This window comes from Bifidobacterium callitrichidarum, from assembly GCF_003129905.1.
GTDB lineage: Bacteria > Actinomycetota > Actinomycetes > Actinomycetales > Bifidobacteriaceae > Bifidobacterium > Bifidobacterium callitrichidarum.
Genome location: NZ_QFFM01000028.1, coordinates 1 through 43,899, shown reverse-complemented (window position 1 = coordinate 43,899; position 43,899 = coordinate 1). Strand labels below are relative to the sequence as shown.

Sequence of the window (43,899 nt, the reverse complement as noted above, 5' to 3'; positions counted from 1 at the left end):
CTCCACAGGCCCTCATGGAACAGCAAATCGCCATTGACGAGCATGGCGATGCAGTCCGTGGCCGGGCAGTCCGGGGAGTTGCCATGGTGCTCGGTGACCGGCTTGGGTGTGGACTCAGGTTTCTCGATGGTGGCGGTGGCGCTCTGGTTGGGCGTACCGGTCCGCCCGCTGCCTGCGTGGTGCGTGGCGAACCAAATGCCGACGCCCAATGCCACGGCGAGCGCCACGACGAATACGATGACAAGCGTCATCATTGCGTTGGGCGAACCGTACGCGCCCGTTCCCGCAGGCCTTGCACGATGCTGGCCGCGACCTCTGATATGACTCATGCCACTTCCCCTTCGACTGGCTCTTCTTCTGCTATCAGACTACCGCCTGGTGATGTCGGGGAACCCGTGAATGTTTCGTCGCTGCGCACGACGGGGGCATGGCGGACACGCCCGCCGCAGGCAGATCCGTTTGCATATGCGACATTTTGCCGATATTTGCCGCGGTGTCTTCGACGTGCCGCCGGCCCGATGCCGCTAGAGTTATGGATTGGAGGCGGACGGACAATGGCGTACCTCCGGCTCCGCTACTCGTAGCGGATGCACGATGAGGTTCTGTTCCGAACATTGGGGATGTGCTGTGATACCCCCGTATTGCTACGTGGCGCGAAGGCGTGCGAGCCGGATGGACCGGGCTTTCGTATGGTTAGTTTCGTTTGTAGCTTGGCTTGTGGCCCGCTTGCCGTTATGCTCCGATCGGACTTGTCATCAGTGCGCCCGCCCGATGGCCTAGCTGCTCTGTTAATTCTTGGCTCTGTTAGACCAAGGTTGACATGCTCCTTATTCTTGGCTCCCCTTGTCAGGACATTGCCGTGAAGCAAACAGCAGAGCTGTTTGTAGGCAATGTGCGAGACGACAGTCGAGCCAGTAGGCTGCGAACGGAGTTCGTCTTTAATTGCAGGACGAGCTGGCGACGAAGTCGACTGAGGGGTAGTCCGGCGGAATTCATGTCAATCTTGGTTTAACAGAGCCCAACTCTTCCCTCTTCCTTTCTCACCGCTCCAGCAACAGTTTGACCAGCACTTCGATGACGATGACGAGGATGAACGCCGCGACGCCGAGCGTATATCGAATGGCGAGCTTACGCTCACGGCGCTTGCGTACCTGGTCCATGCCCGTTGGGTCGAAGACGGTCTGTGGGTTTTCGGCGGCCATACGGCGCAGGTCGCGGTCGATGCCGGACCGCTGTTCCGCGAAGGCACCACGACGCATCAGCGAGGTCTCCGCGGCGTTGCGCATGCCTGACGCGGCGCCGGCGACGAGCGTCCACATCACGGCCATAAGGCCGAGCATCGACGCTGTTTGCGTGGCATCGTCGGATAGCAGCAACACGATAGCCGCGGCGACGAGCGTGAACCAGAAGGAGAACCGTCGCGCGTAGATGAACCACCGCAGATTGGCCGACGTCGGACTATGGAGGAAACTGAACGCGGCGACGGCCGCGGAGAGCGGCGGAACGGCGATCAGCACCATCGCCATGGATATGATTCGGCTGAACAGAGCCGGTGCAAGCACCGCCCCGGCGATGCCGCCCGCAGCGAAAATCAGTGCCACCACGACCAGCAGTATGCCGATGATGAGCACCTTGCGTCGGTGAAGATCGGGGTTGACGGGCGGTGCGGTCCACCACCATTCCATCGAGCCGAAGACCGGGCCTTCGAGGGTGTATCGCACCCAGATTTCATCGCCGGCGCTCGTGGCGTGCAGTTGGCTGCTGCCACGCGACCAACCCACAAGGTATGTGACGGCGACGATGAACACGGCAAGCGCGGCAATGGCCAGATAGCCATACGCTTTTGCGAGCGCGGTGCCTTTCGGTGCGAACCATGCGAATACGGCGACCGCAAACACGATGACGAGCAGGACCGTCCAAATCAGCGCTTTGACGCGGATGCGGCGGAGCATGGTCCAGTCGCGTTCCTGGACCACATCGTTCATGGTGGACGCCGCATCGGCATCGACGGGGTACTGACCTTCCATGCGTCCATGCTATTCCCGCGCAACATCGGTGAGTTGTCAATACAGCCAACGGCCACGCACCGTGCATGCTCCGTTCATCGCAAACCGGCGATTCAAACCCTCACTATGTATGCGCTTCAACCATGCCCTCGCATACATAGTGAGGATTTGGACATGCGAAACGTCACTATGTATGCGGACCCTTCGTCCAGCCGCATACATAGTGAGGGTTTGAGAGATGGCTGGCCGTCTCAGACGGTTCCAACGGTTCTAAGACGAGAAAAGGGTTTCCGGTTTTTCCGGAAACCCTTGGATGCGGAGTCAGAGGGATTCGAACCCTCGAGCCGCGAAAAGCGACTAACACCTTAGCAGGGTGCCCCTATCGGCCACTCAGGCATGACTCCGTGTTGAGCATTGAAGCGCAACAGCAAAATACTGTACCACACTTTGCGGATATCGTGAACCACGGATGTCGTTCGCGCCTGTCGCGCGGCATCGAACAATGCCGTTATCTCTAATATTCTGCGGGACTGTTCCTAAATCGGCTTCGCTGACAACTCGTCCTGCAATTAAGGACGAACTCCGTTCGCAGCCTACTGGCTCGACTTTCGTCTCGCACATTGCCTACAAACAGCTCCGCTGTTTGCTTCACGGCAATGTCCTGACAAAGAGGGCCGAGAATAAGGGGCATGCCAATCTTGGTTTAACAGAGCCCAAAAACACGTCAACCCCGGTTCAACGGAACCAAATCACTTGCCCTTGGCCGGCGCGGCATCACCGGAGAAGGTGACGATTACGGCACAGATCACCAGCGCCACGCCGATGATCTCCCCCACGCTCGGGATTTCGCCGAACGCAAGTCCCACGGCCACAGCCATCGCGGGGTTGATGGACTGCATCACCGAAAACGCGCCGGACGTGGTGCGGCGCAGCGTGATCTGCTCAATCACGTATGGAATGAACGAGGCCATCAGGGAGATAACGAACAACAATGCCAGCAGCTTTAGCGAGCCACCAGGCTCAAGCGCCCACGTGGCGTCCGGCTTGGGCCAGATCACATGCCTGACGGCCGGCACACCCAGGAACACCGATTGCACCAGCCAACCGATGGTCACGGCGATGCACAGGTTGTCCAGCGAATTGCCACCGGCCGCCACACGTCGCCCGGTCACGATGTACACGCCCCACATCGACCCGCCGATGAGAATCGCAATCAGACCCACCAGGAAGGTGCCATGCCCGGATGGATTCGCCAAGGAGATGCCGGCAAGCAGCACCACGCCGATCGCCGCGATGCCGATGCCGAGCCGTTCACGCCAGCTACGCCCGGTGATCACCGCCACGGACAGCGGCCCCAAGAACTCGATGGCCACGGCGATGCCCATGTCCATGTTACTGATGGCCACATAAAACATCGTGTTCATCAGCACCAATGCGCAACCAAGCAGCACGACCAGTCCCCAGGAACGCGCGCTGCGATGGAACAGACGCCCCCGCTTGGCCACGCTCCACGGGCGACGCCAAACCAACAGCAGCACCGCCATGAACCCCACGCGGTACCAGACCGAATACAGCGGGTCGAGCTGGGTGAACGCGAGTTTGGCGATGGCCGTGGCAAGGTAGATCACCAGTGCCTCTCCAATCACGATGAACACCACCGGAACCCGGTTGAGAAGACTGATTATCGCTCGCTTCAACTGCTGCATAGGACTCACGCTACTCGGTGCGCAGGGACAGAAACGGGCGGCGATGAGATTGATCAGATTGCGGATGTGACTGTGAGACAAGGGCACGATGTGGGCAGATGCAGCACACATGGAACCGCCAAGTCCGCCATACGGCCGTATGCCTATACGTCCGACTTCTACAATGGAGTGCATGAGTACCGCACCGAGACTGGCCGCCGCCAAACGCGATTGGGGGCACGACGAAACCGGTTGCACGGTGCTGCACATCGACATGGACGCCTTCTACGCCTCGCTGGAAGTGGCACGGCATCCCGAACTCAAGGGCAAACCGGTGATCATCGGCACCGGCCCGCGCGCGGTGGTGTCCGCCGCAAGCTACGAGGCCAGGAAATACGGCATCAATTCGGCCATGCCGGCGGCCCGCGCGCATCAGCTGTGCCCGGACGGCGTCTTTCTGCCGGTGGATATGCGCTACTACCGTGCGATATCCCATCGCATCATGCATGAGGTGTTCCTGACCATCACCGACCGGTTCGAGCAGGTCTCGGTGGACGAGGGATACATGGACGTCTCCGCCGCGCTGCTGGAATGGGAGCGTCCGAGCGCCATCGGCGCGTGGATCCGCGAGCAGGTGTCCGCGCGGTTCCATGTGACCTGCTCGGTGGGTATCGCCTGCAACAAACTCATCGCCAAAATGGCCTCCACCAACGCCAAGCCGAACGGCATGCTGCTCATCCCCGCCGCCCGGTCCGCGGAATTCGTGCAGATGATGCCGTTGCGCGGCATCCCGGGCATCGGCCCGTCATTGGAACGCCGGCTCAATGCGTGGGGCGTGAATTCGGTGGCCGACCTGGCACGGATGGACGAGACCGCACTGACCCGCGCCACCGGCTCCCCCGCCGCCGCACGCGGACTGTGGATGGCCTCGCACGGGCTGGACTCGCGCGAAATCACCACGGTGCGCGAGGAGAAGTCCATCGGCTCCGAACGCACCCTGCCACAGGACACGCGGGACATGCGCGTGGTGTGCGGGCTGCTGAGGTCGGCCTGCGACGAGGTGGCCGGTACGTTGCGGCGCAAGGGACTGATGGCGCGGACGCTCACCGTCAAGCTGCGGTTCGCGGACCTGAGTTACCAGACCCGGTCGTTCACGATGGGACGTCCGACCGATACGGCCGGCGTGCTGTATCCCGAGTGCGTGCGGCAGTTGAAGACGATGCTGGGAATACCGGCCGCTGCGGGACCGGATACGCCGCTGCCGAAGCTGATCCGACTGGCCGGCATGAGTACGTCGTCGCTCAGCGAGACGGCGTCCACCGCGGTGCAGCCATCATTGGAGGACATGCTTGAGGAGGCCGATGACGTGCGCGGGCGCACGTCCGAAGCGAAGCGGCACGATGCGGAGGCCGCGCTGGATGCGGTGCGCCGCAAGTTCGGCAACAGGGCCGTGCAGTTCGGGGCGTAGTGGAACGGCGACATTCCTGTGCTCCAGCTGCATAAGAGCGAGACTACCCCTCAGTCCGCTTCGCGGCCAGCTCGTCCGGAATAAATGACGAACTTCGTTCGCAATCTGCTGGCTCGACTATCGTCTCGCACGCCGCCTACGGACAGTCCACAGGACTGTCCGATCCACGGCGGCGTTCTTCAAGGGGAGCCAAGAATGAGGGCATGTCAACAGAGCCAAGACTTACGCGGCGAGGCGGGCGCAGGCGGAGTCAATGGCCTCGTCGGTGGCCGTGGAGGAGAACCGCAGATAGGCGGGGGCGCCGTAGAACTCGCCGGGGCTCGGAACGACGCCGATCTTGGCGAGTTCGGCCATATCCGTCCAGCAGTCGCCGGACTTGGCCTTGACCCACACGTACAGCGCGCCTGCCGGCATCGACGCCTCGTAACCATACGCATTCAGCGCCTTGACCAGCGCGGCCAGGCGACGGCGGTACCGCGACCACTGCACATGCACGGAGGCCGCATCGTTCAGGCCCGCGGCCATGGCGGCCTGCACCGGTCCGGGGATGATCTGGCCGATCTGCTTGCGGAACTCGCTCATCTCCGTCACCAGACGGTAGTCGCCGGCGATCAGGGCGGTGCGGTAACCGGCCATGTTGGACTGCTTGGACAGCGAGTAGAGCACCAGGATGCCGCTGGCCGAGCCTTCGCAGATGTGCGGGTTCAGAGCGCAGGGTGCGGCGGACAGGCTGAAGGCGCCATCGCCGGCGGCCGGCTCGTTCGATTCGGCCTCGGGCGCGGAATCGCGCACGGCACGCCAGTCCATCAACGCATAGCATTCGTCGGACAGCACCACCGCACCGATGCGGCGGGCGGCGGCAACGATGTCCGCGAGCCATTCGGCCGAGATGATCTCGCCGGTGGGGTTGCACGGGGAGTTGACCCAGACGGCCTTGACGCCGGGAATGTGCACCCAGGATTCGACGTCCGTGATGTCGTCCACCTTGGCCACGGTGGCACCGGCGAGCTGTGTGCCGATCTCGTACGTGGGATAGGAGACCTTGGGCTGGACCACCACATCGCCCGGGCCCAGATGCAGCAGCGAGGCCATGAGCGCCACGGCCTCCTTGGAGCCCACGGTGGGTACGGCGGCCGCGTTGATGGACTTCAGGTCCACGCCGCGCATGGTGCGGAACCAGGTGTCGATGGCGGCCTTGAGGTCCGCGGTGCCGACGGTGACAGGGTAGCCGTGGGCGTTGGCCGCATCGGACGTGGCGGACAACGCCTCGCGCACGGAGTCGGGCACGGGATCCACGGGCGAGCCTACGGACAGGTCGACCATGCCGCCCGGCGCCGCCTTGGCCGTGGCCTTGAAGCCGGCGATGCGGGACCAGTCGTACGGGGAGGAATATGCGTGGAAGCCCATGTGGAACCCTTTCTGTGGCAAGTACCTACCTAAGATACGACGAACCCCCGGCCGGGATGGGTCGGGGGTTCGTTATGCGTCGGAATGCGGCAGCCGGGCGCGCATCAGATGCACATCAAGCTTGCATCAGTCACGCAGGCCCAGGCTGGCTCACTGGTTCTGCGGCGGCAGCGCGGCCACCTGCTCCGGGTCCTTGCCGATCGGGCCATGGGCGGAAGCACCACCGAAATCGCCCACTTCGGCGAAGAAGTTGGCGGCGGCGTCCTTGTACCAAGCCCACTCCTCCGGCAGGTCATCCTCGTAGAAGATGGCCTCGGTGGGGCACACGGGCTCGCATGCGCCGCAGTCAACGCATTCGTTCGGGTTGATGTACAGCGAACGGGAGCCCTCGTAAATGCAGTCGACCGGGCACTCGTCCACGCAGGCCTTGTCCTTGACGTCCACGCAAGGCTGAGCGACAACGTATGGCATGGAATCCTCCTTGAAATAAAGCTGGTTTCAAGGATAGTCTCGCGGTCGGACTCGTTGACACGATGTCAGGGCGGAGAATCCTTTCACACACGCTGTTCACATGCCGCCGGAGACTACCCCTCAGTCGCCTCCGGCGACAGCTCCCCTGACAAGGGGAGCCAAGAAAAGGAACGAAAAGGGCTTCCCTCCGTGATGGGAGGGAAGCCCTAGAGAGCAAGCAAAGCAGACGTCAATCAGCCGTTGATGGCCTGATTGGTCTCCTCGGACAGCTCCTCGCTCAGGTCTCCGGTGCCGAGGCGTGCGTGGCGGTAGCCGTAGCCGAAGTAGATGGCGAAACCGACGACCAGCCACACCAGGAAACGGATCCAGGTGAGCACGGTGAGGTTGAGCATGAGCCACAGGTTCGCCAGGCCGATGAAGATCGGAACCCACGGGTTGCCGGGGATCTTGAAGGCGCGCGGCAGGTCGGGGCGCTTCTTGCGCATGATCGGGATGGAGATGGCCACGAGCGTGAAGGCGGACAGCGTGCCGATGTTCACCATGTCGGAGAGCACGCCGATGTCGAACAGGGCGGCCACGAGGGCCACCACCACGCCGACGGCGATCTGCAGGCCGGCCGGGGTGCCGTGCTTGCCGGTCTTGGACAGGCTGCGCGGCAGCAGGCCGTCACGGCTCATGGCGAAGACGATGCGGGTCAGGCCGAGCAGCAGCACCATCACCACGGTGGCCAGGCCCAACACGATGCCGAAGCTGATGATCTTGGCGGCCCAGTTGGCACCCACCAGCTCGAACGCGGTGGCCAGTGACGGGCTGTCCTGCTGGGCAAGTTCCTTGTAGGAGACCATGCCGGTGGTCACGATGGCCACGAGCATGTACATCACGATGATGAGGGCCATACCCACGCCGATGCCCAGCGGCACGTTCTTGTGCGGGTCCTTGGTCTCCTCGGAGGCGGTGGCCACCACGTCGAAGCCGATGAACGCGAAGAACACGAGCGCCGCGCCGGACAGGATGCCGGGCACGCCGTAGATGGACGGGACCATGCCGGTGGCCCACTGCCACAGCGGCTGGCCCATCACGCCGGAGACGGCGGAGGAGCTGGCCACGGAGGAGGCAGGTTCGGTCGGCGGGATGAACGGGGTGAAGTTGGAGGCCTTGACGTAGAAGAAGCCCACGATCACCACGAAGAACACGATGGCGATTTTGAGCACGGTCATCGCGCCGTCCACGCGGGCGCCGATCTTGGTGCCGAACACGAGCAGTGTGGTGAAGAAGGCGACGATGATGATCGGGGCCACGTCGATGTGGAAGGAGCCGAACGTGAGGTTGGTGTTGAAGTTCCAGCCCATCAGTCGCATGAAGTCGTTGAGGTAGACGCCCCAGTACTTGGAGATCACGGAACCGGCCATGAGCATCTCCAGGATGAGGTCCCAGCCGATGATCCACGCCATGATTTCGCCCACGGTGGTGTACGTGAAGGTGTAGGCGGAGCCGGCCACCGGAATCATGGAGGCGAACTCGGCGTAGCACATCACGGCCGCGCCGCACACGACGCCGGCGATCAGGAAGCTGATGATCACGGCCGGGCCCGCGTGGAAGGCGGCGGCCTGCGCACCCACGGAGAAGATGCCGGCGCCGACCGCGACGGCCACGCCCATAATGGACAGATCCCACCAAGTCAGGTTGCGCTTGAGCTTGCGGCCCTCTTCACCTGTTTCGGCAATGGTCTGTTCGACGGATTTCGTTCGGAACAGTTGCATGGCTTCCCTTTTCTTTCCTGAGCACGCCGGGTGCGCGCAAAACATCGAGAATCGAGTATAGGAGAGGCCATGTGACTTGTCTATTACTTCCTGGGCGGGCGAGATGGGCGGCACCGGTCGGATTGTGGACGATTCGACCAATGTCCGGCGTCCGCCAAGGTCCAGCGGGGTTCAGACGAAGGTTCAGCGGGTGAGCACGCCGACGCACACCGGTTCGGGAACCAGGTCCACGCCGAACGCGGCCTTGACGGCCTGCTGCACGGACTTCGCCAGCATCTCGACGTCGACGGCCGTCGCTCCCCCGCGATTGGTGAGGGCCAGCGTGTGCTGGGTGGACAGGCTGGCGGGCGCGTCCTGTGCGGCACGGTAGCCCTTGTGGCAGCCGGCGTGGTCGATGAGCCAGGCTGCGGAGGTCTTGACGCCCGGCGTGCCGTCCGGCAGCGTGGCGGCGAAGCGCGGGGCGTCCTCCGGCAGGGTATCCGCCTGGTCCGCGGGCAGGATCGGATTCATGAAGAACGAGCCGCAGCTGTGACGGTTGTGGTCGGGCGCGGGCAGGCCGTCCCCGCCGAGCGGGATGCCGGCCTCCTCGTTGACGACGGCCAGACGCTTGAGATCGGCCAGGATGTTGGCCTCGCGTTTGGTGCCGTCCATGGCGGGCAGCGCGTAACGGGTGGGATCCTCCAGCATGCCCTTGGCGGCGCGCACCTTGAGCACGGCCTCGCGGATGGCCTTGGTGGCCATGCGGTCGCCTACCTCGACGCCGAGCGCCTTGGCGAGCTGGCCGTAGCCCACGGTGCCTTCGGCGGAGTGGGTCAGCGCGAAGGTGACGGAGAGGACCACATACCGCGGGGTCGGGAAGAACCGGTCCGCCGGCTTGCCGGGAGCCTCGTACATGCTGGCCTTCAGCGCGGAGTAGCGGTAGCCGAACTTGAGGTCGACCGGGGTCAGGTCGCGCGTGGTCTTGGTCTCGCGGTCCCAGACCTCCACGGATTCGACCGACGTGGCCACTTCCTGGCCGTAGGCGCCGATGTTCTGCACCACGGACGCGCCCACCGTGCCGGGGATGCCGGAAAGGCCCTCGACGCCTTCAAGGCCGATCTGGACGGTGAAGGCCACGAAGTCGTCCCAGTTCGTGCCGGCCTCGGCGTTGACGTGCACGGTGCGATCCTCGCCTTCCACGGGGGCGGCCTCGTCCGGGACCGTGATGAGGCGGCGGGCGTCGCGCACCACCACGCCGTTGAAGGGCTCGTCGGAGACCAGCATGTTCGAGCCGCCGCCGATGACCACGAGCGGCAGGCCCTTGGAGTCGGCGTCCTCGACGGCCTCGATGAGGCCCACGCGCGTGGTGGGTTCGATGAAGTGGGCGATGGGGCCGCCGACGCCCATGGTGGTGATGTCTGCAAAGCTGGTCATGGTGCTTATCCTATGTGGATCTGATTGTCGGAGTTGACGCCGGGGTCTTGGTGGATGTTGTGCGACACACTCAAGGCCGTTCGGCCAAGCCTACGGTCTTACAACATCCACCAAGACCCCAGCTACTAGTTGCGCATGATACATGACGCAGCTTTGAGACGGGAGCGGAAAACAAAAAACCCGACCAGGCGGTCGGGTTTGAAGCTTGATGCTTGCGATCAACGAGTCTCGCGGTGCACGGTCTGCTTGCCGCAGCGCGGGCAGAACTTCTTGAGCTCGAGACGATCGGGCGTGTTACGACGGTTCTTCGTCGTAATGTAGTTGCGCTCCTTGCACTCGGTGCAGGCCAGCGTGATGCCCGGACGGATGTCGGCGCTCTTAGCCATTCTCATTCACCTCTGTGTTCTTAGGTCTAATGGACGCGCCCACTTGTAACAGCGGGCGCAATTTGTAGCGAGGAAGAGGCTCGAACTCTTGACCTTACGATTATGAGTCGTACGCTCTAGCCAGCTGAGCTACCCCGCCAGAGAGCCCCGAGTGAGAATTGGACTCACGACCTCTTCCTTACCAAGGAAGTGCTCTACCACTGAGCTATCGGGGCGTGGCGGATAGTGGATTCGAACCACTGAAGCACGAAGCGGCTGATTTACAGTCAGCTCCCTTTGACCGCTTGGGAAATCCGCCAGTCTGTTTCCCGTCTTGGCCAGGCTGTTTGGCTTGACCTCGTCAGGCAACTTGGCCATTAAAGCAAGAATCTGCGACCAATGCAAATCGACCTTGCGCAAAGGCCCTCAAACTGTTGCAACGAAGCCGTTCTATCGGCGTGTCGTTTTCGCGGTTCGAGGGCTTTCAACAGGGTGCTTCAGTAACGTACGACGTCGGCGAACACCGACCCCGCCGTCCGCTTCGGCGTGTCGGCCGGGCGCGGGTCAGACGCTGAACGTCGAGCACCGGGCGTCAGCAAAGGTCAGAAGCCGGCGGCCTTGAGCTGGGCGCACACGTCAATCACCAGGTCGTTGGCCTCCGCCTCGCCGATGGAGATGCGGATGCCCTCGCCGGAGAACACGCGCGTGGACAGGCCGGCGGCCAGGAAGCGCGAGGCGGCCGCGTCGGTGCGCTCGCCCAGCGGCAGCCAGAAGAAGTTGGCGTACGGTTCGGGGAACTCCCAGCCCTGGTCCTTCAGCGCGGCCACCACGCGGTTGCGTTCGGAGACGATGGACTTGACGCGGTCGGTCAGCTCGTCGTAGGCGTCCAGGCTGGCGAGCGCGGCGGTCTGGGCCACATCGGTCACGCCGAACGGCAGGGCCACCTTGCGCATGCCTTCGATCACGTCCTCCGGGGCCACGGCGTATCCGATGCGCAGGCCGGCCAGACCGTAGGCCTTGGAGAAGGTGTGGGCCACCACCACATTCGGGTACTCGCGGAACAGGTCCATGGCCACGGACGTGTCGGAATCGGTGTTGAACTGGAAGTAGGCCTCGTCGAACAGGACCAGCACGTCGGAGGGCACGGCCTCCATGAGGCGGCGGGCGTCCGCGTCGGACACGGAGGTGGAGGTGGGGTTGTTCGGGTTGTTGACGATCACCAGCCGGGTCTTCTCGTTGATCGCGTTGATCAGGCCGTCGATGTCATGCGAGCCGTCCGGCAGGTTGGACACCTGCACGCTGGTGGCGCCGGCACCGGTCACGATGATCGGGTACGCCTCGAAGCTGCGCCACGGGTAGACCACTTCGTCGCCGGGACCCGCCACGAGCTGGACGAGCATGGTGATGACCTCGGTGGAGCCGCAGCCGAGCACGATGTTCTCCGGCTTGACGCCGATCTCGCCGGCCAGACGTTCCACCACGGCCCAGCCGCGCATGTCCGGGTAGCGGTTGAGGTGCGGCAGCGCGTGATTCTCGATGGCCTCGACCACGCTGGGCAGCGGGTCGAAGGCGTTCTCGTTGCTGGAGATCTTGAAGGAGCGCTGGCCTTCGACCTTGGGGGCGGGCTTGCCTTGCTTGTAGGCGGGGATGGAATCGATGATACTGCGATGTTTGAAACTCATGGCCTCATCCTATACCGTTTTCCGTTTTTCTTATAGACGGCTCTCAAAGCCCGGAATGACGCGGTTTTGAGGGGTTTCAGCCGCTTGCGAGCCGCGGCGGGCACTGGCATGCTGAAGCCATGACCTCAGATCTCGTGCACCACGGACAATCCTTCGACGACCAGCCGCTCGGCTTCGGTACGCTCTCCATCCACCTCGGCAACGGGGTCGACGCCGAAACCGGCGCGATCCGCCGCCCCATCACGCTCGCCAACGCCTACGCGCTGCCCTACGACCCATCCGACATCAACTGGTCCAGCTCGGACGTGAACCTCTACACCCGCAACGGCCACCCGAACCAGCGCTACCTAGAGGAGAAGCTGGCCCGTCTTGAAGGCGCCGAGGACGCGGTGGTGCTCGCTTCGGGAGTGGCGGCCCTTGCCGCCACGTTCACCACGTTCCTCAACCGCGGCGACCACGCGATCTTCTCGGACACCACCTACATCGCGGCCTACCGCCTGCTCAACCAGATCCTGCCGGAGAAGTACGGCATCGAGACCTCCATCGTGGACACCTCCGATCCGGAGAACGTGCGCGCGGCCCTGCGTCCCAACACCAAGCTCGTGCATATCGAGACGCCGGCGAACCCCACGCTCAAGGTTTCGGACATCCGCGCCATCGCGGGCATCGCGCATGAGGCGAATCCGGACATCCTCGTCTCCGTGGACAACACCTTCAACTCGCCGTACAACGTGCGCCCGCTCGACCTGGGCGCGGACATCGTCATCGAATCGCTCACCAAGTACATCAACGGCCATGGCGACGCGCTCGGCGGCGTGATCGCCACCACCAAGGCGCGCACGAACGAGATCCGTTTCACCGCGCAGGTGAACTTCGGCGGCATCATTTCGCCGTTCAACGCCTGGCTTATCAACCGCGGCTCGGTGACGCTTCCCCTGCGCATCCGCCAGCACAACGCCTCCGCGCAGGCCATCGCCGAGCATCTGGAGCGGATTCCGTCCGTGCGGTTCGTCTCGTACCCCGGTTTGGAGTCGCATCCGCACCACGACGTGGCCGTCTCGCAGCTGGCCCGCCCGGATTCCGGCTTCGGCGGCGTGTTGGCGTTCGGTCTGGACACCGACCATGACGGGCACAACCGGTTCGTCTCCAAGCTCAACGTGATCACGTCCGCCGTGTCTCTGGGCCATGATGAGAGTCTCATCGTGTTCCTCGGCGAGGATGACGAACGCCAGTACCTGTACCCGCCGGAGTTCCATCGCGGCTTCTTCCGCCTGGCCGTGGGCCTCGAGGATACGGATGACCTGATTCGCGACATCGACCACGCGCTGGTTGAGGCCGGGTTCGAGGTGTGATTTTCTTTGGCTCTGGTAAACCAAAATTGACATAAATCCATGTCTGACTACCCCTCAGACGGCTTCGCCGCCAGCTCCCCTGACAAGGGGAGCCAAGAATAAGGGCCATGTCAATCTTGGTTTAACAGAGCCTTTTCTTTTCTGGCTCCCCTCAGAGAGGGGAGTTTGCGGTGTCTCCACTACTTCCCTCAGTCGTCTACGACGACAGCTCCCCTCAGCGAGGGGAGCCAGAAAACGTCTATCGGCCGAAGGCCGATGGCACTACTTCAGGAAAGCCTTGAGCTTCCGTGGCAGGCCGGTCACCGGGTCGACGGTGCCATGGAAGGCGGCGGCTGTGGCGTTGCGGGCCGCAAGCAGTATGAAATCGGCCTGTTCGGGGCATTGCTCGGCGAGGATGCGAGCGATATCCATATCTGTCTGGTTCGGACTGGGCCTACGACCAGACTTCGACTTGGACCTCGCCCTGGCCCGCGCGGTCAGTTGCACCTCACGCCATGTCATGCGCCAGGCCTCGGCGGCCAGATCGTCGTATTCCGACGTCTTCCCCCGATCCGCCGCCTGCCCGGACGGCTCCGCGGCGGACCCGCGCGCTTCGGCCCGCGCGATGGCCGCGAACACCCGGCGTCGACGCATCCAACGCCACAGCCTCGGTACACCCCAGCACAGGCCGGCCAGCACCATCACGGCAAGCAACCCCAGCAGCACGCGAGCCCACATCGGCCATGCGGTGAAGTCCGGGATACGCCACGTCATCCACCCGTCACCACTGCTGGAGGCGCCGGCATCGGCTTTCGCATCCTGCGATTCGGCATCGTCGGACGAATCAGACTTGTCGGACTGATCGGCGGTGTCACCGGACGCATCGATCGATTCGTCGCCGGACTGGTCTTGCGTGGTCGTGTCGGACGCATTGTCACCGGAATCGCCGGTGGTGGCGGACGAATCGCCGGTATCGGACGAATCGGCGTCGGACGCGGCGGAACCGTTCTCGGTGGTGGCGGGCGTCACGTCGAACGGCACCCAGCCCACGCCGTCGAGGTAGGCCTCGGTCCAGGCATGCAGCTGCTTGGACTGCACGGTGAAGTAGCCGTTTTCCTCCCGTTCGCCCACGCCGGCGTTGTAGCCGAGCACGATGCGCGTGGGCACGCCGAGCGCGCGGCCGAGCACGGCGAGCGCGGAGGCGTAATGCTGGCAATAACCCGCATGCCCGTTTTCCGGGTCGAGGAAATCGTCGAGCACGTCGAGGTTGTCGCGCCCGTCGCCGTCGGGGGCGTCGAGCGAATAGGTGAACTTGCTGTTCGGGTTGGTGAAGTAGTCCACCAGCCAGCGCATGGCGCGCACCTGGTCGTCGTAGCTGGAGCCCTTGATGGGCACGCCCGCAGCCCGCGCCTGGTCGATGACGGCCTGGACGTTGTCGGGCAGCTTCTTGGGCAGCGAGGTGTACCGGCTTTTATGGGCGCGTTTGTCGCTGGCCTCCACGTACCGCCGCATGCGCTCGGCGTACGGGACGGCTTCGGAGATGCTGCCGTTGACCGTGGTGTAGGCGGACAGGTTCATGCCGGAGTCCTGCAGGATGGCGAAGGCGCGTCCGGCCCACATGCCCTCGCCATAGAACGAGGAGATGGCTTCGTCGTCATCGGAATTCAGATTGTCCTGTGTTTCGGACGCCGAATCGTCCAGCGGGGCCACGATCGCCACGTTGCCGCCCAAGCCGAATCCGAGCACGTACCCGTCCCTGCCAAGACCGAGCTGGTTCACGACGGTCTCGTTGAACACCACGTTGGAGGGTATGGCCGCGGATGTACCATCGGCGAATGTCAGGTTCTCACCCCGGAAGCTGCCGGATCCGAGCCGCCATCCGTTCGCTCCCGTCACGCTGCCATCGGCGTTGAGCGTGGCCTTGATGAGGAGGAAATCGCCCATCGAGTCGCTTCTGATCTCCGCGAGACCGGTTCCCGCCAGGTCGCGGCGGGCCTGATACCAGGCTGCCCGGTTTTCGTCGCTGACTTCCGAACCGCCCAGCAGGTCGTCCTGCGCACTGGTGATCAGGGACAGCTGGCTGAAACCGGACGATGAGGTGATGGGGGTGATCGCATTGCCGTCCACGCCGTATTCGAGATCCGATGACGTGCCGTTGCTGCGGTTGTACACCGTGCCGTCCTGGTAGAGGAGCCAGTCGCTGCCCGGACCGTTCTCCATGTACGTGACGTTGCCAGGCACGGGCAGGAAGCGCGATTTGAGGGTGTCGATGCGGATGTTGGCGCTGACCATGAACTGTTCGAGCGTGTTCGCGTTGGTGGTGGCTACGTCGTAGCCGGTGTAGCCGAGGGCGGACATATAGGCGCCCAGCGGGTTCATGATCATGCGGTCGTAACTGGAGAGTTCGTCCTCGCTGTTGCGGCCGAGTTGGATGCCGGAGCCGTAGAGGCCCGCGTCGAGGGCGAATTCGCGGTCGTAGCCCCAGGTGTCGCCGTCGAAGTTGTCGAGCGTGGTCAGGCGCAGGTAGAGGCGTTTGTAGGCCCGGTAGGTCAGGACCGTGGTGTCCGACCCGGCGGCGATGTTGCGTTTGAGGTCGATCATCGGGTTGACGGTGTTCGAGGTGAACATGCCGCCGCCTTCCCCGATGGACAGGGGCACGCGGTACGCCAATGCGGCGGCCGGGCCGGTCAGAGGCAGGGTGATGGCAACGGCGAGCGCGGCCGCGAGGAGCGGGGTGGCGGTGAGGGCGATCGCCGGGGTGCCGCCGTTGGCACGACCTCTCGCAAGGCCACGAGTGACCGATCCAGCGCCGGCGCCGAGGCGGTTTGGCCTCGATTGTTTCGTCTGCTGTTCCGCAACGGCCGCACCGTTCAACCGCAGTACGGGATGCAAGCGCCGCGGACGGGCGGCGGCGAGCGCGAACGGCAGGGCGGCCACGGTCAGTCCGATGGCCCACAGGGGCGCGAGATGGCCCACCAGCGCGTAGTCGGCGGCGAGCGCGGCCACCGGCAGCGCGACCATCACGGGGATCAGCGGCCGGAAGGCGAGGATGAGCCGGATGGCGGCGGCGAGCGCGGCCACCACCAGGATGAGGAACAGGTCGCTGTACGCGGAGACCTTGAGCGGCGGCAGTTGGAGGTTGAGCTGGTCGAATCCGGCCTCGACCATGGTGGTGAAGACCCGCCATCGGGATGCAAGTCCGGTGACGAGGCCGGATGCGGCGCTCTGCTGCGCGGCCTGTGAGGCCTCCTCTTCGGCGATGCGTTCAAGCGCGTCGGCGGCGAGGACACGGAAGCGCACGACGGCCAGTATCGCCGTGGCGACGAGCGTGAGCACCGTGTACGCCGCGAATCGCAGCACCGGATGCGTGGTGGCGCGCGAAGTAGGAGCGGAGACCGGTTCGACTGTCGGTTTTGCCGCGGACGCTCCGCGGGACCGATCGGGCCGGGCTTTTCCGCCGCGCGGCTTTCGTTGCGCGCCGTTCAGGCAATCGCCCACGGCGTTGGCCGCGGAAATCTCCAGTGCGGCCACGCCCAGCAACGCGCCGGCGAACCACATCCACGCGCCGTCGGGGGCGATGAGGCCGGAAAGACCTTTCAGTGCCACACCGAAGAACGCCAGCAGCGCCAATGCGCCCGTGATGTCGGGCAGCAGACGTTGCGTCAGGCGCGGCGACCGTACGCCGCCGCCCGCTGGCACCAAATCCGTTTCCCGTCCGGCACCGTCGGCGCCAGTCTGGATTCGACGCCCCACGCCGGAGGACTCCTGGATGACGATGCGCTGGTACGTCGGCTCCGCGGCCGGCTCCTGGACGGCCGGGTCAAGCACTGTCAGCCGGTCGGCCACCGGAGTGCGGCGCAACGCCGCGGCGAGCTCCTGACCGTCCGCGGCATCGCAGACCATCACACGCACGGGTCCCTGACCGCTCATGGCCGTCCGTGCGATGGCGGCCGCGCGCATGGACGCCGACGGCATGCCGGAATCCGGCTCTTTCTCGCGTCCTGTCTGATGCTTTCCGCTTTCAGGTGCGGTCGATGCTGTCGCGTCTGCCGAAGCGACCGGGATAGCCGATGCGGCATCCGGCTGCACGGCGGCAAGGAACCGTTCGACGCCATCAAGCCCTTCGAAGGTCTGTACGCCGTCGGTGACGATCAGCCGCTCCGCCCGGCCGGCGTTCTGCGAGGCGCGGGCCCACGGCAGCAGCGCGGCGACTTCGGCGTCGAGCCGTTCGCCCGTGACGCCGCCCGTGTTGAGCACCAACAGTGCGGTGGCCCGCACGTCCCGGCTGGATTCGCGGGTCATGAGCTCGCCCCGGTGGGCGGTGTGACGCCAGGAGATGAGTTTGAGCGGGTCGCCCGGCGCATAGGCGCGCACGCCACCGGAATGTTCGGATTGGCTGGAACCCACATGCCGCTTGTCCACCGCGGACGTGCCGGAAGCGCCCTGCTCGTCCGTGGTCGGCAGCACCAGCGCCTGCCCGTCGTCGGGCACGACCTTGCGGGCCGCGATCAGTCCCAGCGGTGACTTCCACCGCACCACGGTGCTCACGGTGACATACCAGCCGCGTCGCTCGGGCAACTCCCCCGTCACGCGCGCCACGGTGTTGCCGTGACTGTCGCGTTGTTCGATCTGCCGGGTGAGTTTGGGGCCCCCGATGGCGATCACTCCGAACCACTGCAGTATCACCGCTGCCAGCGCGCATACGAACACCACCGCGAGCGCGATGGTCACGTCCATCAGGGTGCGTTCGTCCAGCAGCAGTCCGCCGAAGCAGCATCCGCACGCCGCGGCGAGCAGCACCAGGCCTCCCCACGTGGGTCGGATCAGACCGTGCCGGATCATGCGCCGCACACCATGCGAACGTATGCGTCGACGGCCTTCCGAACTGGTCCCACCGCCGGCCGGCGCATTCTTCGGGGCCGCCGCCCCACGCTGCTTCCTGTGGAGCGCCATGGTCACGCCCGTGGTACAGGAGTGGCGGACACGATGTCGGCGATGATGCCACGCGCACGGTCGAGCGAGGACGCGCCGAAGCCGGCGTCATCCAAAACCAGGCGATGGGCAAGTACGGGCACCGCCAACGATTGCACGTCGTCCGGCAGCACGAAGTCGCGGCCGTTGATGAACGCGCGGGCGCGGGCCATGGCGGCTAGATGCAAGCTGGCGCGCGGCGAGGCGCCGTAACGGATGCCTTCGCGCGCGCGGGTGGCGCGGATGATGGAGACCAGGTAATCGGCCACGGGTCCGGCGAGCGTGACCCCGCGCACGGCGGCGCGGATGGCGACGGTTTCGGGACCAGTGCACACCCGGCGCACGCGGTCGAGCGGTCGCGACCAGTCCGCGGAGGTGAGCATGGCGGCTTCGGCCTGCGCGGACGGGTAACCGAAGCTGGCGCAGGACATGAAGCGGTCGAGCTGGGCTTCGGGCAGCGGGTAGGTGCCCTCGAGTTCGATGGGGTTCTGGGTGGCGATGACGAAGTACGGGTCCGGCAGCGCGTGGGTGACGCCGTCCACGCTGATCTGGCTTTCGTTCATGGCCTCCAGCATGGCGGACTGGGTTTTGGGGTTCGCGCGGTTGATCTCGTCCGCGATGACAATGTTGGCGAACAGCGGGCCCGGATGGAATTCGAAGTCGCGCGTGTCCTGCGAGTAGATGCTCACGCCGGTCAGGTCGCTGGGCAGGAGGTCCGGGGTGAACTGGATGCGGTGCGATTCGCCGTCGATGGCACGACCCATGGCGCGGGCGAGCGTGGTCTTGCCGACGCCCGGCACGTCCTCGAGCAGCAAGTGGCCGCCGGCCGCGAACGTGGTGACGACGAGGTCGATGACCTCACGCGAACAGGACAGCGATTGTTCGAGGGTGCCGGCGAGATCGGCGAGCGTGGACGGGTGGGCGGTGGCGGGTGCGGTGGGCACGTCGAGCATGACAGCCTCTTTCATAGCGACTTCAATCCGCTATCCAGTGTACGTGCGGCGCGCCGGCCCGCTCAAATACGCCGAGCGCTGAGCACGGCGTGCATGACAGGGGCGCATATGCGACCGTCCTCCTCGCGTTGCCTCTCAGCCTGTTTCACGGCTGACTTCCCGCCTATTCCAGCCATGAAGGCATACGAAAAGACCCCGGCCGTCGTGACCGGGGTCCTGCAAAGCGTGATGCGCGTTGCTCAGCCGAGGATGGCCAGCACGTCGCGGGCGCCGATGATGAGGTAATCCTCACCCTCGTAGTGCACCTCGGTGCCGCCGTACTTGGAGTACAGCACCTTGTCGCCGACCTTGACATCCATCGGGATGCGCTCGCCCTTGTCGTCGCGGCGGCCCGGGCCAACGGCCAGGACTTCGCCCTGCTGCGGCTTCTCCTTGGCGTTGTCCGGGATGTACAGACCGGACGCGGTCTGGGTCTGGGCCTCGGCCTGCTTGACGATGATCTTGTCTTCCAACGGTGTGAGCTTAATCGACACTGTGGGTCACCTCGTATCTGCTTGTAGTTCAGTTCGATAATGCCGCGCCAGAACGCCTCAAGAGGCTGACGATCACTTGCGTTGTCCCTTTGCGCTAGGACACATGGTAGCGCGATTGTTAGCACTCTGCCAACTTGAGTGCTAACGCTGTGAGAGAAAAGTCGGAGATATGCAAAGGCATACGCAACTGCGGACGAACTTCGTTCGCGTCCTGTTGGCTCGGCTGTCGTCTCGCACATTGCCTACAAACAGCTCTGCTGTTTGCTTCACGGCAATGTGCTCAGCGAGGGGAGCCAAAAAGGTCAGTTGCCGCGACGGGCGAGGATGGAGTCGAGACCAACGCTCAGCGATTCGCTGGTGGCGTCCGGAGCCTCCACTTCGGCACGCTGCTCGGACTCGTGGAACGCGGCCTGCTTGGCGGCCTCCTCGGCCTCCTTGGCTCGCACATCCTCGGCGTCCTTGGCGGCCTGGGCCTCGCTGGCGGCCTTCGCGTCATCGGCGGCCTTGACCACCTTGGCCTCGTCCATAAGCTGCTCGGCGGTCTCCGGACCCACCGGTTCGGCCTTGGACACCTGCTTAGTGGACTTGATCTCGCGGCTTTCCGGCTCCTGGGGCGCATTGCCCTCGTTGCGGGCCTCGCCGAGCGAGAAGGAGATGAGATCCTGGGAGGCGGTGGCCATGTCGAACACGTCCAGCGCACGGGCGGGGCGCACGGAAGCCAGTTCTGAGGTGGCGTCGTCCGCGACCTCGTCGCGCTCGTCACGCATGGTGAGCGACGGCTCCACGTCCTGCTTGGCCTCGGCCGAGGACTCACCAGCGGCGGTCGCATCGCCGGACCGCACGGACGCATCGGCCTGGACGGCACCGGACTCGCTGGCAACGTTTGCATCAGCGGCCGCCGAAGCCTCGGCCTCAGCCTGCGCGGCGGCACGGGCCGCGGCACGCAGCGCCTTGGCCCTGGCCTGCTCGATTTCGGCGTCATGCAGGGCACGGCGAATCTGACGCTGCTCCATCACCTCGGTGGCGGCCTCCTCCCGGGCGGCATCACCGGACGCGAGCTGCGCGGACCGGGCACCGGCCGCAACGGCCGCAGCCTTGGCGGCCTCCACAGCCTGGGCCTTCGCCGCCTTGGCGGCCTTGAGCTTACGGGCGCGGGCACGCTCCGCCCGCTGCGCCTTGACCTCCCAACGGCGGGCCTGACGCGCGGCACGGGCCCCCAAACCCAGCACCACGGCGAGCAACGCCAGCGGAATCAGCGTGAACAGGGTGCTGAAATGCAACGCGAGCGCCAGCACAAAGACCAACACGGACACGGCGGCCAAAGCCCCGGCGAGCAGCTGGCGACGGCGAATGGCCGCGCGCCGCAGCTCGCGAACACGGGCGATATGCTCAGGTGTCAGCCTCGCTGACGGTGATGATGCCGGCACTGGTGCCCCTTTCGCCTGATGCGGCTTGACGTCGCCGAACCGCGTCCCGCTCTCAGCCTCGACGATGTGGAGGGAGGGCGAGTAACGATCCTGCCGATGTTCGGTCGCGCGTTTCATGCCGTTGGCCGTGCGTACGGGCAGCCAAACGACGATGATGATCGCCACTATCACCAGCACGACAACAGTGCTTAGTGACTCGTAACCCATAGAGTCAAGAATAGGAGACCCGCCGACGAACTTGGTGTTGCCGTCTCGGGCGTGTCGGGGGGATATGGCGTAATCACGGGCCGCGGCCGTGCTAATGCAGTCCGTTCGCGGCGAGTCGGGCCGCGAACCCCGAGCCGATGTCCTCGGCCAGCAGCGAGAAGGTGACGTGGTCGCGCCACTTGCCGTTGACGTACATGTACCGTTCGCGCAACCCCTCATGATGGGCGCCGACCTTGCGCACCACGGCCAGCGAGCGCGCGTTCTCCGGCAGAATCGCGATTTCCAGACGGTGCAGGGCCGGGCCGAACGGGTCGCCGAGCGCCCAGTCGGCCAGCATGGCGAGGGCCATGGGCGCGAACCCGCGGCCGGCGTACGCCTGATCGACCCAGTAGCCCACCACACCGGTGCGCATGGCGCCGTACGCGATGGCCCCGATCGAGATCTGGCCCACGATCCGCATCTGGTATTCGATGACGAACTGGGCGCCCGTGCCGTGCTGCTCGTTGCGGCGTTGGCGCTGGATCCACTGGTTGAAGGTGATGGCGGCGCCGTGCATCGGATCCCCGGACTCCCAGGGGGCCAGCCAGTCGTTGTTGCGCCAGCGCACCTCGTCCCACAGTTCCTCGTCGTCCATGGTCAGCGGACGCAGCACGATGGGGAAACCAGGGTGGCTCAGGCGCGGCATGCGGATCTGATGATCCGGTTTGAACGCCTCTTTGATCGACTGGAAAACTGACACGGCCCCTAATTCTAGCGATTCGCGCGGGGTTCGCCGGTCCGGCCCACGATATGGTCGCCGCCCTCCACCCCGCCGGCGGTGCTAGGTTGTGCGGTATGAACGGTTCTTCCAATGTTTCCAAGGATGAGTTGAGGCATCGGGCGCTGGCCCGGCGCAAGCTGACGACGGCCGAGGAGCGGTCGGCCGCGGGCGAGGATCTGGCCCGACGGTTCCCCGTCGAGCTGCTGCGGACGGTCGCAGGGGCGGACGGCGAGGCGCGGAACGACGCAGCGCGGGGTGTGACGGTGGCCGCGTACGTGTCGATGGGTTCAGAGATGGAGACGCGGCCGCTGCTGGCCATGCTGCTCGCGGAGGGATGCCGGGTGCTGGTGCCGCGATTGGGTTCCGGACGCGAGATTGGCTGGAGCGTGCTGGACAGCCTGGATGCGCTGGAGACCGTGAACCAGCCGGGGCACCTGCGTCCGGACGAGCCGGAGGGACAGGTGCTGCCGCCCGAGGCGCTCGCCGAATGCGATCTGGCGATCGCCCCGGCGATGGGCGTGGATCCGCGTGGCTACCGTCTGGGCCGTGGCGCCGGCTGGTACGACCGGGCGCTCGCCGCCCGCCGCGCCGGATGCCCGTTGGTCGCCGTGTGTTGGCCGTGGGAGGTGCTGGACGACGATCTGCCTGCCGAATCCCATGACGTGCCGGCCGATGCGGTGCTTACTTCGGCGGGATTCCGGGCTCTTCGTGAGGTCTGATATTCCACGGGCGAAGTGTCAGGGCAATGACTAGGATATGAACGGTTGCCTGGCATGGCTGCGCGTCATGCACGAAGAGCAGAAACAGTTTGTACTTTGTTGGAGGAATCCGTTGCCTACCTATCATTACCGCTGCAAGAACTGCGGCTACGATTTCACCGAACAGCAGTCGTTCAACGACGACCCGATCACCGTGTGCCCCAAGTGCGCCCAGGAGCAGGTGCGCAAAGTCTACTCCGCCGTGCCGATCGAGTTCAAGGGTCACGGTTTCTACCGCACGGACAAGTCCTCGAAGTAGTCGTTCGGTAGCGGCCACTTGGGGAGAGACGTTTTCGGAGCTTTCCTCGGGCCGCTTCACAGTCCCTCCGAGAGGGTGCCGATACGGGACCGATGTGGATAACTCGCCAAGCTGTATCCACATGGCCCGGTTCGGGTTGCGGCTTGTGAAATTCCAAGGTCACCATGGTGTTCATGGTGACCTTTTCCATATTTCAAGCACCCGCACGCGGCTCGTTGAAGCGCCGTCGTGCGTTGTCCTATGCCCGGCGGCTGGCCGCGGCCCTGTGCGCCGGTCTGGCCGTGCTGTTCGGCTTGCAGGCCGTGCTCGCCACCATCGAGACCTCGCCGGTGGTGGTGGCCGTCAATCCGATTCGGCGGGGAGCGACGATTGGCGCCGAGGACGTGCAGGTGGTGGCGATGCCGGCCGGCGCGTTGGGGCCGTCCATGGTCGAGGAGACGGCGGACGTGGTGAGCGGCATCGCGCAGATCGACATCGCGGCCGGGGACGCGATCACCGTGCATATGGCCCGGAACGCCCCGTTGGCCCCGACCGGAACCACGGTGATCGCGGTGCGTTTGGCCAGCAGTCCCGATGAACTGCTACCGGGTGATGAGGTGAGTCTGGTGTCCGCCGTGGGGTGTGATGGGGCCGATTGCATGCTGGCGGAGAATGCGCTGGTGATGGGTGTGAAGGGGCGCGGTGCGGGCGGCGATGACGGTGACGACAGCGGTGGTTCGGGTTCGCTTGCATCCGTATATGGGGATGATGCGAAGACGGTGTCCTGCGCGATGAAGCCGGAGGACGCCGCCAAGGTGATGGAGCTGCAGGAAGCCGGTGCGGTCATTGCGGTGATGCGGTAGGCGAGCGGAATCGGCCTGCGACCGATGCTGTTTTGGCCCGCGGGCTTTGCCCGCTCCGCTGCTCTCCCCCAGTCAGCTTCGCTGACAGCCCCCTCGCCAGAGGGGGCCCAGGTTTATATCAACTTTCTCGGCTCCCCTTGTCAGGACATTGCCGTGAAGCAAACAGCGGAGCTGTTTGTAGGCGATGTGCGAGACGACAGTCGAGCCAGCAGGTCTCGAACGAAGTTCGTCCTTAATTGCAGGATGAGCTGGCGGCGAAGCCGACTGAGGGGTAGTCCCGAGGGATTACTGACGTTCGTTGAATACGGCCCAATGAGCTGAGCCGTTATAGGAAAGTCCAGTGGACTTTCCTAGGCGAAGTGAGCGACTGCCCCATAAGCAGTCGCGAAGGCCGCCTCATTGGGCGGTGTTCAACGCCGTTCGTTGAACACCGCCCAATGAGGCGGCAGCTCGCCGAGGATGCGACGATCGTCGTCGGCCTGGCGTTGCTGGGCGGTCTGCATGTCCGAGGGCTCGAGCTTGACGCCGTCGGCGTCGAAGCTCTCCGTGCCCTTCATCACCACGCGCTTGTGCTTGCGCGGCGTGCGGCGCGTGGCCGAGTACTCAGCCATGGCTACTTGACCTCGCCGTAGATCTCGCTGATGCGCGCCACAATGCGGTCCACTTCCTTGTCCGGGTTGACGAACGCGGCCACGCTCCACACGGTCATCACGTTCCAGCCCAGGGAGATCAGATCCTGCGCGGACAGGCGGTGACGGCGGCGCGTGGACTGCACGGACATGAAGTTCGCATCGTCGGTCTGCACGGCGAGGGCGAACGGCTTGTCCTTGACGCCCACGACCAGCGGGATCCTGATGCCCTTGTCGAAGCCGTATTCGAGCGCGGTCTCAAGGCCACGGGCGCGCAGTCGGTCGGCGATGTCCGCGAAGAGCATGTTCTCGGTGGCCGCGTTCTTGACCGGCAGCACCGGACGGCCGTCGAGTTGGCCCGCCCAGGTGAGCATGGTCTTGAGGAACTTCGGGCCGGGCTGGTGCAGGCGCTCGTCCTCCATCTCCTCGGGGCCGAACGCGGAGACGATGTCCAGATCATGATCGGCCAGCGCCAGCGCGTCGAGCAGCATGCCGCGGCCGCCTTCGGATTCGAGCACGCCGAACTGCTGCAGCAGGCGGCCATGCACGGTCTTGGCGTAGCACAGCGAAATGATCACGTCGGTGGCCTGACTGCCGGCCACATCACGCAGGTTCACCAGACGCACGTGACGCAGGAACCGGTTCATCGCCTCGGACTTGGAGGCCAGCGACTTGAGCTCCGCGCCGAGACGGGTGCGGAAGGCGTCGGTCAGGACCACCACGGCCAGACGGTAGCTGGCGGGCACCACGGTGAAGCGGCCGGCTCGTTCGGTGATGATGCGCACCACCTCGTCGATCTCCTGCTGGCTGGATTCCACCAGTCCGGTGGACATGACAGGCACGCCGTTGGCCTCCACACGGTGGAAATGCACTTCACCCGCGGCCGGTTCGGTGGTCACATCGTAGCGGACGGAACCATAGCCCTCGGATTCCAGGAAGGCGGCCAGACGAGGCGGCCTGCGGGAGGGTTCGGACTCCACCTCGACGCGCGGCAGCATGTCGATGAGCTGGCGCACGGATTCGGATGTGGTGGTGGCGCAGTGCGCGATGATCACCACCTGGCGCACGCGGGCCAGCACGGACAGCAGTTCGATGGACGGCATGTGCGAGCAGGCATCCAGAATCGCCACGTCCGCAAGGCCTTCGGGCTCGGTGAGCGCGGCCAGCGTGCCCGGCGAGGCCACCAGAATCGGCTTGGCGGCGGCCAGGATCTCCGGGTGGTTGCGGCGGATGCGGCTCAGCTGCACGTTGGCGCGCCCGGCGAGCGCGGTGTGCAGCTGGTTGGCCTCCTGCGTGCGGGAGAAGAGCATGTCGCACAGGCGTCGCATGGACTCCTGCGCCACCATCGGGCCCACGGAGCGCACGTGCTCCACGTCCACCTGGGCGAAGCGATCGGAGGCGGTCTGCAGCACGGAGCCATCCTGGTTGGAGATGATGGCGGAGGAACGCACGATGTCCTCGAACACCGTGGTCCACCAGGCCAGCTGCACCTCGCCGCGAATCTGCTCCACGGTGGCATGGCGGGCGGTCAGGTCGGCCACCAGCTCGTTCAGGCCGGCGGCGGCGAAGTCCTGTTCGAGGCAGCAGCGCTCGGGCAGGGTGTCGAGGGCCTTGCGGTCGTCGAGCAGGGCCTTCAGGCGGGCCTCGACCTTGGTGAAGTCGTCGGTCTCCAGGTTGCCGCCGGAGGGCGTGGTGGCCAGGACGGCGTCGAGCGCCGTCATGTTGGTCATCAGCGCTTCCTGGGTGGAGATGATCTCATCCAGCTTGGTGGGCAGTACCGGCCAACCGCCGTGGGGCACGAACTCGTGCCACTGCTCGCCCTGCTTGGCCACCACCTTGAGCGCCTCGTGCAGGTCCTCGACCTGGGCGCCCACGCGCAACAGGCCCTTGGCCTCCTTGATGTGGCGGCGACGCTCCCAGAAGCCCATGGACGTGCCCTCGGCCTTGCGCACGGCCTTGGGCTTGGTGGCCTCGATCATGGCATCGATGTCCCGTTCGAAGATCTCGGGCTGGAACACGTCGAGCACTCGCCTGAGGTTCTTGAGCACGGTGACCTGCTTGCCCCACTCGTAGCTGCTCACAGGCACGGGGAAGCCGCAGGTCTGCACGGTGCGGGCCACCTGGTCGCGCGTGGCGGGCAGGAACTTGCGCAGCAGGTCGTCCACGCGCTGGTAGGCGGTCACGGCATCCTGCTCGGTGGTCAGGGAGGCACGGTACCAGGCCGTGTCCTCGGGACCGATGGAGAATTCGCCGAGTTCGCCGGCACGCTCCAGCTTGCCGATCCACGATTCCATGTTCTCGCCCACGGTCAGGGCGCTCTGTTCCTTCAAGCGCACGTGGGTGGCCGGGTGCGTGGGCAGCACGGAGATGCGGGCCAGGTTCTGGATGGTCTCGTAGGCGGAGACCTTCCACTTCTCGTTCACGCCGTGCAGGTCGCCCAGATAACGGGTCAGACGGGAGCGCACGCCCACGAGCTCGTCGGCCAGCTGGTCGAAGCGCTGCGTGGCGACGCCCGGCTGGAAGCCCACGGCGGCGATGAGTTGCTGGTCGATGGCCGTGTTCGCATGCTCGTCCGCCACGTCCAGCAGCTGGGCCTTCATCTCGTTGGCGGCGGCCACCTGCATGAAGCGGCGGCGCTGTTCGGCGACTCCCGGCACGTACAGCACGGAGCGGCCGTTCATCAGGCAACGGGATGCGATGGCCACGGCGGTTTCCGCGGTGCCCTTGGAGAAGGCGCCGTCCACGACCACACTATGGCCGGAGGCCGCCAGGGATGCGGCGTATCGCACGGTGTTGTCGGCGTCGCCCACCTCGTATTCGGTGTGCGGGTCGGCGTCGAACGGGCTGTACTGCGGCAGGTCCACGGCCTTGAGCGTGGCCTGGGCGCTTTCGCTGCCGGCCAATGCGTCGAGCAGCGTGTTGCCGGTGGGGCCGGCCTTGAGCTGGTCGATGGTGCGACGGGCTTCGCTGACCATCAGCGAGGACGGGTCCATCAGGCAGCCGAGCAGGATCTGGCGTTCGATGCTGAAGTCCGCGATGCGCTCGTCCGCCTCGGTGGCGATGCGGGAGAACATGGCGGAGGTCTCCGGGGTGCCGGAGTCGTAGTTGGAGCCGTCGAACAGGGCGTCCTCGTCCAGGAACACGCCCTGCTCACGCAGCGCGTTCACGAATGCGTTGTTGAGGCCCACGCGGCCGGAGAAGCGGATGGAGGGCACGCCGTCCTTGGGTACGGTGACGTCCACCGGATAAAGCAGCACGGGCAGTGCGTTGCCCTTCCACGTGGCCACGCCCACCACCAGGGACAGTTCGGCCACGCCGGAGACGCGGCGCTTGGCGGACTGGTCGTCCAGCACGCGGGCCACATGGCGTTCGGCGGCCTTGAGCACGCCGGAGTCGCGGAACAGCGAGTCCAGCATCACATGGCCGGAGGCGAACAGCTGGGCCACGCCGGAGGGATGGGCGTGGGTCATGTCCAGTTTGGCGGTCAGCTGGCTCACGTCTTCCAGCGGGGAGGGCGCCAGCATGCCGCGGTACTGGTCGCGCCAGCGGCGGATACGGTTGAGTCCGGCCTCGATGGCGCGCTGCTGGGCCTGCGACTGGAGGGTCGGGACCGGCTGCGCGGGCGACTGGGCCGTGTTCTGCTCGGCCGCCTCGCCCTGGCCGTTCTGGCCGTTCTGGCCGTCAATCGACGGGTTTTCGTTCGTCTGGTTCTGAGTCATCCTCGGGCTCACTTTCCAACCGCTTCGCGGTATTCCTGATAGCCCTTGTTGTGTGCCAGGGCCTCATCGATGTCGGCCTCGCCTCGCGCGGCGAGCCATGCGTACATGTCGTCATACAGATACGGGTTCATGGCCAGGAACGCCAGCAGTTCCGGGTGGCGGGCGATCTCGAACTGCATCGAGAAATCCTGCGTGCGCTTGGCGTCGTCCGAGGTCAGTCCATCGACCTCGATCACTTCCTCCTGGGCCTTGAGTTCGCCCTTGGCCACACGGTCGAACACCGAACCGGGCTCGAAGGCGGGCGAGTAGACGCCTGCGGCGTCCGGGTCGTCGTTGCCGACAATGCCGGTGGCGGCGTTTTGCTGCGTCGAGGCAGCGGCATCGTCGGACGGCTGCTGCGCGTCTTCACCGGATGCGCCGGACACGATGTCGGAAGACTGATGCTGATCCGCCGGGTTCGTCATCGCGGAGGGATCGGACGTGACGATCGGTTCGGCGGAATCGTTTCGCGCGTCGCCGGCGGCGGGCTGCTGGCTTCCGGACGGTGACTGGGACTGCTGTCCGCCCTGTTCCGGCTGGGTCACGGCGTTCGCGGTGTTGCCGGCGTTCGTCTCGACGTTCGAGGCGGCTGGGCGGGTCACGGCATGGGCGATGGCGTCCACCGGCACCACATCCGGCACCGACGTGCGGATCACCGGACGAGCGGACTGCGGCACCACACGGGTCCACTCGTCGCGGGAGGTCTCCGTTGCGCCTGCGGCGGGCGTACCCGCGAACAGGCCGGACTGACCGGGCTCACCGGCACGATCGGATTGACCGGACTGACCAGCGTCGGATGCGCTGGTGCCGGGGACTTCGAAGTCGTCGCCATGCTCCGGCTCGGACTGCTGGGAGAGCGCGTCGGCGAACAGGTCGCGCGGCTTGGCGGGCTCCTCCGGCTTGGTGGCGAGCTGCGGGATGCTGAGGCTGTCCAGGATCATCGCGTCCTCGCGGACCTTGCGCTTGACCATGTCTGCGCTGAACATGGCGGTGGGCTCGCCGGCGCGCAGGTCGAGGATGTCGTCCACGGACATGTCCGCGGCGTCCGGTTCCTGCGGGGCCTCCCCCACGGCGTAACCGAACAGGTCAGGGACTTGCGGGTGCTCATCGGTGTCATCCGATTCCTCGATGCGGATGAAGTCGGCCGGCACATCGCCGAACTGCATGCGCATCGGTGAGGTGGGCAGCAGGAAGTCGGCGTTGGCAGGCAGGCGCAGCAGGTCGCCGTTGTCCCGGACCACGTAGGAGCCGTTGGTGGAGCCGAGGTCGCGCACATAGCCGGCGCCGTTCTCGCGCACGCCGAACAGCGCATGGCGCTTGGACATGGATTTGGTCTGATCGACGATGTCGATGCGCGTGTTGCCGTCATCGGCAAGGGGACGCAGCGGCTTGCGGCCTATCTCCACGCTTTCGCCCGGTTTGACGCTGGCCTGGTCAGCACCATTGATTCGCACCGTCCATTCACTCACCGTGACTGCCTCCCTCAACACACTACTGGCCATACTACGTGCCATTGTGTCATTACTTCACGATTTTCGGCGTATTTGCCGTGGCTTTGGCACAGGACGTACGCCTGACGGTTCCGCCGCTTTCCACGATGGGGCGCACGACTCCGGAATGCGGAAAACCCCGCAGCCTGCATGCAGGTGCGGGGTTCCCCAAAAAGCTATGTGAGTTGCGGCTTATGCCGCGCAAATCACTTGAGCTCGACGGAAGCGCCAGCCTCTTCCAGCTGAGCCTTGGCCTTCTCGGCGTCTTCCTTCTTGGCCTTCTCCAGGACGGCCTTCGGAGCGCCGTCGACGAGAGCCTTGGCCTCGGCCAGGCCGAGGTTGGTGATGGCGCGGACGGCCTTGATGACCTGGATCTTCTTGTCGCCAACGGCGGAGAGGATGACGTCGAACTCGTCCTTCTCCTCCTCAGCGGCGGCAGCGGCCGGAGCGGCAGCGGCAACAGCGGCGACCGGGGCAGCAGCCTCGACGTCGAACTTCTCCTCGAAGGCCTTCACGAACTCGGAGAGCTCGACCAGGGTCATCTCGCCGAAGGCTTCCAGCAGCTCATCGTTGGTGTACTTAGCCATTATGGCTTCCTTTCAAATCTTGGCAGTGGACGAAGTGGAGATCCACCGCCTAAATAAACCTTGTTTATTGAATTATCGAAGCATCTGATTCAAGCCGCGAAGGCGAAAATCAGGCAGCCTTCTCCTGCTTTTCGCGCAGGGCGTCGATCGTACGCACGGCCTTGGTCGGCAGAGCGTTGAACAGGTACGCGGCCTTGGCCATCGTAGCCTTGACGTCGCCGGCGAACTCGGCGAGCAGCTGCGGGCGGGACTTGAGGTCCGCCAGCTTCTTGGCACCCTCGGCATCGTAGACGGTGCCGTCAGCGGCAGCACCCTTGATGACGAGAGCCTTGTTGTCCTTGGCGAAGTCACGGATGACCTTCGCAGCCTCAATGAAGTCGCCCTTCACGAAGGTGATGGCGGTCGGGCCAGCGAGAATCTCATCGAGACCCTCGATACCCGCTTCCTTGGCGGCGATGCGAGCCAGCGTGTTCTTAGCCACAGTGTAGGAAGTATCGCGGCCTAGCTTTTCGCGCAGATCGGAGATCTGCGGAACGGTAAGCCCGCGGTACTCGGTCAGGTAGACAGCGTCAGCGTTACGGAACTGCTCCGTAAGCTGGGCGACCACCACTTCCTTTTCGGGCCTCTTCATGGCGTTCCTTCCTTAGTCGGCCGTTGACTTTTGTCCGGAAACGTCTGGCAGGGCAATAAAAAAGCCCTGCGCACAGGCAGAGCAACATAATCTCGCAAGCGCTAACTTGCTGGCCCTTGACGGGCTTATATCTCTCAACCTGCGCTGGCCTGGCGAACCAAACTTCGGAAATACGCTCACGCGCACTTCAACCAACGGTCTGTGGTTTACGAGTGGATAGATTATGATGTGGTGACGACAACGTGGAATTCGGGCGTGTCGCGGGCGGATTGGGCGTCAGGCGGTTTTGGCGGGCTCCCCTCAGTCAGCTTCGCTGACAGTTCCCCCTCGGGGAGGGGAGCCTGCGTCTTATTTCCCAGTTCCTCTCCTTGAGAGGAGCTGTCGCCGACGGCGACTGAGGGGATTCTGCCCCAGAAAGGCACCGTCACAACGTGGCGGCGTACTGGGCCACCGATGCGGTGACTTCCTTGAGATAGTCGAGCGAGCGGCGCCAATGGCCGGGCACCTCGATGGAGTGGTTGGCGTCCGGGTACTCGTGCACGTGCGGGGTCAGGGCGTTGGCGCGGATGCGGTCGTAGAACGGGTCGGCGGTGCCGGCGCACACCAGCGGTGCCGGACCCGGATAGCGCGAACCGGCCGCGTGCGAGCTGCCGGAATGCTCGGAACGGATCACCTCGGCCGCGACCTCGACGGACGGGGCCTCGGGCTCGCCCACGATGTCGTCGCCCACGGCGGGCACCGGAATCACGCGCGCGGACGGATCGAAGTCGGCGTGGTGCAGCACCGGCGTGAGCAGCACGAACGGCAGGCCGTAGTGCGAGGCCACATGCGGGTAGGTCATGGTGGTCAGGGACTTGCCGATGAGCAGGAGGCGCTGGGGCTTGGCAGGCGATGCGGAACCGGCGGAGGACGATGCTCCCGTCACCATGCCGGAATCGCCGGCAGACCCACTGCCGGACGTTACGCCGGAATCACCGGAAGCAAAGGCCGTGTTCACGCTCTGGGCGGCATCACCCTGCGCATCCTTGCCCGCTGACTTGCCACGCACGGACTTGACCCAGCCGTCAATGGCCTCGTTGAGCACGGGAATCACGGTGGACAGGTCGTCCGAAGCATTGCGCACATTCATGCGGTCGATGCGCCAGCCGGCCTCGGCCAGGGCCTGCGCCGCCCAGTAGAGCAGAGGGCGATCGCAGTTGTAGCCGGTGCCCGGCATGAGCAGCACGCGGCCGTGCTCCTGGCCCGGTTTGACGACGTTCTTCCTCCACGACGTGATGCTCACTTCGACCGCTGACTTCATCTGCTCTCCCCTATCGCGCACTCGAACGCGCCTCTACGCCTTTTTGCCCGTCATTCATTCTTCGGCACCGGCAGACCATATATACGGTGACACCCGTTGGCGTCCGGCGATGCCCGCTGTCCACATTAGTCCCGCCAAGCGCCAAGGACCTCCCGGACAGCTAAGCAATCAGCGCGAATGGCCGACCTATCCCGCATCGGCTCATGCCATGGCAGCCGGCCGAATCCCGGCGATACGTCACAGATCCGTTTTCTAGCGGTCCTTTCAGTACAGAAGCCGCCGCTTTCTAGACCGAAATGACCGCAGCCCGGCCTCGGCCCTCACTTGAAGGCGATGGGATCGGCATCGCCGCCAAAACAAGCGCGTTATAGGCGTGGTTTATAATCGGCCACGGTTCTGATCGGGCGAGCGGCACCGGACGTGTGTCTGCCGGGCCGGTCAGGGCGAGTCGCAATTCTCGCCGGGGCCGCCGCTGCCGAGCATATTTCAGCCGCGACAAAAGAGCCCCGCACAACCCAAGGAAGTAGAGAGTATGGAGAAGTTCTTCCATCTGAAGGAGAACAACACGACGGCCTCGACCGAGATCCTGGCCGGTCTGACCACGTTCTTCGCGATGGCGTACATCATCGTCGTCAACCCGCAGATCCTGTCCAAGACGGGTATGCCGTGGGGCGGCGTGTTCCTGGCCACCATCATCGCGGCCATCATCGGCACCCTGGTCATGGGCCTGTTCGCCAACGTGCCGTACGCGCAGGCGGCCGGCATGGGCCTCAACGCATTCTTCACCTACACGGTGTGCTTCGGCCTGGGCTTCACCTGGCAGCAGACCCTGTGCATGGTGTTCCTGTGTGGTCTGATCAACATCGTCATCACCGTCACCAAGATCCGCAAGATGATCATCATGGCCATCCCCGAGGTACTGCAGCAGGCCATCGGCGGTGGCATCGGCCTGTTCGTGGCGTACGTGGGCATGCTGAACGTGGGCCTCATCAAGTTCACCCCCGGCGACGCCAAGGAGGCCGCCAAGGGCGGTGCCGTGGCCGCCACCCCGGGTCTGGCCGAGTTCAACGACAAGGTGCTGTGGGTCTTCCTCATCGGTCTCGTGCTGGCCATCGTCTTCACGGTCATGAAGGTCAAGGGCGGTCTGCTGCTGGCCATCGCCATCACCACCGTGGCCGGCATCCCGTTCGGCGTGACCAACTTCGGCTCCTCCGTGTCCATCTCCGAGACCTTCTCCCAGCTGCCGCAGACCTTCGGCGCGATCTTCTCCGCCGACGGCTTCCCGGCGCTGTTCTCCGATCCGACCAAGCTTCCGCTCGTGATCGTGACGATCTTCGCCTTCTCCATGTCCGACACCTTCGACACGCTGGGCACGTTCATCGGCACCGGCCGCCGCACCGGCATCTTCTCCGCCGCCGATGAGGAGGCCCTGGAGAACGGCCACGGCTTCTCCTCCAAGATGGACAAGGCCCTGTTCGCCGACTCCATCGCCACGTCCATCGGCGCCATCTGCGGCACCTCCAACACCACGACCTATGTGGAGTCCTCCGCCGGCATCGCCGCGGGCGGCCGCACCGGCCTGACCTCCGTGGTGGTGGCCATCTGCTTCGCGCTGTCCGCGTTCCTGGCCCCGGTGATCTCCGCCGTGCCGTCCGCGGCCACCGCAGGCGTGCTGGTGATCGTGGGCTGCCTGATGGCCGCCTCGCTGAAGGAAATCGACTGGGCCAACATCGACGACGCCATCCCGGCGTTCTTCGCGGCCGTATTCATGGCCTTCTCCTACTCCATCTCCTACGGTATCGCCGGCGGCTTCATCATGTACTGCATCGTGAAGACCTGCAAGGGCAAGGCCAAGGAGGTCCACCCGCTGCTGTGGATCGTCTCCGCGCTGTTCATCCTGGACTTCGTGTGCATGGCGCTGCTGTAGTACGAGCGCTGTAGACAACAAACATAAACCCGCATCGATTCGTTCGGTGCGGGTTTATTTTTGGCTCTGTTAAACCAAGATTGACATGAATTCCATTGGACTACCCCTCAGTCGGCTTCGCCGACAGCTCGTCCTGCAATTAGGGACGAACTTCGTTCGCAGTCCACTGGCTCGACTGTCGTCTCGCACATCGCCTACAAACAGCTCTGCTGTTTGCATCACGGCGATGTCCTGGGGAGCCAAGAATAAGGGTCATGTCAATCTTGGTTTAACAGAGCCTTTTTGCCGCCGGTACATTCCCAATCCACTTGAAGAAGGACTCTCAAACGGGCCATACGCATCCTTCGGCGTCGGTTTCATGCTATTAGCGAGCGGAAACTAGCACGAAACGGACGCAAATCGGCCAGCGAGCGTCGGTTTCACGCTAGGACTGCATGCCTTCTAGCACAGAACCGACGCTGAATGGTGGTTTTGCGTCGGTTTCTTGCTAGCCGCATGGGTCTTCTAGCAAGAAACCGACGCCCGCACGCCCATAGACAGCCCACCGCACCCCGGCCGTTCCCTCTCCAAAACGCGGGAAGCCCCGCACGGCAGATATATGCCATGCGGGGCTTCCGCTGTTGATAGAGGGACGGCGACTTCCGTCGCGGACAACGGAGCTACGCACTGGTTGCTGCTCGGCTATCGCCGAGTCTTCGCCTACAAACAGTCCACCGGACTGTTTGCTTGACGGCTCAGCAGCTCCGTCGCTGATCGTTTGACGGAAAAGCCCCGCCCGAAGCGGGGCCCTTCCGTCAAACGATCAGCCGAAACGACCGGAGATGTAACGCTCGGCCTCGGCGTTCTGGGGGTTGTTGAACATCGTGGTGGTGTCCGCGAAGTACTCCAGGTGGCCCGGCTGGCCCACGGCCTTCAGGTTGAAGAAGGCCGTGTAGTCGGCGATACGGGCGGCCTGCTGCATGTTGTGGGTCACGATCACGATGGTGTAGTCGTCCTTGAGCTCGTTGATCAGATCCTCAACGGCCAGGGTGGAGATCGGGTCGAGGGCGGAGCAGGGCTCGTCCATGAGCACCACCTGCGGGTGGACGGCCACGGCGCGGGCGATGCACAGACGCTGCTGCTGGCCGCCGGACAGGCCGATGCCAGGGTTGTCAAGACGATCCTTGACCTCGTTCCACAGGTTGGCGCCGCGCAGGGCCCACTCGACCAGATCGTCCGCGTCGGACTTGCTGATGTGCTTGTTGTTCAGACGCACACCGGCGAGCACGTTCTCGCGGATGGACATGGTCGGGAACGGGTTCGGGCGCTGGAAGACCATGCCCACGTCACGACGGACGGAGACGGGGTCCACGTCCTTGTCGTACAGGTTCTTGCCCTCGAGCAGGACCTCGCCCTCGACGTGCGCGCCGGGGATGAGCTCGTGCATGCGGTCGAGCGTGCGCAGCACGGTGGACTTGCCGCAGCCGGACGGGCCGATGAAGGCGGTGACCTTGTTCGCCTCGATGTTGATGTTCACATCCTCCACGGCCAGGAAGTCGCCGTAGTAGATGTTCTCGTGGTTGACGTCAATACGTTGTCCCATGATGTTTCCTTATTGTTTTTATGTCTTCTGACGATTATGGACTACCCTCAGTCGGCTTCGCCGCCAGCTCATCCTGCAATTAAGGACGAACTTCGTTCGTGTTCTGTTGGCTCGACTGTCGTCTCGCACATTGCCTACAAACAGCTCCGCTATTTGCTTCACGGCAATGTCCTGACAAGGGGAGCCGAGAGAGGTGTCTTTAGCGCTCGGTCTTGACGGCGAAGACCTTCGCCACCAGGCGGCCGATGAGGTTGAGCACCAGCACCACGATGATCAGCACGAGGGCGGCGGCCCAGGCGCGTTCCATCGGGATGGTGGTCACGCAGTCCGCGGTGGCGTTGGCCGGGCAGTTGGCGGAGAGCTTGGAGTACTCCTGGTAGACGTACACAGGCAGCGTGGTCATCTGGCCGGCGAACAGGTTGACGTTCGTGCTGGCGATGTAGCCTGCGGTCATGAGCAGCGGTGCGGTCTCGCCGATCACGCGGGCGATGGCGAGGATGCAGCCGGAGACGATGCCCGGCAGGGCCGTACGCAGCACGATCTTGGTGATGGTGCGCTGCTTGGTGACGCCGAGGGCCAGGGAAGCCTCACGCAGATCGTTCGGCACGATCTTGAGCATCTCCTCGCAGGACTTGACCACGGTGGGCAGCATCAGCAGGGAGAGTGCCACGGAGCCTTCGAAACCGTTGATGGTGCCGGGGCCGAACACGATGGTGAACATCGAGAAGGCGAACAGACCGGCGACGATGGAAGGAATGCCGCTCATCACGTCGACCAGCAGGGAGATGGTCATGGCGAGCTTGCCACCATGTGCGTATTCGACGAGGTACACGGCGCACATGATGCCGATCGGGATGGAGATCAGCATGGCGCCGCCGGTGATCTCCAGGGTGCCGATGATGGCGTGGAGCACGCCGCCGTAGCCGCCGGAGGGGGTCGGGTTGCCGCCGACCACACCGGTCATGTTGTAGCTCAGGAAGTTGAGGTTCAGACGCTTGAAGCCGTTGACGATGGTGGTGTACAGCACGGAGATCAGCGGGATGCAGGCGATCACGAAGGCCAGCGCGATCAGGCCGGACATGAACATGTCCTTGCCCTTGCGGTACTGCTCGGAGGAGCGGGTGGGGCGGAACTTGTCGAAGTCGATGACGGGCGCGCCGTCAAGGTTCTTCTTCTTGGTTTCTTCAGCCATCAGGCACCTGCCTTCTCAGTGATCTTGCGAGCCGCGAAGTTGACGATGAAGGTGATGAGGAACAGGATCAGACCGGTTCCGATCAGCACGGAAACACCAAGATCGTTGGCTTCGGGGCACTGGGCGGCAATGTTGGATGCGATCGCGTTGCTCTGGGAGGCCTGCAGGATCTTGATGGAGTAGCCGGTGACGCTCGGGGAGAGGATCATCAACACGGCCATCGTCTCGCCAAGTGCACGACCGAGGGCCAGCATGGATGCGGAGACGATGCCGGAGCGGCCGAACGGAATCACGGCCAGCTTGATCATCTCCCACTTGGTGGCGCCTAGACCGTAGGCGGCCTCCTGCTGGAGGGTCGGGGTCTGCAGGAAGATATCGCGCGACATGGAGGTGATGATCGGCAGGACCATCACGGCGAGCACCACGGCCACGGTGGCCACCGTACGCTGCGGGTTGGCGGCGGGGCCGGCGAACAGCGGGAACCAGCCCAAATGGTTGGCCACCCAGTTCCAGAACGGGTAGATGGCGGGCACCAGGATCAGGCCGCCCCACAGACCGTAGATAACGGAGGGGATTGCGGCGAGCAGGTCGATGACGTAGCTCAGACCGGTGGCGACGCTCTTCGGCGCGTAGTGCGAGATGAACAGGGCGATGCCGATGGACACGAAGAACGCGATGATCAGGGCCAAGATGGAGATGAGCACCGTACCGAACAGCAACGGCAGCACGTAGCCCCAGAAGCTGGAGACCTTGCCGCCGGTGAAGCTGGAGATGGTCTCGCTGTTGGCCTTCTGGTCGCCGCCGATGAGCGGCCACGCGCGGAAGAAGAGGAAGAGGAACACGGCTGCGAGCACGACCAGGATCAGGATGCCGCAGGCGTAGGCCACGCCGCGGAACACCTTGTCGGCGGTTTTGCCGCCGGAGGGTTGCAGAGCCGTTTTGTCTTGCGAACTCACGGATTCTCCTTAACGAAGGATTTTCTTGAGGATGGGGTTTCAGCCAGATGATCGGGCCGTTCGGCGCCGTTTTCGGACATGTGCCTTAACCGGCTTTGAGCCGCAGCCGTAGAGGTGCTACGACTGCGGCTCAAAGTTCCGACTGCAGTGCAGTCTGCTATTCGGTTATCGGATCAGGATCCGTGCCCGTGCCGTATGTGAGGCCCGTGCGATCACTTGGTCTTGATGGCTTCGATGGACTTGGTGATCTGAGAGGTCAGGCTGGACGGCAGCGGAGCGGAGCCGGCGGCGTCCTGAGCGGCCTTCTGGCCCTCGGCGGAAGTGACGTAGGTCAGCCAAGCCTTGGCGAACTCACCCTGCTTGGCATCCTTGTAGGCCGGGCAGACGATGTCGTAGGAGACCAGGACGATCGGGTAGGCGCCGTCGGCCTCGGTGGCGTGGTTGATCTTGACGACCACGCGGTTCTCGCCCTTGGCGGTGTCGTCGAGCTTGGAGTCCTCGATGACCTTGGAGCCGGCCTCGGCGGAAATCTCGTTGTACTTGTCGCCGACCTTGATGGCGGCGGTGCCGAGGTCACCGACCTGGGAGAAGTCGGCGTAACCGATGGTGCCGTCGGCCTGCTTGACGGTGGAGATCACGCCGGAAGTGCCCTTGGCGCCCTGGCCGACCTCGTTCGGCCAGTTCTCGGACAGGTCGTAGGTCCAGGCGTCAGGAGCCTGATCCTTGAAGTAGGAGACGAAGTTCTGGGTGGTGCCGGACTTATCGGAACGGTGAACCACGGTGATCGGGGTGGCCGGCAGCTTCAGATCCTTGTTCTGGTCCTGGATGGCCGGATCGTTCCAGGTGGTGATCTTGCCGTCGAAGATCTTGGCGGCGGTGGCGGCGTCGAGGTTGACGTGCTTGCCGGCGTCGGAAACGCCCTTCAGGTTGAAGACGATGGCGATCGGGGAGATGTAGACCGGCACGTCGAAGGCCTGGCCGGAGGCGCAGACGGACTTGGACTTGGCGATGTCGTCGTCGGACAGGGCCTTGTCAGAGCCGGCCCAGGCGGTGGCGCCGGTCAGGAAGGTGGTCACGCCGGCGCCGGAACCGGTGGGGTTGTAGGCGATCTTGGCATCCGGGTTGGTGCCCTGGAAGCCGGCGATCCAAGCCTCGACGGCGGCCTGCTGGGAGGTGGCGCCGGCGCCCTGGAAGTCACCGGAGATCGGGGTGGACTTGGAGGAGGAGTCGGTGGAAGAAGAGTTGGTGTTGGTGGAAGCGGTGTTGTCGCCGCAAGCAGCCACGGAAGCAAGCATCACAATGCCGGAAAGGGCGGCAAGGGAGCGAACGAGAATGTTCTTCTGCATGATTTCTTGAATTCCCTCTATCAATGTTCGCGGGTCCGAACGGCCCGTTCGATTCATGACAACTACAAGCCTATGGGCGGTTGGAGGGCGGGGAGCACGAAATCAGTAAACGGAAGATGAACACTTGCTGATGAATGCGACTACGTTTGCGCTACGTAGTTTGTGGGTGCGCGGCCGGAATAAAAATGCTCCCGATGGCGGGAGCATGATATACGGACCTTGGTCGGACGGCCGACCGGCTTACTCGGCGGGCGTATCAATCTTGTAGCCGAGGCCGCGCACGGTGGTCAAGTACTTGGGGTGTGCCGGATCCTCCTCGATCTTGGAGCGCACGCGCTTGACGTGCACGTCGAGGGTCTTGGTGTCCCCCACGTAGTCGGAGCCCCAGATGCGGTCGATGAGCTGGTGGCGGGTCATCACGCGGCCCTTGTTCTGCATGAGGTATTCCAGCAGCTCGAATTCCTTGAGCGGGAAGAACACGGTTTCGCCGCGCACGGTGACCTGGTGCTGGCCCACCTGCATGGCGATGTCGCCGCAGACCAGCGGGATGTCGTCGTCCACGGAGCCGGAGGCCTGCATGGTGGCCTGGTTGCGGCGCATGACGGCGCGGATGCGGGCCAGCAGTTCACGGAACGAATACGGCTTGGTCACGTAATCGTCCGCGCCGATCTCCAGGCCCACGACCTTGTCGATCTCGGCGCTTTTGGCGGTGAGCATGATGATCGGCACACGGCTCTGCTCGCGGATGCGGCGGCACAGCGCGGTGCCGTCGATGCCGGGCAGCATGAGGTCGAGCAGCACCAGATCGATGCCGCCCTTGGTGAACAGTTCCAGCCCCTCCTCGCCGGTGGCGGCGGCGGACACGTCGTAGCCTTCGCGCGTGAGCTGGTAAACCAGCGGCTCACGATAGGATTCCTCGTCTTCGACGATAAGAATGCGCGTCATAGTAGCCTTTCTCGGGTAGGTTCCCGTGCGCATCGGCACAAAATTTCCAGATTCCATCGTAACCATTCGCTCTCTGTTTGCCTGCTGTTTGACTGAAGTACGTAATTCTGCGGTATGTCTACGCCGGATGCCGCGCATGGTGCCCCGCCCTGCAGCGCGTGGCGCAAGTTCCCACGGTGTCCGCCGAAAGGCTTCCGCGATGCGCGATCACCGGTACGCGCATCGCTTACGGACGCGGCCACCCGTGCGTCACTGCCGCGTGCGTTCGCCCGTGCCGTCGCCGCCGTGCTCCTCCGGAGCCTCGGGCATGGTGATGGTGAACGTGGACCCCTCGCCCTCGCGCGACCATACGGCGATCTTGCCGCCGTTCTCCTGCACGCAGTGCTTGGTGATGGCCAGCCCCAGTCCCGAGCCGCCGGTCTGGCGGGAGCGGGCGGGATCGACCCGGTAGAACCGCTCGAAAATGCGGTCCAGCGACTGTTCGGGGATGCCGATGCCCTGATCGACCACGCGGATGACCACGCGGCCGCCCTGTTCGCTCACGCCCACGGCCACGGTGGTGTGCTCGGGCGAATAGTGGATGGCGTTCTCCACCAGGTTCTTGACGGCGGTGTTCATCGCCTCCTTGTCGGCGACGATGGCCGGTGCCTTCGGGGCTTCGACCGGATCCTCGCCCTCTCCCTCGTCCAGTGGCACGGGCTTGCCATTGACGCTCAGACGGATGTCCACATGCCGCGCGTCCGCCTGCACGCGGTTGGCGGCGATGCCGGCGCGGGCCACGTCCAGCGCCGAAATACGCTCCGGGTTCATCACGCCCTGCGAGGTCTGGGCTTTCTGCAGGTCGATGAGATGGCGGACGAGCTCGGTCAGACGCGCGGATTCCTTGGTGATGCGGCCGGAGAAGTAGCGGACTGCGTCCGGGTCGTCGGCGGCGTCGGTGATGGTCTCGGCGAGCAGCGAGATCGCGCCGGCCGGGGTCTTGAGCTCATGCGAGACGTTGGTCACGAAGTCGCGGCGCACGGCCTCGAAGCGGCGCTGCTCGGACACGTCGTTGATGAGGATGGCGTAGAGGTCGTCGTCGATATCGCCGATGCGCACGCGCAGGTACAGCGTGTTGGACGGCAGCGACTGGCCGGCCTCGATGCCCTTGCCGTTCAGGGTCGGGAACTGGTTGCGGTGGACGGGCAGCTGGACCTCGCGTTCGCGCACGCCGCCGTCGGACGCGGCCTGGGTGAGGATGTCCTCGACCTCGCGCGAGTTGAGGCGGCCGCTGGACACCAGGCCGAACGGCACCGAACCGGGACTGGCGTAGTGGACGGTGCCGTTGCGGTCGGTCACGATCAGGGCTTCGGGCAGGACTTCGACGAGACGTCGTTCGGTGGGACGCACCGGCACATCACGGCCGAAGAGCGACCATGCGTCCTCGTCCGTGGCGGCGGCCTCCTCGGCGGCTTTGCGCCCGGCGACGCGACCCTTGTTGTACGCGATGACGACGGCCCACGCCAGAACCAACGCGGCGAGCACCACAAGTACGACGAATTTCCAGATTCCCATGGCTTCTAGCCTAAAACGCCCGGGATGTAGCGCCACGGCCAAACTACGTAAGTTCGCCTACTGTTCATCTAGTTTTGCGTGCGACGACAACAAAAAACGCCGCCTCCCGCGAAAACGGAAGACGGCGTTTTGTCTGTATCAGCCTTGATCAGGCCTGTCTGTCAGGGCTCACAGATCGTAGTCCTTGTCCTTGCTTTCCTTGATGAGGAACAGGGCGAGCAGGGCGACGGCGGCCATGATGGCCATGTACCAGCCCACACCGGCCACGCCGAACTTGGAGGTGACCAGGGCCTGGGCGATGGTCGGGGCGAACGCGCCACCGAAGATGGCGGCGAGGTTGTAGCTCAGGCCGGCGCCGGAGTAGCGCACGTGCACCGGGAACAGCTCGGGCAGGTAGGCGCCGCACGGTCCGAAGAGGCTGCCCATGAACACGAAGCCCACGCACAGGAAGATCATGATGTGCGCCGCGGAGTGCACGAGGAGCAGCGGGGTGAAGAAGCTGAACACCAGCGTGCAGAAGGTCGCCGCGATGAGCACCTTCTTGCGGCCGATCTTATCGGCATACACGCAGGAGATGATGATGAAGATGGCGAAGAAGATCACGGAGGTCATCTGCATGAGCAGGTACTCGCCCTGCGTGAACTTCAGGCCCTTGACGCCGTAGGCCAGGGACCAGGTGCCGAGGATGTAGAACAGCGTGTAGGTGATGCCCATGGCCACGGTGCCGAGAAGGACTTCCTTCCAGTACGGCAGCAGGTCGGTCAGCGGGTGCTTGGAGGTGCGCTTCTCGTCGGAGGCCTTCTGGAACACCGGGGTCTCGGACATGCGGGCACGCACGTACAGGCCGATGGCAACCAGCACGGCGGAGCACAGGAACGGGATACGCCAGCCGAAGGCCACCATCTGCTCCTGGCTCAGGTTGGACTCGAGCAGCAGGTTCAGGCCGTAGGCGCAGAAGAAGCCGATCGGGGCGCCGAGGTTCGGGAAGGAACCGTACAGGGCGCGCTTGTCGGCCGGGGCGTTCTCGGTGGCCACCAGCGCGGCGCCGGACCATTCGCCGGCGAGACCCACGCCCTGGCAGGCACGGCAGATGCACAGGATCACCACGGACCATGCGCCGATCTGGTCATAGCCGGGCAGGCAGCCGACCAGGAAGGTGGCGATGCCCATGGTCATCAGGGCGATCACCAGGGTCTTCTTGCGGCCCATCTTGTCGCCGAAGTGGCCGAACAGCATGGAGCCGAACGGACGGGCCAGGAAGGAGACGGCGAACGTGACGAACGCCATCAGCGTGGCGAGCGCCTGGTTGGACTTGGCGACTTCGGTGAAGAACACCATACCGAAGTAGCTGGCGGCTGCGATGGAATAGCAGTAGTTGTCGTAGAACTCGATGGCCGTACCGACCATGGATGCGGCGATGATCTCGGGAACCGAATCCTTCTTCACCGGTTTCGTCATCGCTGCGGATGCACTTGCAGACATGTTTCCTCTTCCCCTCATGCTGCATGGATTCCGCGTATTACCTATCCGCGGATATCTGTCTTCACGAAATGAAGCACAGCGACCGGCATGCGGAGGAAGGGTTGGTATGGCTTGTGGCCCCAGCGACGTTACCCCCACACATCGCTGTGCCTGACGCATGAGTATGGCTCAAGCGACGGCGGGGGTGGCGAGAACGCTCACATAGTGCACAGGTGGTCCGTG

General features: G+C 64.5%; 32 protein-coding genes, 4 tRNA genes and 1 pseudogene. 6 read left to right on the top strand and 31 right to left on the bottom strand.

Annotated features, from left to right (window positions below; all coding sequences use genetic code 11):
• The 4 genes and pseudogenes from DF196_RS11155 to DF196_RS11140 all read right to left on the bottom strand — a co-directional run.
• Positions 1-329 (bottom strand): annotated as a pseudogene (locus DF196_RS11155) (CapA family protein); the annotation flags it as partial.
• Positions 330-1,040: 711 nt separating this feature from the next.
• Positions 1,041-2,027, bottom strand: coding sequence for a hypothetical protein (locus tag DF196_RS11150; protein WP_109057878.1), 987 nt, complete (start codon positions 2,025-2,027; stop codon positions 1,041-1,043).
• A 295-nt stretch (positions 2,028-2,322) separates the two neighbouring features.
• Positions 2,323-2,410, bottom strand: a tRNA-Ser gene (locus tag DF196_RS11145).
• Between the two features lie 345 nt (positions 2,411-2,755).
• Positions 2,756-3,712, bottom strand: coding sequence for an EamA family transporter (locus DF196_RS11140; RefSeq protein WP_421728486.1), 957 nt, complete (start codon positions 3,710-3,712; stop codon positions 2,756-2,758).
• A gap of 172 nt (positions 3,713-3,884) precedes the next feature.
• On the opposite strand from DF196_RS11140, the gene dinB reads away from it, so the two are divergent.
• A complete protein-coding gene (gene dinB / locus DF196_RS11135; protein WP_109057876.1) occupies positions 3,885-5,159 on the top strand; it encodes a DNA polymerase IV in 1,275 nt (424 codons plus the stop codon).
• Positions 5,160-5,381: 222 nt separating this feature from the next.
• Here dinB and dapC read toward each other — a convergent pair whose 3' ends face one another.
• From dapC to DF196_RS11090, 9 genes are all read right to left on the bottom strand, one after another.
• Entirely contained in the window at positions 5,382-6,566 is a 1,185-nt protein-coding gene (gene dapC, locus DF196_RS11130; protein WP_109057875.1) for a succinyldiaminopimelate transaminase, read from the bottom strand.
• Between the two features lie 150 nt (positions 6,567-6,716).
• The gene (gene fdxA, locus DF196_RS11125) at positions 6,717-7,037 is read right to left on the bottom strand and encodes a ferredoxin (RefSeq protein WP_109057874.1); all 321 of its coding nucleotides are present in this window, start codon (positions 7,035-7,037) and stop codon (positions 6,717-6,719) included.
• A 233-nt stretch (positions 7,038-7,270) separates the two neighbouring features.
• Entirely contained in the window at positions 7,271-8,797 is a 1,527-nt protein-coding gene (locus DF196_RS11120; RefSeq protein ID WP_109057873.1) for an amino acid permease, read from the bottom strand.
• Between the two features lie 183 nt (positions 8,798-8,980).
• Positions 8,981-10,210 (bottom strand): UDP-N-acetylmuramate dehydrogenase, encoded by a 1,230-nt coding sequence (locus DF196_RS11115; RefSeq protein WP_109057872.1) that lies wholly within the window; start codon positions 10,208-10,210, stop codon positions 8,981-8,983.
• A gap of 218 nt (positions 10,211-10,428) precedes the next feature.
• Positions 10,429-10,596: a 50S ribosomal protein L33 gene (gene rpmG, locus DF196_RS11110; RefSeq protein WP_007053013.1), complete on the bottom strand. Its 168-nt coding sequence runs from the start codon at positions 10,594-10,596 to the stop codon at positions 10,429-10,431.
• A gap of 65 nt (positions 10,597-10,661) precedes the next feature.
• Positions 10,662-10,735: transfer RNA gene (locus DF196_RS11105), tRNA-Met, on the bottom strand.
• Positions 10,736-10,739: 4 nt separating this feature from the next.
• A tRNA-Thr gene (locus tag DF196_RS11100) sits at positions 10,740-10,811 on the bottom strand.
• Between the two features lies 1 nt (position 10,812).
• A tRNA-Tyr gene (locus DF196_RS11095) sits at positions 10,813-10,894 on the bottom strand.
• 283 nt (positions 10,895-11,177) lie between these two features.
• A complete protein-coding gene (locus DF196_RS11090) occupies positions 11,178-12,257 on the bottom strand; it encodes a histidinol-phosphate transaminase (RefSeq protein ID WP_109057871.1) in 1,080 nt (359 codons plus the stop codon).
• Positions 12,258-12,376: 119 nt separating this feature from the next.
• On the opposite strand from DF196_RS11090, the gene DF196_RS11085 reads away from it, so the two are divergent.
• Positions 12,377-13,609, top strand: coding sequence for a trans-sulfuration enzyme family protein (locus DF196_RS11085; protein WP_109057870.1), 1,233 nt, complete (start codon positions 12,377-12,379; stop codon positions 13,607-13,609).
• A gap of 261 nt (positions 13,610-13,870) precedes the next feature.
• On the opposite strand, the gene DF196_RS11080 is transcribed toward DF196_RS11085, so the two are convergent.
• The 5 genes from DF196_RS11080 to DF196_RS11060 form a co-directional block, all read right to left on the bottom strand.
• Positions 13,871-18,430 carry a transglutaminaseTgpA domain-containing protein gene (locus DF196_RS11080; protein WP_158276319.1) on the bottom strand — a complete coding sequence of 1,520 codons (4,560 nt, stop codon included), beginning with the start codon at positions 18,428-18,430 and terminating at the stop codon, positions 13,871-13,873.
• A 113-nt stretch (positions 18,431-18,543) separates the two neighbouring features.
• Positions 18,544-19,527, bottom strand: coding sequence for an AAA family ATPase (locus DF196_RS11075; protein WP_109057868.1), 984 nt, complete (start codon positions 19,525-19,527; stop codon positions 18,544-18,546).
• 224 nt (positions 19,528-19,751) lie between these two features.
• Complete coding sequence (groES, locus tag DF196_RS11070) at positions 19,752-20,045, bottom strand: co-chaperone GroES (RefSeq protein ID WP_033890546.1); 294 nt, start codon at positions 20,043-20,045, stop codon at positions 19,752-19,754.
• Positions 20,046-20,347: 302 nt separating this feature from the next.
• The gene (locus DF196_RS11065) at positions 20,348-21,679 is read right to left on the bottom strand and encodes a hypothetical protein (RefSeq protein WP_109057867.1); all 1,332 of its coding nucleotides are present in this window, start codon (positions 21,677-21,679) and stop codon (positions 20,348-20,350) included.
• Between the two features lie 91 nt (positions 21,680-21,770).
• Positions 21,771-22,418, bottom strand: a complete 648-nt coding sequence (locus DF196_RS11060; protein ID WP_420829144.1) for a GNAT family N-acetyltransferase — start codon at positions 22,416-22,418, stop codon at positions 21,771-21,773.
• A 95-nt stretch (positions 22,419-22,513) separates the two neighbouring features.
• On the opposite strand from DF196_RS11060, the gene DF196_RS11055 reads away from it, so the two are divergent.
• From DF196_RS11055 to DF196_RS11045, 3 genes are all read left to right on the top strand, one after another.
• Positions 22,514-23,158, top strand: coding sequence for a 5-formyltetrahydrofolate cyclo-ligase (locus DF196_RS11055; RefSeq protein ID WP_241519704.1), 645 nt, complete (start codon positions 22,514-22,516; stop codon positions 23,156-23,158).
• Between the two features lie 112 nt (positions 23,159-23,270).
• On the top strand, positions 23,271-23,456 hold the full coding sequence (locus DF196_RS11050; protein ID WP_109057865.1) for an FmdB family zinc ribbon protein: 186 nt from the start codon (positions 23,271-23,273) through the stop codon (positions 23,454-23,456).
• 173 nt (positions 23,457-23,629) lie between these two features.
• Positions 23,630-24,298 (top strand): SAF domain-containing protein, encoded by a 669-nt coding sequence (locus DF196_RS11045; RefSeq protein WP_109057880.1) that lies wholly within the window; start codon positions 23,630-23,632, stop codon positions 24,296-24,298.
• Between the two features lie 410 nt (positions 24,299-24,708).
• Here the strand turns inward: DF196_RS11045 and DF196_RS11040 are convergent, their stop codons facing one another.
• The 6 genes from DF196_RS11040 to DF196_RS11010 form a co-directional block, all read right to left on the bottom strand.
• On the bottom strand, positions 24,709-24,909 hold the full coding sequence (locus DF196_RS11040) for a hypothetical protein (protein ID WP_109057864.1): 201 nt from the start codon (positions 24,907-24,909) through the stop codon (positions 24,709-24,711).
• A gap of 2 nt (positions 24,910-24,911) precedes the next feature.
• Positions 24,912-28,646 carry a helicase gene (locus tag DF196_RS11035; protein WP_158276318.1) on the bottom strand — a complete coding sequence of 1,245 codons (3,735 nt, stop codon included), beginning with the start codon at positions 28,644-28,646 and terminating at the stop codon, positions 24,912-24,914.
• A gap of 8 nt (positions 28,647-28,654) precedes the next feature.
• Positions 28,655-30,154 carry an FHA domain-containing protein gene (locus DF196_RS11030; protein ID WP_170115057.1) on the bottom strand — a complete coding sequence of 500 codons (1,500 nt, stop codon included), beginning with the start codon at positions 30,152-30,154 and terminating at the stop codon, positions 28,655-28,657.
• A gap of 227 nt (positions 30,155-30,381) precedes the next feature.
• The gene (gene rplL, locus DF196_RS11025) at positions 30,382-30,762 is read right to left on the bottom strand and encodes a 50S ribosomal protein L7/L12 (protein WP_109057862.1); all 381 of its coding nucleotides are present in this window, start codon (positions 30,760-30,762) and stop codon (positions 30,382-30,384) included.
• A gap of 109 nt (positions 30,763-30,871) precedes the next feature.
• Positions 30,872-31,393, bottom strand: coding sequence for a 50S ribosomal protein L10 (rplJ, locus tag DF196_RS11020; protein WP_109057861.1), 522 nt, complete (start codon positions 31,391-31,393; stop codon positions 30,872-30,874).
• Positions 31,394-31,817: 424 nt separating this feature from the next.
• The gene (locus tag DF196_RS11010) at positions 31,818-32,693 is read right to left on the bottom strand and encodes a hypothetical protein (RefSeq protein WP_109057860.1); all 876 of its coding nucleotides are present in this window, start codon (positions 32,691-32,693) and stop codon (positions 31,818-31,820) included.
• A gap of 532 nt (positions 32,694-33,225) precedes the next feature.
• Here DF196_RS11010 and DF196_RS11005 point away from each other — a divergent pair.
• A complete protein-coding gene (locus DF196_RS11005; RefSeq protein ID WP_109057859.1) occupies positions 33,226-34,620 on the top strand; it encodes an NCS2 family permease in 1,395 nt (464 codons plus the stop codon).
• 802 nt (positions 34,621-35,422) lie between these two features.
• On the opposite strand, the gene pstB is transcribed toward DF196_RS11005, so the two are convergent.
• The 7 genes from pstB to DF196_RS10970 form a co-directional block, all read right to left on the bottom strand.
• Positions 35,423-36,202, bottom strand: coding sequence for a phosphate ABC transporter ATP-binding protein PstB (gene pstB / locus DF196_RS11000; RefSeq protein ID WP_033890559.1), 780 nt, complete (start codon positions 36,200-36,202; stop codon positions 35,423-35,425).
• A 199-nt stretch (positions 36,203-36,401) separates the two neighbouring features.
• On the bottom strand, positions 36,402-37,394 hold the full coding sequence (gene pstA / locus DF196_RS10995) for a phosphate ABC transporter permease PstA (RefSeq protein WP_109057858.1): 993 nt from the start codon (positions 37,392-37,394) through the stop codon (positions 36,402-36,404).
• Positions 37,394-38,350, bottom strand: a complete 957-nt coding sequence (gene pstC / locus DF196_RS10990; protein ID WP_109057857.1) for a phosphate ABC transporter permease subunit PstC — start codon at positions 38,348-38,350, stop codon at positions 37,394-37,396. The genes pstA and pstC overlap by 1 nt, the downstream gene beginning before the upstream one ends.
• 212 nt (positions 38,351-38,562) lie before the next feature.
• A complete protein-coding gene (gene pstS, locus DF196_RS10985) occupies positions 38,563-39,696 on the bottom strand; it encodes a phosphate ABC transporter substrate-binding protein PstS (protein ID WP_109057856.1) in 1,134 nt (377 codons plus the stop codon).
• Positions 39,697-39,936: 240 nt separating this feature from the next.
• Positions 39,937-40,641, bottom strand: a complete 705-nt coding sequence (locus DF196_RS10980) for a response regulator transcription factor (RefSeq protein WP_170115056.1) — start codon at positions 40,639-40,641, stop codon at positions 39,937-39,939.
• A 249-nt stretch (positions 40,642-40,890) separates the two neighbouring features.
• Positions 40,891-42,195 (bottom strand): sensor histidine kinase, encoded by a 1,305-nt coding sequence (locus tag DF196_RS10975; protein WP_109057854.1) that lies wholly within the window; start codon positions 42,193-42,195, stop codon positions 40,891-40,893.
• 168 nt (positions 42,196-42,363) lie between these two features.
• Positions 42,364-43,677: an MFS transporter gene (locus DF196_RS10970; RefSeq protein WP_109057853.1), complete on the bottom strand. Its 1,314-nt coding sequence runs from the start codon at positions 43,675-43,677 to the stop codon at positions 42,364-42,366.
• Positions 43,678-43,899: the final 222 nt, after the last annotated feature.

Bases quoted from the DNA above. Each gene is read 5' to 3' on its own strand.
- DF196_RS11045 (WP_109057880.1), top strand. From the start codon at position 23,630: ATGGTGACCTTTTCCATATTTCAAGCACCCGCACGCGGCTCGTTGAAG.
- DF196_RS11085 (WP_109057870.1), top strand. From the start codon at position 12,377: ATGACCTCAGATCTCGTGCACCACGGACAATCCTTCGACGACCAGCCG.
- DF196_RS11010 (WP_109057860.1), bottom strand. From the start codon at position 32,693: ATGAAGTCAGCGGTCGAAGTGAGCATCACGTCGTGGAGGAAGAACGTC.
- DF196_RS10975 (WP_109057854.1), bottom strand. From the start codon at position 42,195: ATGGGAATCTGGAAATTCGTCGTACTTGTGGTGCTCGCCGCGTTGGTT.
- dapC (WP_109057875.1), bottom strand. From the start codon at position 6,566: ATGGGCTTCCACGCATATTCCTCCCCGTACGACTGGTCCCGCATCGCC.
- pstB (WP_033890559.1), bottom strand. From the start codon at position 36,202: ATGGGACAACGTATTGACGTCAACCACGAGAACATCTACTACGGCGAC.
- DF196_RS11075 (WP_109057868.1), bottom strand. From the start codon at position 19,527: ATGAAAGAGGCTGTCATGCTCGACGTGCCCACCGCACCCGCCACCGCC.
- DF196_RS11055 (WP_241519704.1), top strand. From the start codon at position 22,514: ATGAACGGTTCTTCCAATGTTTCCAAGGATGAGTTGAGGCATCGGGCG.
- rplL (WP_109057862.1), bottom strand. From the start codon at position 30,762: ATGGCTAAGTACACCAACGATGAGCTGCTGGAAGCCTTCGGCGAGATG.
- DF196_RS11065 (WP_109057867.1), bottom strand. From the start codon at position 21,679: ATGGGTTACGAGTCACTAAGCACTGTTGTCGTGCTGGTGATAGTGGCG.
- DF196_RS11080 (WP_158276319.1), bottom strand. From the start codon at position 18,430: ATGATCCGGCACGGTCTGATCCGACCCACGTGGGGAGGCCTGGTGCTG.
- DF196_RS11115 (WP_109057872.1), bottom strand. From the start codon at position 10,210: ATGACCAGCTTTGCAGACATCACCACCATGGGCGTCGGCGGCCCCATC.
- DF196_RS11150 (WP_109057878.1), bottom strand. From the start codon at position 2,027: ATGGAAGGTCAGTACCCCGTCGATGCCGATGCGGCGTCCACCATGAAC.
- dinB (WP_109057876.1), top strand. From the start codon at position 3,885: ATGAGTACCGCACCGAGACTGGCCGCCGCCAAACGCGATTGGGGGCAC.
- fdxA (WP_109057874.1), bottom strand. From the start codon at position 7,037: ATGCCATACGTTGTCGCTCAGCCTTGCGTGGACGTCAAGGACAAGGCC.
- DF196_RS11035 (WP_158276318.1), bottom strand. From the start codon at position 28,646: ATGACTCAGAACCAGACGAACGAAAACCCGTCGATTGACGGCCAGAAC.
- DF196_RS11040 (WP_109057864.1), bottom strand. From the start codon at position 24,909: ATGGCTGAGTACTCGGCCACGCGCCGCACGCCGCGCAAGCACAAGCGC.
- DF196_RS11090 (WP_109057871.1), bottom strand. From the start codon at position 12,257: ATGAGTTTCAAACATCGCAGTATCATCGATTCCATCCCCGCCTACAAG.
- DF196_RS11140 (WP_421728486.1), bottom strand. From the start codon at position 3,712: ATGCAGCAGTTGAAGCGAGCGATAATCAGTCTTCTCAACCGGGTTCCG.
- rplJ (WP_109057861.1), bottom strand. From the start codon at position 31,393: ATGAAGAGGCCCGAAAAGGAAGTGGTGGTCGCCCAGCTTACGGAGCAG.
- pstS (WP_109057856.1), bottom strand. From the start codon at position 39,696: ATGCAGAAGAACATTCTCGTTCGCTCCCTTGCCGCCCTTTCCGGCATT.
- DF196_RS10980 (WP_170115056.1), bottom strand. From the start codon at position 40,641: ATGACGCGCATTCTTATCGTCGAAGACGAGGAATCCTATCGTGAGCCG.
- pstA (WP_109057858.1), bottom strand. From the start codon at position 37,394: ATGGCTGAAGAAACCAAGAAGAAGAACCTTGACGGCGCGCCCGTCATC.
- DF196_RS11120 (WP_109057873.1), bottom strand. From the start codon at position 8,797: ATGCAACTGTTCCGAACGAAATCCGTCGAACAGACCATTGCCGAAACA.
- DF196_RS10970 (WP_109057853.1), bottom strand. From the start codon at position 43,677: ATGTCTGCAAGTGCATCCGCAGCGATGACGAAACCGGTGAAGAAGGAT.
- rpmG (WP_007053013.1), bottom strand. From the start codon at position 10,596: ATGGCTAAGAGCGCCGACATCCGTCCGGGCATCACGCTGGCCTGCACC.
- DF196_RS11005 (WP_109057859.1), top strand. From the start codon at position 33,226: ATGGAGAAGTTCTTCCATCTGAAGGAGAACAACACGACGGCCTCGACC.